51 protein-coding genes, 1 other RNA gene, 1 pseudogene and 2 other annotated features (1 of these 55 running past the window's edge) are annotated in these 57,671 nt (G+C 47.1%); of the genes and pseudogenes, 5 read left to right on the forward strand and 48 right to left on the reverse strand.

Features of this window, described 5'->3' with window-relative positions; translation table 11 throughout:
- Positions 1 to 59: 59 nt before the first annotated feature.
- Positions 60 to 848, forward strand: a complete 789-nt coding sequence (locus COP04_RS14655) for a prepilin peptidase (protein WP_239984893.1) — start codon at positions 60 to 62, stop codon at positions 846 to 848.
- 180 nt (positions 849 to 1,028) lie between these two features.
- Here COP04_RS14655 and ssrS read toward each other — a convergent pair.
- The 10 genes and pseudogenes from ssrS to COP04_RS14705 all read right to left on the reverse strand — a co-directional run bounded on the left by ssrS (position 1,029) and on the right by COP04_RS14705 (position 13,616).
- Positions 1,029 to 1,211, reverse strand: a non-coding RNA gene (gene ssrS / locus COP04_RS14660) — 6S RNA.
- 76 nt (positions 1,212 to 1,287) lie between these two features.
- Positions 1,288 to 3,060 (reverse strand): aspartate--tRNA ligase, encoded by a 1,773-nt coding sequence (aspS, locus tag COP04_RS14665; RefSeq protein ID WP_100488685.1) that lies wholly within the window; start codon positions 3,058 to 3,060, stop codon positions 1,288 to 1,290.
- A 2-nt stretch (positions 3,061 to 3,062) separates the two neighbouring features.
- The gene (gene hisS / locus COP04_RS14670; protein ID WP_157800324.1) at positions 3,063 to 4,337 is read right to left on the reverse strand and encodes a histidine--tRNA ligase; all 1,275 of its coding nucleotides are present in this window, start codon (positions 4,335 to 4,337) and stop codon (positions 3,063 to 3,065) included.
- 482 nt (positions 4,338 to 4,819) lie between these two features.
- Positions 4,820 to 5,284, reverse strand: a complete 465-nt coding sequence (gene dtd / locus COP04_RS14675) for a D-aminoacyl-tRNA deacylase (protein ID WP_100488687.1) — start codon at positions 5,282 to 5,284, stop codon at positions 4,820 to 4,822.
- Positions 5,285 to 5,309: 25 nt separating this feature from the next.
- Positions 5,310 to 7,478, reverse strand: coding sequence for a RelA/SpoT family protein (locus tag COP04_RS14680; protein ID WP_100488688.1), 2,169 nt, complete (start codon positions 7,476 to 7,478; stop codon positions 5,310 to 5,312).
- Positions 7,479 to 7,682: 204 nt separating this feature from the next.
- A complete protein-coding gene (locus tag COP04_RS14685; protein WP_100488689.1) occupies positions 7,683 to 8,195 on the reverse strand; it encodes an adenine phosphoribosyltransferase in 513 nt (170 codons plus the stop codon).
- Complete coding sequence (recJ, locus tag COP04_RS14690; protein ID WP_100488690.1) at positions 8,185 to 10,542, reverse strand: single-stranded-DNA-specific exonuclease RecJ; 2,358 nt, start codon at positions 10,540 to 10,542, stop codon at positions 8,185 to 8,187. Before recJ ends, COP04_RS14685 begins: the two co-directional genes overlap by 11 nt.
- Positions 10,543 to 10,591: 49 nt before the next feature.
- Complete coding sequence (locus COP04_RS14695) at positions 10,592 to 10,954, reverse strand: LapA family protein (RefSeq protein ID WP_100489709.1); 363 nt, start codon at positions 10,952 to 10,954, stop codon at positions 10,592 to 10,594.
- 32 nt (positions 10,955 to 10,986) lie between these two features.
- Positions 10,987 to 13,255 (reverse strand): annotated as a pseudogene (gene secD / locus COP04_RS14700) (protein translocase subunit SecD).
- 73 nt (positions 13,256 to 13,328) lie between these two features.
- Positions 13,329 to 13,616, reverse strand: coding sequence for a post-transcriptional regulator (locus COP04_RS14705; RefSeq protein WP_100488691.1), 288 nt, complete (start codon positions 13,614 to 13,616; stop codon positions 13,329 to 13,331).
- Positions 13,617 to 13,811: 195 nt separating this feature from the next.
- Between COP04_RS14705 and spoVB the strand changes: the two genes are divergently transcribed.
- On the forward strand, positions 13,812 to 15,377 hold the full coding sequence (gene spoVB / locus COP04_RS14710; RefSeq protein WP_100488692.1) for a stage V sporulation protein B: 1,566 nt from the start codon (positions 13,812 to 13,814) through the stop codon (positions 15,375 to 15,377).
- Here spoVB and COP04_RS14715 read toward each other — a convergent pair.
- A complete protein-coding gene (locus COP04_RS14715; RefSeq protein ID WP_162297110.1) occupies positions 15,361 to 15,879 on the reverse strand; it encodes a YetF domain-containing protein in 519 nt (172 codons plus the stop codon). The genes spoVB and COP04_RS14715 overlap by 17 nt on opposite strands.
- A gap of 275 nt (positions 15,880 to 16,154) precedes the next feature.
- On the opposite strand from COP04_RS14715, the gene COP04_RS14720 reads away from it, so the two are divergent.
- Positions 16,155 to 16,538, forward strand: a complete 384-nt coding sequence (locus tag COP04_RS14720; RefSeq protein WP_100488694.1) for a TIGR04086 family membrane protein — start codon at positions 16,155 to 16,157, stop codon at positions 16,536 to 16,538.
- 379 nt (positions 16,539 to 16,917) lie between these two features.
- On the opposite strand, the gene yajC is transcribed toward COP04_RS14720, so the two are convergent.
- The 9 genes from yajC to COP04_RS14765 all read right to left on the reverse strand — a co-directional run bounded on the left by yajC (position 16,918) and on the right by COP04_RS14765 (position 24,606).
- Complete coding sequence (yajC, locus tag COP04_RS14725) at positions 16,918 to 17,262, reverse strand: preprotein translocase subunit YajC (protein ID WP_100488695.1); 345 nt, start codon at positions 17,260 to 17,262, stop codon at positions 16,918 to 16,920.
- A 20-nt stretch (positions 17,263 to 17,282) separates the two neighbouring features.
- On the reverse strand, positions 17,283 to 18,425 hold the full coding sequence (gene tgt / locus COP04_RS14730) for a tRNA guanosine(34) transglycosylase Tgt (protein WP_100488696.1): 1,143 nt from the start codon (positions 18,423 to 18,425) through the stop codon (positions 17,283 to 17,285).
- The gene (queA, locus tag COP04_RS14735) at positions 18,422 to 19,468 is read right to left on the reverse strand and encodes a tRNA preQ1(34) S-adenosylmethionine ribosyltransferase-isomerase QueA (RefSeq protein WP_100488697.1); all 1,047 of its coding nucleotides are present in this window, start codon (positions 19,466 to 19,468) and stop codon (positions 18,422 to 18,424) included. Before queA ends, tgt begins: the two co-directional genes overlap by 4 nt.
- A gap of 23 nt (positions 19,469 to 19,491) precedes the next feature.
- Entirely contained in the window at positions 19,492 to 19,692 is a 201-nt protein-coding gene (locus tag COP04_RS14740; RefSeq protein ID WP_100488698.1) for a DUF2905 domain-containing protein, read from the reverse strand.
- Between the two features lie 3 nt (positions 19,693 to 19,695).
- Positions 19,696 to 20,697, reverse strand: a complete 1,002-nt coding sequence (ruvB, locus tag COP04_RS14745) for a Holliday junction branch migration DNA helicase RuvB (protein ID WP_100488699.1) — start codon at positions 20,695 to 20,697, stop codon at positions 19,696 to 19,698.
- Positions 20,698 to 20,713: 16 nt separating this feature from the next.
- Positions 20,714 to 21,304 carry a Holliday junction branch migration protein RuvA gene (gene ruvA, locus COP04_RS14750; RefSeq protein WP_100488700.1) on the reverse strand — a complete coding sequence of 197 codons (591 nt, stop codon included), beginning with the start codon at positions 21,302 to 21,304 and terminating at the stop codon, positions 20,714 to 20,716.
- 219 nt (positions 21,305 to 21,523) lie between these two features.
- Entirely contained in the window at positions 21,524 to 22,252 is a 729-nt protein-coding gene (locus tag COP04_RS14755; RefSeq protein WP_100488701.1) for a YebC/PmpR family DNA-binding transcriptional regulator, read from the reverse strand.
- A gap of 238 nt (positions 22,253 to 22,490) precedes the next feature.
- Entirely contained in the window at positions 22,491 to 23,042 is a 552-nt protein-coding gene (locus tag COP04_RS14760) for a YhcN/YlaJ family sporulation lipoprotein (protein ID WP_100488702.1), read from the reverse strand.
- Between the two features lie 100 nt (positions 23,043 to 23,142).
- Positions 23,143 to 24,606, reverse strand: a complete 1,464-nt coding sequence (locus tag COP04_RS14765; protein WP_157800325.1) for a LysM peptidoglycan-binding domain-containing protein — start codon at positions 24,604 to 24,606, stop codon at positions 23,143 to 23,145.
- 198 nt (positions 24,607 to 24,804) lie between these two features.
- Here COP04_RS14765 and COP04_RS14770 point away from each other — a divergent pair, with 198 nt between their 5' ends.
- Positions 24,805 to 25,341, forward strand: a complete 537-nt coding sequence (locus COP04_RS14770; RefSeq protein ID WP_193437425.1) for a transcription repressor NadR — start codon at positions 24,805 to 24,807, stop codon at positions 25,339 to 25,341.
- 61 nt (positions 25,342 to 25,402) lie between these two features.
- On the opposite strand, the gene obgE is transcribed toward COP04_RS14770, so the two are convergent.
- From obgE to COP04_RS14860, 18 genes are all read right to left on the reverse strand, one after another.
- A complete protein-coding gene (gene obgE, locus COP04_RS14775) occupies positions 25,403 to 26,686 on the reverse strand; it encodes a GTPase ObgE (RefSeq protein ID WP_100488705.1) in 1,284 nt (427 codons plus the stop codon).
- Positions 26,668 to 27,222 (reverse strand): Spo0B domain-containing protein, encoded by a 555-nt coding sequence (locus COP04_RS14780; protein ID WP_162297111.1) that lies wholly within the window; start codon positions 27,220 to 27,222, stop codon positions 26,668 to 26,670. The genes obgE and COP04_RS14780 overlap by 19 nt, the downstream gene beginning before the upstream one ends.
- Positions 27,223 to 27,460: 238 nt before the next feature.
- The gene (gene rpmA / locus COP04_RS14785; RefSeq protein WP_100488707.1) at positions 27,461 to 27,757 is read right to left on the reverse strand and encodes a 50S ribosomal protein L27; all 297 of its coding nucleotides are present in this window, start codon (positions 27,755 to 27,757) and stop codon (positions 27,461 to 27,463) included.
- Positions 27,744 to 28,100, reverse strand: coding sequence for a ribosomal-processing cysteine protease Prp (locus tag COP04_RS14790; protein WP_100488708.1), 357 nt, complete (start codon positions 28,098 to 28,100; stop codon positions 27,744 to 27,746). Before COP04_RS14790 ends, rpmA begins: the two co-directional genes overlap by 14 nt.
- A gap of 12 nt (positions 28,101 to 28,112) precedes the next feature.
- Positions 28,113 to 28,421, reverse strand: coding sequence for a 50S ribosomal protein L21 (gene rplU / locus COP04_RS14795; protein WP_100488709.1), 309 nt, complete (start codon positions 28,419 to 28,421; stop codon positions 28,113 to 28,115).
- A 16-nt stretch (positions 28,422 to 28,437) separates the two neighbouring features.
- Positions 28,438 to 28,535 (reverse strand) — a sequence feature (ribosomal protein L21 leader region).
- A gap of 56 nt (positions 28,536 to 28,591) precedes the next feature.
- The gene (locus tag COP04_RS14800) at positions 28,592 to 29,746 is read right to left on the reverse strand and encodes a ribonuclease E/G (protein WP_157800326.1); all 1,155 of its coding nucleotides are present in this window, start codon (positions 29,744 to 29,746) and stop codon (positions 28,592 to 28,594) included.
- 71 nt (positions 29,747 to 29,817) lie between these two features.
- On the reverse strand, positions 29,818 to 30,669 hold the full coding sequence (locus COP04_RS14805; RefSeq protein ID WP_100488711.1) for a M50 family metallopeptidase: 852 nt from the start codon (positions 30,667 to 30,669) through the stop codon (positions 29,818 to 29,820).
- Positions 30,662 to 31,447 carry a M23 family metallopeptidase gene (locus COP04_RS14810; RefSeq protein WP_100488712.1) on the reverse strand — a complete coding sequence of 262 codons (786 nt, stop codon included), beginning with the start codon at positions 31,445 to 31,447 and terminating at the stop codon, positions 30,662 to 30,664. The genes COP04_RS14805 and COP04_RS14810 overlap by 8 nt, the downstream gene beginning before the upstream one ends.
- Positions 31,448 to 31,603: 156 nt before the next feature.
- Positions 31,604 to 32,401, reverse strand: a complete 798-nt coding sequence (gene minD, locus COP04_RS14815) for a septum site-determining protein MinD (RefSeq protein WP_100488713.1) — start codon at positions 32,399 to 32,401, stop codon at positions 31,604 to 31,606.
- Between the two features lie 27 nt (positions 32,402 to 32,428).
- Positions 32,429 to 33,121 carry a septum site-determining protein MinC gene (minC, locus tag COP04_RS14820; protein WP_100488714.1) on the reverse strand — a complete coding sequence of 231 codons (693 nt, stop codon included), beginning with the start codon at positions 33,119 to 33,121 and terminating at the stop codon, positions 32,429 to 32,431.
- Positions 33,122 to 33,484: 363 nt separating this feature from the next.
- Positions 33,485 to 34,003: a rod shape-determining protein MreD gene (gene mreD, locus COP04_RS14825; protein WP_100488715.1), complete on the reverse strand. Its 519-nt coding sequence runs from the start codon at positions 34,001 to 34,003 to the stop codon at positions 33,485 to 33,487.
- Between the two features lie 5 nt (positions 34,004 to 34,008).
- Complete coding sequence (mreC, locus tag COP04_RS14830) at positions 34,009 to 34,860, reverse strand: rod shape-determining protein MreC (protein WP_100488716.1); 852 nt, start codon at positions 34,858 to 34,860, stop codon at positions 34,009 to 34,011.
- Between the two features lie 143 nt (positions 34,861 to 35,003).
- The gene (locus tag COP04_RS14835; RefSeq protein WP_100488717.1) at positions 35,004 to 36,047 is read right to left on the reverse strand and encodes a rod shape-determining protein; all 1,044 of its coding nucleotides are present in this window, start codon (positions 36,045 to 36,047) and stop codon (positions 35,004 to 35,006) included.
- A gap of 153 nt (positions 36,048 to 36,200) precedes the next feature.
- Complete coding sequence (radC, locus tag COP04_RS14840; protein ID WP_193437476.1) at positions 36,201 to 36,872, reverse strand: RadC family protein; 672 nt, start codon at positions 36,870 to 36,872, stop codon at positions 36,201 to 36,203.
- Positions 36,873 to 37,085: 213 nt separating this feature from the next.
- The gene (locus tag COP04_RS14845; RefSeq protein ID WP_100488718.1) at positions 37,086 to 38,096 is read right to left on the reverse strand and encodes an SPOR domain-containing protein; all 1,011 of its coding nucleotides are present in this window, start codon (positions 38,094 to 38,096) and stop codon (positions 37,086 to 37,088) included.
- 193 nt (positions 38,097 to 38,289) lie between these two features.
- A complete protein-coding gene (locus COP04_RS14850) occupies positions 38,290 to 39,999 on the reverse strand; it encodes a sensor domain-containing diguanylate cyclase (RefSeq protein WP_100488719.1) in 1,710 nt (569 codons plus the stop codon).
- Between the two features lie 218 nt (positions 40,000 to 40,217).
- Positions 40,218 to 41,555 carry a bifunctional folylpolyglutamate synthase/dihydrofolate synthase gene (locus tag COP04_RS14855; RefSeq protein WP_100488720.1) on the reverse strand — a complete coding sequence of 446 codons (1,338 nt, stop codon included), beginning with the start codon at positions 41,553 to 41,555 and terminating at the stop codon, positions 40,218 to 40,220.
- 93 nt (positions 41,556 to 41,648) lie between these two features.
- The gene (locus tag COP04_RS14860; RefSeq protein WP_100488721.1) at positions 41,649 to 44,288 is read right to left on the reverse strand and encodes a valine--tRNA ligase; all 2,640 of its coding nucleotides are present in this window, start codon (positions 44,286 to 44,288) and stop codon (positions 41,649 to 41,651) included.
- Between the two features lie 42 nt (positions 44,289 to 44,330).
- Positions 44,331 to 44,583: a binding site (T-box leader), on the reverse strand.
- 271 nt (positions 44,584 to 44,854) lie between these two features.
- Here COP04_RS14860 and COP04_RS14865 point away from each other — a divergent pair.
- Positions 44,855 to 45,046, forward strand: coding sequence for a hypothetical protein (locus COP04_RS14865; protein ID WP_239984894.1), 192 nt, complete (start codon positions 44,855 to 44,857; stop codon positions 45,044 to 45,046).
- Here the strand turns inward: COP04_RS14865 and COP04_RS14870 are convergent, their stop codons facing one another.
- The 10 genes from COP04_RS14870 to tig all read right to left on the reverse strand — a co-directional run.
- A complete protein-coding gene (locus COP04_RS14870) occupies positions 45,047 to 46,087 on the reverse strand; it encodes a protein kinase family protein (RefSeq protein WP_239984895.1) in 1,041 nt (346 codons plus the stop codon).
- Positions 46,088 to 46,109: 22 nt separating this feature from the next.
- Positions 46,110 to 47,027 (reverse strand): hypothetical protein, encoded by a 918-nt coding sequence (locus COP04_RS14875; protein ID WP_100488723.1) that lies wholly within the window; start codon positions 47,025 to 47,027, stop codon positions 46,110 to 46,112.
- Entirely contained in the window at positions 47,020 to 48,447 is a 1,428-nt protein-coding gene (locus COP04_RS14880) for a LysM peptidoglycan-binding domain-containing protein (protein WP_100488724.1), read from the reverse strand. Before COP04_RS14880 ends, COP04_RS14875 begins: the two co-directional genes overlap by 8 nt.
- A gap of 123 nt (positions 48,448 to 48,570) precedes the next feature.
- The gene (locus tag COP04_RS14885) at positions 48,571 to 49,257 is read right to left on the reverse strand and encodes a DUF421 domain-containing protein (protein WP_100488725.1); all 687 of its coding nucleotides are present in this window, start codon (positions 49,255 to 49,257) and stop codon (positions 48,571 to 48,573) included.
- 260 nt (positions 49,258 to 49,517) lie between these two features.
- Positions 49,518 to 50,810, reverse strand: coding sequence for a glutamate-1-semialdehyde 2,1-aminomutase (gene hemL / locus COP04_RS14890; protein WP_100488726.1), 1,293 nt, complete (start codon positions 50,808 to 50,810; stop codon positions 49,518 to 49,520).
- Positions 50,762 to 52,240, reverse strand: a complete 1,479-nt coding sequence (gene hemA, locus COP04_RS14895) for a glutamyl-tRNA reductase (RefSeq protein WP_100488727.1) — start codon at positions 52,238 to 52,240, stop codon at positions 50,762 to 50,764. The genes hemL and hemA overlap by 49 nt, the downstream gene beginning before the upstream one ends.
- 190 nt (positions 52,241 to 52,430) lie before the next feature.
- Positions 52,431 to 53,015 carry a ribosome biogenesis GTP-binding protein YihA/YsxC gene (gene yihA, locus COP04_RS14900; protein ID WP_100488728.1) on the reverse strand — a complete coding sequence of 195 codons (585 nt, stop codon included), beginning with the start codon at positions 53,013 to 53,015 and terminating at the stop codon, positions 52,431 to 52,433.
- Positions 53,016 to 53,600: 585 nt separating this feature from the next.
- Positions 53,601 to 55,322, reverse strand: coding sequence for an ATP-dependent protease LonB (gene lonB / locus COP04_RS14905; protein ID WP_100488729.1), 1,722 nt, complete (start codon positions 55,320 to 55,322; stop codon positions 53,601 to 53,603).
- 162 nt (positions 55,323 to 55,484) lie between these two features.
- Positions 55,485 to 56,759: an ATP-dependent protease ATP-binding subunit ClpX gene (clpX, locus tag COP04_RS14910; RefSeq protein WP_100488730.1), complete on the reverse strand. Its 1,275-nt coding sequence runs from the start codon at positions 56,757 to 56,759 to the stop codon at positions 55,485 to 55,487.
- A gap of 503 nt (positions 56,760 to 57,262) precedes the next feature.
- Positions 57,263 to 57,671, reverse strand: partial view of a trigger factor gene (gene tig, locus COP04_RS14915; protein ID WP_100488731.1) — the 3' portion only. It continues 920 nt past the right edge of the window; 409 of the gene's 1,329 nt are visible here — the last part of the coding sequence; its start codon lies beyond the right edge, outside the window — the gene reads right to left on this strand; its stop codon occupies positions 57,263 to 57,265.

The raw sequence follows: 57,671 nt of genomic DNA on the forward strand, positions 1-57,671 counted from the left end.
GAATACCGGAGTCTCTTTTCCGAGATCGTTTCAACCTCATAGAGGCAGGTGCACCATAAATGTTTGTTATGAGCATATATGTTACCGTCGCTGGTTTGGTTCTTGGCTCTTTTTACAATGTTGTCGGTCTTCGGGTGACCGGGGGGCAATCAATTGTTGCTCCACCTTCACGGTGCCCCTCTTGCGGACAGCGTCTCAGATTTCGTGATCTGGTTCCGGTTTTTTCATTTATTATACTAAGAGGAAGATGCCGGTCGTGCCATCAAAAAATTTCAATGATTTATCCGATCATTGAAGCATCAACCGGACTGCTGTTTTTGTTTAACTTTTTTCATGCAAAGTCCACTGAAGAAATGCTAACGGGATGGCTTTTAGTTTCTCTTCTGATGATTGTACTCGTCACAGACTTAACCAAAATGATCATTCCTGATAAAATTCTCATCTGTTTTCTTGTCTTCTTTATCATTTTCCGCTTTATTTTCCAACCTTCACCATGGTGGGATTCGCTGCTTGGTACCGCCGTCGGTTTTTCTCTTTTGGCTCTCATCGCTTTTATCAGCCGCGGGGGGATGGGCGGCGGTGATGTGAAACTTTTTGCGGTTATTGGAGCGCTTACAGGTACAAAAATGGTGCTCTTCGGTTTCTTTCTGTCTACACTTTTCGGATCTATGATTGGTATGTGTTGTTTGCTGACAGGCTTAATCAAACGGAGACAACCGATTCCTTTCGTGCCCTTCATTGCAATGGGAATGCTTGCTGCCTTTTTCTTTGGCAATGAATTATTTTCATATTATATGAATTTTTTTGAGGCACTTAATCTCAATTTTCTGTCCGCTTTATTACCCTGATTAGTATTAGTTCATCTCGAAAATGAACCGAATCAAGTAAAATTAGAACCGAAACGCAGTCCAATCCAATGCAGCTGAGTTGATCTTCACGCTTTCGTGATTAGTCGAAGCTACATGATGCAAAAAACCGGGATCAAGGCATTTACCTTGATCCCGGTTTACTTTTAATCTGAAAAACAAGAAAGTCCCGAATGTGCCGTTGTGAAGCCGCAGCTTTGAAACCCGCTCGTGAGCAGGTGGGTGCCCTGTTTCACAGTTTACGGGTCCCGGCGCGGGCATGCGTGACGAGTGAAAACAACGGACTCCCATTCAATATATGTTCGGTCAAAACATATCGACATTCGACTAACACTTCAGGATTTCCTTCAATTTCTGAATCTATAATAGCATAGTTGAAAGCGCTTATCAAGTACTACATTCTACCAATTTCAAGCCAAGGTCACTTCAGCAGTGTCGCTACATCCAGATGCAGTTCGTTGAGCTGCTGATCGCTGACTTCGCTTGGTGCATGTGTCAGCAGATCCGAGGCACTGGCTGTCTTCGGAAAAGCAATCGTATCCCTAAGGCTGGAGCGTCCGGCAAGCAGCATGACAATCCGGTCAATGCCAAGCGCCATGCCGCCATGCGGCGGAGTGCCATACTCAAACGCCTCCATCAGAAAACCGAATTGTTTTTCTGCCCGCTCTTTGGTAAAGCCAAGCACTTTAAACATTTTTTCCTGCATGTCATGATTGCTGATGCGCTCTGAACCACTGCCCAACTCAAACCCATTCAGTATCATATCGTAAGATTGCGCACGGACACTGCCCGGATCACTCTGAATCTTGCCCATATCTTCCAGAACCGGCATTGTGAATGGATGGTGCTCGGCAACGAACCGGTGCTCCTCTTCACTGTAAGAAAGCAGCGGAAATTCCGTGACCCAGAGGAAGTTGAACGCCGACTTATCAATCAGGTCCAGCATCTTCCCGAGATGTAACCGTAAAGCACCCAGACTGTCAGCAACGATCTTTTTCTTGTCGGCGACAAAAAGCAGCAGGTCTCCCGGCTCAGCATTGGTCCGTTCAACGATCCGCGCCGTCAATGCCTCATCAAAGAACTTGGCGATCGGGCCTTTCATCCCACCTTCCTCAACCTTCAGCCAGGCCAGTCCCTTTGCTCCAAATGGTGACACAATAGCCCTCAGATCTTCGTCGACTTGCTTACGGGAGAAATGCGCGGCCTTGCCCTTGACGTTAATCGCCTTGACCTGTCCGCCTTTTTCCTGGACTTCCTTAAAAACTTTCAACGTACTGTCGGCGGCAATGTCCGTCAGATCAATCAGCGTCATGCCGAATCGTGTATCCGGTTTATCGCTGCCGTACAGATCCATTGCCTGAGCATAAGTCAGACGCTTAAAGGGCCGCGGAACATCGATGCCCTTGACTTTTTTCACAAGATTAACGAGCATTTCCTCAATCATGTCCTGAAAAGGCTTGATCTCAAAAAAAGACATTTCAATGTCAACCTGCGTAAATTCCGGTTGACGGTCGGCACGCAGATCCTCGTCGCGGAAGCAGCGGGCAATCTGATAATATTTTTCTATACCCGAAGCCATCAGCAGCTGTTTGAAGAGTTGAGGTGATTGCGGCAGTGCATAGAATTCTCCCGGGTGGACGCGGCTCGGGACGAGATAGTCGCGGGCTCCTTCCGGTGTGCTTTTTGTCAGAATCGGCGTTTCAATATCGAGAAAGTCTCTCTCATCAAGAAAACTTCTGAGCGTGTGCGTCACTCTGTTACGCATTTTAAATGTTTCAAGCATCTCCGGACGCCTTAAATCAAGATAACGGTATCTCAGGCGGACGTCCTCTGAAGCTTCGATGCTGTCTTCAATCGGAAACGGCGGCGTTTTTGATTGATTCAGCACATGAATCTCGTTGATCATGATTTCGATATCGCCGGTCTTTATTTTTGGATTGACAGCCTCCGGATCACGCTTCGCCACTGTCCCTGTTACGGAGAGGCAGTATTCACTCCGCACCTTGTCGGCCATGTTCCAAGCCTCCTGAGAAACCTTTGGATTGAATACGATCTGCACAAAACCGGAACGATCTCTCAGGTCAATAAAAATGACACCGCCGAGGTCTCTCCTTTTTTGCACCCAACCGGCAAGGGTTACGGTTTTCCCCGCCGATTCTGCGGTCAATTCACCGCAATTTGCATTTCGATACATGTTTACACCCCACTGCTTATCTTTGATTTAATGTAGTCTGCCAGCGAAACAAATGCGACATGTTCCTGCGTCCCGTCAGCCATATTCTTTACAACCGCCTGCTGCTGCTTCAGTTCCTCATCACCGATCACAACGACAAATTTTGCATGGTCTCTGTCAGCCTGCTTAAACTGCGCTTTCACTTTTCGATCCATGTAATCCTTATCAGCGCGAAGCCCGGCCTGACGCAATTCATAAAGAACAACGGAAGCTTTCTTCCCGGCTTCTTCCCCGATCGTCGAGATAAAACAATCCAGTGCATCTTCGCTCTGAAGCGAGATATGTTCAACTTCCAGTGCGAGCAGCAGACGCTCAATGCTCAGGGCGAACCCGACACCAGGTGTTTCCGGTCCGCCCAGTTCGCTGACCAGGCCGTTGTATCGGCCGCCACCGGTGAGCGTCGTTATGGTTCCTTTACTGGATCCCATAATTTCAAAGGTTGTGTGATTGTAATAGTCCAGCCCTCTGACCAGTGTCGGATCCAGTTCATATTCGATACCCATGTCATTCAGCATTTGTTTGACTTTATCAAAATAAACTCGGGCAGCGTCTGTCAAATAATCCATGATGGACGGTGCAGTCTTCATCAGGGGATGATTGTGGTCCTCTTTGCAGTCCAAAATGCGCAGCGGGTTTTTTTCCAGTCTTCTCTGACAATCCTCACAGAATTCACCAATGGACGGCTTGAAGTGGGAAATCAGTGCCTCTCGGTGAGCAGCGCGGCTCTCGGGATCGCCCAGGCTGTTCAGAACCAGCTTTAATTTTTTTAGGCCGAGTGATCGATAAAAAGTCATTGCAAGAGCGATTACTTCAGCGTCAATGGACGGATCTTTGGAGCCAAGCGCTTCAACGCCGAATTGTGTGAACTGGCGCGTCCGCCCCGACTGAGGCCGTTCATAACGGAACATAGGCCCGATATAATACATTTTTGCCGGCTGATTCGGCAGCCCGTACAACTTGTGCTCGACAAACGCCCGCACGACAGAAGCCGTTCCCTCCGGCCTCAGCGTCAGGCTGCGATCGCCCCTGTCTTTGAAACTATACATTTCTTTCTGAACAATATCGGTTGTGTCACCGACACCTCTCTGAAACAAGTCTGTCGATTCAAAAACAGGGGTACGGATCTCCTTATAATTGAACAGCGTACAGACCCTTCTTGCGGTCTCTTCGATCTTCTGCCAGACTGCCGATTCATCCGGCATGACATCGTAAGTCCCGCGTGGAATTTGAATAAGCAAAACGCATTCCTCCTTCATCTGATCTCTGTTTTCTCTTTTTAAGTGATGTTCAAAAAGTCCGGGAAAAACTGCCGGATACTAAAAAAGCCCCTGTCCGCCATAAAACATGACAGACAAGGGACGAATGAACATTCGCGGTGCCACCCTTGAATTGAAACTTCATCAGAAGTTTCCTCTCAATCCGGTTAACGCCCGGCCATCGGTTCTTCCTACTTGCCATCCGGCTTTCAGAAAAACACCTCAGGAGTGTCCAACTGTGGCAGCCACGCCAGACACGCTCTCAGCCCTCGGCGCATCATCTCTTTGACAGCAAATTCCACAGTTTTTCTCCCTCACTGGTTTGTCTTTTTATAGTACGAATAATCTCAGAAAATGTCAAGGAGTGGAAAACCAATCTCTATACCGGTTACATTAAGAGTCTGCGCAAAAAGGCGGCGAAGAGAGTCGCCGCTGATCATTCGGTAATTTTTTGAACACCCTCTTTAATATAATGAACCATTTTTATGCGGTTTGCTCTCCACAACTAAGGTCACTGGCCCATCATTGACCAGCGAGACTTCCATCATAGCTCCGAAAATGCCGGTTGCAACTTCAAGCCCCTGGCCCCTCAGCCTGTCATTAAAGGATTCATACAGCGGCTCAGCTTCCTCCGGCCGCGCCGCCTCGATAAAACTCGGACGCCGCCCGCGTGTTGTGTCACCATATAAAGTGAACTGTGAAACTGACAGGATCGATCCGTCGATATCAAGAATCGATCGATTCATTTTATTCGTTTCATCTTCAAAAATACGCAGAGCGGCGATTTTATCCGCGACGTAATAAATATCCTCCTGGGTGTCGCCCACTCTGATTCCTACAAGAAGGAGCAGCCCGTGATGAATGCTTCCAACTGTCTCACCGCCAACTTCAACGACGGCTTTTTTGACGCGCTGCAGGACAACTCTCATAAAACCCCATCCTCCGGTTAGAAAATTATTGCATTACCCGGCGTACTGAATAAATATCCGAAATTCTCTTGATTTTATCAACCACGCGATACAGGTGGTCGATGTTTGTAATGGCAATCGTCATGCTGATGGATGCGACTTTATTTTTGTCGGCGCGCCCTTTGACAGCGTTGATCGGCGTGTGAGTATCAGAAACACATTGCAGTACCTCGTTAAGCAGGCCGTTCCTGTCATATGCCGTAATCTCAATGTCTACGTTGTATTCTTTCGATTTCGATTCATTATTTTCCCATTCGACTTCCATCAGCCGCTGATCTTCTTCATTTTTAATATTCGGGCAGTCCTCGCGGTGAATCGTAACGCCCCTGCCTCGGGTAACGTAACCGACAATCGAATCGCCCGGAACTGGATTGCAGCAGCGTGCCAGCCGGATCAGCATATTGTCGATACCTTTGACCCGAACGCCAAGTGACGTTCTTCTTTGATTGCTTGTTTTTGTTTCAGCGACCTGCTTCACCACTTCTTCGGTTTCCGGTTCTTTAGTTTTCTTATTGTCTTCTGTCAGGCGGGTGACAACCTGTTTGGCTGGAATTCCGTTATAGCCCACGGCGGCAAAAAGTTCATTTTCATGTGAGAAATTAAACTTTTTCACAACACTGGCAATGTTTTCGTCCGTCAGTGTATCTTTAAGGCTGATACTCTGACTGCGCAGCTCCTTCTCAATCATGTCACGGCCCTTTGCAACGTTCTCCTGACGCTCCTGACGCTTAAACCATTGCCTGATCTTGTTCTTGACTGCCGAACTCTGGGCAATTTTCAGCCAGTCGCGGCTCGGACCATAAGAATGCTTTGAAGTCATGACCTCGACGATATCGCCGGTTTTCAGCCGATAATCCAGCGGCACCATTTTTCCATTGACTCTGGCTCCCACGGTTTTGTTTCCGATTTCAGTATGGATTCTGTAAGCAAAATCAATCGGAACAGATCCAACGGGAAGCTCGATAACATCCCCTTTTGGCGTAAAGACAAAAACGGTATCGGAAAACAGATCCATTTTCAGCGATTCCATAAATTCCTTGGCATCATCCGTCTCATTCTGATACTCGAGGATCTCGCGGAACCACGTCAGCTTGTCTTCAAATTTATTGTTGATATTCTTTGTTTTACCTTCCTTATAAGCCCAGTGGGCCGCAATTCCGTATTCGGCGACATCATGCATCTCTTCGGTTCTGATCTGTACCTCGAGCGGATCACCTTTCGGCCCGATAACGGTTGTATGCAGCGACTGATACATATTAGCTTTCGGCATAGCGATATAATCCTTGAAACGACCTGGCATCGGCTTCCAGTGTGTGTGAATAATCCCCAGTATGGCATAACAGTCTTTGATGCTCTCGACAATAATCCGAACCGCAAAAAGATCATAGATTTCATTAAATTGCTTGTGCTGATTCACCATCTTGCGATAAATGCTGTAAATATGTTTCGGACGCCCGGAAATTTCCGCCTCGATTTGCACCGATTTGACATACTTTTTCAGATCATCCACAACCTGAGAGATGTAGGCTTCCCGCTCTTCCCGTTTCTGTTTCATCAGATTGACGATTTTATAATATTGCTGCGGTTTCAAATAACGCAGCGAGATATCTTCCAATTCCCATTTAATCGCGGAAATACCAAGCCGGTTAGCCAGCGGAGCGAATATTTCGAGCGTTTCATTCGCTTTCTGTATCTGTTTTTCCGGTGTCATGAACTTGAGTGTCCGCATGTTATGCAGGCGATCGGCCAGTTTGACAATCACACAGCGGAGATCACGCGCCATGGCGACAAACATTTTCCGGTGATTCTCCGCCTGCTGATCTTCCTTCGAAGTATACTCAAAATGCCGCAATTTGGTTACACCATCGACAAGTGTTGCGACATTTTCGCCAAATTCCTTCCGAATATCTTCAAGTGTAATCGGAGTATCTTCGACCACATCATGAAGAAAGCCGCTGATAATCGTCGTTACATCCATTTTCAGATCGACAAGTATTCCTGCGACCTCCACAGGGTGTGTGATATAAGGCTCTCCGGATTTGCGCAACTGGCCTTCATGAGCTTTGTGCGCAAATTCATAAGCTTCTTTTATAAGTTCAATATCTTTTTTTTCAAGATATGTCGATGCTTTTTCAATCAGTTCGTCCATCGTCATGGTATCATCACCTATGGAACCTTCATTGTAATAAGTAGATTATGATCATTATCTGAAAAAAACAGATTAATGTAAAGTTTTTAATTTCAGTTTCCTCAAAAACCAGCTTACCACTCAAGATAACGGCGACTGTCGACGGCAGTGTCGCCGAAATAAAGTTGAAAAAAGAGTGCCCGCACGCAGGCACTCTCTCCAGATTTATTATCAATAATCAATTAGTGAAAGCACATCATAATCTTTGAGCAGCCGCTGGCCGTTCAGTGCCTTCAACTCGATCAGAAAAGCAGCGCCAACGACAACGCCTCCCAAACTTTTGACAAGTTTAATTGTTGCGTCAATCGTTCCTCCGGTTGCCAGCAAATCATCCGTAACGAGCACACGCTGGCCCGGTTTGATCGAATCTTTATGAATACACAGTTCATCCAGGCCATATTCTTTTTCATAGGAAACAGTCGCCACTTCACGCGGTAGTTTCCCCGGCTTTCTCACAGGGACAAAACCAACATTCAGAGCGTATGCAAGCGGACCTCCGATCACAAAGCCGCGGGCTTCCGGCCCGACGATCACTTCCGCTTTTTTATTTTTGGCAAACTCGGCCATCTCATCAATTGCGGAGCGGTAAACCGATCCGACCTCAAGCAGCGAAGTGATATCCCTGAAGTTTACCCCTTTTGTAGGAAAATCCATTACCGATTCAATGTACTTTTTATAATCCATTTGTAGTCTCCTCCGGCTCGGCTGACTGTTCCCCGTTTTTCATCTTTTCCACAAACCATGCCTTCAATGATGAAATCGGCGAGTAGCAAAAAAAATCTTCCAGCTCCAGCTGATTCTTTTCTTTCATATAGGTATCCGATTCGGTCAACGGCGCCTTTACCGGCACTGGATTCATCGTCAAAACACCATTATCTATTTTAACAAAACCCAATTCAAAAAACACCTTTGTCATAAAAAAAACAGTGCGCTCCGACCAGCCTTTGAATCTGGCAATCTGCCCTGCCATTGAATCGAGTTTAAAAGAGTGTTCGCGGCGTATCAGGGCATAATACCATATAAAATGTTTACGGGTTGGGAACGCGGAAAAAAAATGATCTTCATTGTGTGCAAAAACTGCATAGATCTGATTGACCGCGGGGCTGTCCCGTATCAGTTCAGACAGCTGTTCTCTGCTCTCGGGAAGATCCAGCAGAATGAGTGCCGGTCTTGTGCAAGTCATCCCAGGGTGAAACAGTACCGTTTCCACGCCACCGTTAAAGCGTTCCGCATTCTCAGCGTGAAAAGCGAGGACGGACGATGAATGCTCGGGCAGTGCCGCAAGCTTATTCCCAAGCTCACGTTCTGATCGCCAGTCAAAGACTTGAGGACCGTCGATACGCAGATCTTCAATCAGGAATTGCGGTTTTCTGAATCCGTTCCACTCGTTGATCTGGCATTCGCCAATCACACTGATCCTGTCAGTTGGGGAAATGCGGCTGACCGCCTGGCCAAACCCGAAGCCAATGCCATCCAGCTCAGCCTGCTCTCCTTTGAAAGTAACTTTCATGTGTGCACTTTCACGTCCAATAGCGCTGATTTTCCTCAGTGCCACAGCATTCATTTGAAAGACAGGACGCGGATTGCCGATCCCAAATGGAGCAAGCATCGCCAATTGATCAATCTGCTTTACTGTGACCTGATCCGGAAGGCAAACCTCTTCAACTGGTATTCTGTGAATCATCATTTCTTCGCGTAGTTCACTTCCTGCAAGGCGAACAAAATCATCTCTGAATGCGTCAATTTCATCTGTGGAAAGGGACAGTCCGGCAGCCATTTGGTGACCACCAAACTGTATCAGGTGAGCCGCGCACTCTGAGAGCCCCCTATAGAGGTTAAAACCATCAATGCTGCGGCCGGAACCTTTCGCAACGCCGGTCTTTTCATCAATACTCAGGATGACGACCGGCCGGTAATATTTTTCGACAATTCGGGATGCAGCAATACCGATCACGCCTTGATGCCATCCTGTTCCAGCAAGGACAAGCGCTTGATCACCCTTACGGACATAGTTGACAGCCATGATCTCTGCCTCACCGAATACTTGATCGACCAACTTTTTCCTTTGCTGATTCAGTGATTCAAGCTGATCGGCAAGCTTATCCGATTTTTCCGGATCATCAGAAAGAAGCAGACGAATAGCCGGATCTGCGTCTGTCAGCCTGCCGGCAGCGTTGAGCCATGGGGCCATCTGAAACCCCACCGCATCGCTGTCCACTGAACCGGCATGCCCTGTTTTAGCCTTCAATGCATCGATTCCAGCCAGCGAACCTACACTGATTTTTTCCAATCCTGAAAATGCAATCATCCGGTTTTCATCGATGAGCGGGACCAAATCGGCAATCGTCCCTATTGCCGCTAATGCCAGCCAGTTTTCATCGAACAGGTTCTCCCCGGCGCACAGGCTTTGTACCAATTTCAGGACTACTCCTGCCCCTGACAGACCCTTAAATGGATAATGACACCCGGATTGTTTTGGATTCAGAATGGCATAGGCTTCGGGGAGGACGTCCGGCGGTTCATGATGATCAGTAACGATATAATCAATCCCCAGAGATCTCGCCCGTTCTGCTGCTTGAATGGCCGCGATTCCTGAATCCACGGTAACAATCAGTCCAATACCGTCATGCTGCGCGGCGTCTACCGCTCGAACGTTTGGTCCATAGCCGTCACTGAAACGGTTCGGAATGTAATATGAAACATCAGCTCCGACCTTTTTCAATGCCCGACACAACAATGCAGTTGAAGTTACGCCATCCGCATCATAATCGCCAAAAATACGGATGGGCTGATTTCCAGCGATGGCAGCCCTGATACGTGCCGTTACTTCTTTCATCCCAAGCATGGTTTCCGGATCATAATAAGAAGCCTTTTCCGGATGTAAAAAAAGAGCCGCGCTGCCAGGCTCTTCGATACCACGCAGAACCAACAGCCGCGCGGTCATCTCGGAAATTTTGATTGCTTCTGAGAGTTCACGGACTTTATCTTGATCAGCTTTTTTCATGATCCATTGAAATTTTGATTGCAACATTCCGCCACAGTGCCTCCCTGACCTCATTCGTATTTGCACAGGCAAAATGTTACCTTCTGAAATGGGATCTCTTTTTTATCGACGACCGGGTTTCTTCCTCATCGTTGTCGTCAGCTGGTGCTCCTTCAACGTGTGCTTCACTGCCGTCTCCCGGATGCAGCTGTGCCGCCATCCGACGGATTTCCCGCTCCAGCCGACTGATCTGACGCCGCTGCCTGTATATTTTCAAGTACGTAAAAGACCCGACCAGAATCACACCGGCCATCAGCGAAATAACAATCACAAGGATCAGAGGGAGGTTTGCACTGCCAACCAGAAAATTGAAAGGGACTTCGTTTACGTTGGCAATCGACAGAAGCACAATCACTAGCGCAAAGATCAGTACCATCAGAAGGTTCCATTGTTTTTTCACGAGCCTTGCTCCTTTAAACTTAGTGCTCAAGATCATTCATCAGTTTGTGTGCGAACCGTTCTTTTTTGCCTTCTGGAAGCAAGATAGTTCGCCTTCAGCACTGCCCAAAGAGGGCATGCAATGCAGATGGATGAATAAACGCCGCAAATCAGTCCGACAAAAAGCGCAATGGTAAAGGTACGAATTGATTCACTGCCAAAGATCAGAAGAAAAATAACCGGGAAAAGAACGGTCAATACAGTATTCACAGACCGTGTTAATGTTTCACGGATACTCAGATTCACAACATCACCCAGCTCCTGAAGCGTTGACAACCTTTTCCTGCTCAGTTTGATGTTTTCACGGACGCGGTCAAATGTCACAATGGTATCGTTAATCGAGTAACCGACAATCGTCAGCACCGCAGAAATAAACAGAATATCGACCTCAATGTGAAAGAGACTGAATACAGTCACAATGATAAACGCATCGTGAATCAGCGCCAGCACCGCTGTAAGCCCCTGCAAAAATTCAAATCGAATCCAGACATAAATAATAATAAACAGCGAAGCGATGATCAAGGCGTATATTCCATTTTTCGCCAGATCACGCCCGACCTGCGGGGAGACGGTGCTGACGTTCGGATTGACATTAAACTGTTTCTGAATGCCGCTCTTGATCTGCGCAATCTGATTCTGGTTCAGCTCCTGATTCAGGCGCACCGTTGCGATATCGTTATGATTCCCTGAAAGTACGGGCGTTCCGGGATTATAACCCATACTCGTAAATGTTTGGGTTACTTTAGCGACCGATATCGGCTGATTAATTTGGATATCAATACGCGTACCGCTTGAAAAATCGATGCCCAGATTAAGATGGAAGACAAAAAGCGAAATAATGCCAAGCATAATCAGCGTGCTTGATAATATGAAAAAAACATTTCTGTGCTTCATAAAATCAAGATGGTTGTAAAATCTATTATAATGTTTGTAATTCATATCGTTTTTAGTGTTCACGAATATCACTCCTCTTGACACCGAACAGCCACGGTTTCGCATTCAGGGCTTTGCTGTGGACCAGAAGGCCAAGCAGTAGACGTGCGCCATAGACAGAGGTAATGAAAGTGACGCAATTACTGATCAGAAGCATAACGGCAAACCCCTTGACGGAGCTTTCCCCAAAAATAAACAAAACAGCTCCAGCGATAATGGTTGTCATGTTGGCATCCACAACCGTCGGCAACGCGCGCTTGCTCCCTGCCCTGAAGGCGGACAAAATCGACTTGCCGCTGCGTATCTCGTCTTTGATACGTTCAAGAGTAATGATGTTGGCATCAACAGCCATCCCGATGCCAAGGATCATCGCGGCAATGCCCGGCAACGTAAGCACAGCCTGCAACCCGACAAACACGCCCATAACGATGTAAATATAGAAAGCAAGACTGATATCGGCAATCAGTCCGCCCAGCCTGTAAAAAAGCAGCATGAAAAGAAGGATTACCGCAACACCCAGTGCCCCGGCAAAGAGCGTATCCTGCATCGAATTCTGTCCATACTGGGCGCCGACAGACGTTGAATAAATTTCATCCATTTTCACTGGCAGTGATCCGGAGTTCAGCAGATCCTTCAACGTTGTCGCCTGCTGAACCGTAAAATTGCCGGTGATCTGGACATCGCTTGTATTCAACACACTGGCTACTGATGGGTTGGAAATGTACTTATGGTTCGCTTTTCCAAGCTCCTTCTCATAAGAATCTCCTTTTTGGTAGTCCATCCAGATGACCAATACATTGTCTGGCTGGTTATTTGTTACCGTATTCGAGTAAGAGAGAATTTTTTTCGTCACATTGGCAAATTTATTCGAATCCTTCAGCTGCAACGTGACCATCGGATGATTCAGGCTGTCAAAGGCGACCTGTGCCTTTCCCGGTTGCAGATCTGAGCCATCCAGCATCAGCCGATCCTTATAATCCCGGAATGTCAGATTGGCGGTCGTCGACAGCAGCTGGCGCGCACGTTTTTCATCCTTAACGCCCGGCAGTTGAACATCGATTCGGTTGCCGTTCTGGATGGAAATGCTTGGTTCGCTGACACCCAGGACATTGATTCGTTTATTGAGGGCGGCAACCGCATTACTCATCGTATTTTGATCGATTTTCTGTCCGGCTTTCAGTGGCTTGACCTGATAAAGAACCTCAAACCCGCCTTTCAGGTCAAGACCCAGTTTCACATTATGTATGATGGGCATCGTAACCAAACCTAATATAACAGCTGAAACAATCAAAATTGCAAAAAAGGAAAAAACATGTCCTTTTTTAACCATACCTTAACTTGCTCCCTTCTCTATCTCTGAGGGTGGACCTGTCCCGCGTCCGCTCTCTTTCTTTTCAACACTTTTATTGAAACAGCGGACCGTCCATTCTCACTGAACTGTCTTTGAACATATCCATACGGATTTTGTTCATATAATCGTTCACAGTCAGCGACATGATGGCCGCCACCACTTCATGGATTCTTTCAGGCCTGTCCTCCTTTTTCTTTTCAATTGATTCTTTTGCAAACTGCCAGAACTCATCCATCACCAAATGATTGAGCCCGAGCAAATGAAACTCTTCCAGTTTGCTTTGCAGAAAAGGAGCGATTTCCTTCCGCCATTTTTCCAGATCGTCAAAGGATTCCGGCATATCCATTCCTCCCATAATCTTTATCATAGCATAATTGGCAGATAATACGAAACACAAAATCAGCATTCATTAAACCTTTTTGGACATAAACAAAGATAGTTGAACAAGCCTGTCATGCCCGGGTGCTATCCGTGCATATAAATCCATTATGTGTACAAAGCAGTTGCAACTTCAGCACAAAAAGGCGGACAAACTATGACACGGCAATCATTCTTAAAAGGATCCTTTATTTTGATGGCAGCGGGGCTTGTCACCCGCATACTTGGCATGATTAACGGCATGGTACTGGCAAGAGTCATCGGTGATGAAGGGGTCGGCCTTTACATGATGGCTTTCCCTGCCATGCTGCTCGTTGTCACTCTGACCGAACTCGGCCTGCCGGTAGCCATCTCAAAACTGGTGGCTGAGGCGGACACATTCGGTGATCATAGGCGGATTCGGATGATTCTCGGCTGGGCACTTTCGATCGTTGGCACCATCAGCATCATCCTGACGATTGCCATGCTTGCCCTTATCCCACTGTCGTCTAAATTATTATTTGCTGATACGCGTGTCATTTATCCACTGATTGCCATCACCCCCGTGATTCCGATTGTCGCTGTCAGTTCTGTATTACGCGGTTATTTTCAGGGAATCCGGAACATGAAGCCCTATGCCTGGTCGGGAATTGTTGAACAGCTTGTCCGTATTTCTCTGGTTGCAACGCTGGCCAACCTGCTGATGCCTTACGGCGTAGCCTACGCGGCTGCAGGAGCCATGATTGCCGGTTCCGCGGGCGAGTGTGCCTCCCTGCTCTATATGCTTCACGCCTTCAAAAAGGAGAGTCAGATCCGTCTCAAAGGAAAAAACCGGAACTCGCTCCGTGGCAGCCGGGGTATCTTGAGCCGGCTTCTCGGCATCGGCCTTCCGACGATGGGCAGCCGTCTGATTGCCTCACTCGGCAATTTTCTTGAACCGATGATTGTCTCACATAGCCTGCTTCTTGCCGGCTATTCGATCAAGGCGTCTGCAGAGTTATATGGCCAGCTGACAGGCTATGCAATGACCCTGCTTCTTCTTCCAAGCTTCATCACGCATGCCCTGCACGTCTCACTTGTTCCAGCAATCAGTGAAGCATTCGCACGGAAATCTTATGGCATGATTCATTACCGGTTGAACCAGGCATTGCGTATCGCCATGCTGACCGGTGGGCTTTCAATAGTTGTCACTTACTCTTTTGCACGGCCGCTGATGCAGATTATTTATGATTCTCCTGAATCCGCTCAGTTTCTCTACACGATGGCGCCTTTTTTCATGATTTTCTATTTTCAGGCACCGATGCATGCCGTTCTGCAGGCATTGGACCTCGCCAGAGCAGCAATGATTAATACTTTGATCGGCACAGTTGTCAAAACGGTTCTGCTTTTTCTGCTCACCAGCCGTCCGGAATTCGGCATCCGGGGGGTGGCTTTGGCCATCTGTATCAACGTCGTTCTGGTTACCATGCTGCACGCCGGCGTCATGTTCAGGGCAATCGGGTTTTCGCTCATACTCAAAGATTATGTCCGTACAGGTATTCTAATTGCTTTTTCCGGATTTCTCGCCCATCTGCTGATCCTTCGGAGTTTTACAGGTTTGAGCCTCCTCCCACGGACATTTCTTCTGATTTTCATGATTGCAGTGTTCTATAGTCTGTTTGCCCTGTTCCTTGGCATGATTCAGAAAGACCAGCTCGCTCAGCTTCCCGTGATTGGAAAATGGTTCATTAACTTTCGGGAATAAACTTTTTCAAATCCATAAAAAAGTTACCAGTCTGATCAATCGTCAAATAGTTCACTTGCCTTAAATCCCTGTAGCCGAAATGTCTCAGTTCACGCCGGAGCCAGAGTTGCGTTTTGCCAATTTTTTTGAGATTGTCACCGCGGACTTTTCCGTTCTCGATCAGGGGCAATGCCATAGGCGGGCAATCGCTGACATAATCAGAAAAAGAAGCATAACGTCCAGCTGCGGGCATTCCGGGTTCTTCATAAACTGCTTCACGAGCCATGGAAAAAGGAACTGTATGCTGCTTAACTCCCTCAGATCGCTTGAAAATCATTGAAAGCCGGTAGACGGAAACTAGGACTGTGAGCGGCGCCAGAAAGTAAATCAGCGGCTGATCGGGATAGATCACGGCAACCAATGCCAGTTCTACCGCAGAAAAAAGAACAGCGAAGTCCGAAAGCGTCCGTTCCGCAGGTTTACTCACCATAAGCTCTTTAAAGCCCAAACGTAAAATAATCATTAAAAACAACATCCTTGCTGCCGCTGTTCCCATTGCTGATCTCCCTGTATTTTCTCTTAACGATTATTATGCGCAGCCTGGGCTGTAACATGAGCCCTGTTGTTCAAATGATGTCATAAACAAGGGCCGTCCGAATAGACTTATGGAAGAACTGATTGCAGACAGGCCCTCCGGAATTTCCGTCCCGGTTAGCCCATTTTTCGATTTTGATCGGGGCAGAAACCGAGCGACCTGCCTGACATATAATCTATTCACTGATCGGAGGTGTTTTAATTATGACGCGCAACTGGTTTTCCGCCGTTACTTATGGAGTTGCCGCATCGTTCATCATTGTTCTGGCTTCCGCCGTGCTGCTTGCCTCACTTTTGCGCTTTACTTCATTTGCAGAAACCAGCGGATCAGTTCTGCCGATTGTTATTTCTGTCATTGCCCTATTTATCGGCGGTACAATTGCAGGCTCAAAGATGAAAGAAAGAGGCCTCATGATCGGGGCTGTTACAGGACTTTTTTATTGTTTGTTCAGTCTCTGTTTTCAATACCTTGGCCTCGAGCGCGCCCCAGGCCTGATGCAATTTATTTATTTTCTGGCCAACGTCGCTGCCTCAGCAATTGGCGGCACTGTCGGTGTCAATCTTTTTTCAGGTAAACACCGCTATTAGAGCCTGTTCAAAAAGGTGACGAAGGAGGACAGTCGCAGGCTAAAAACGCAACATCGTGTTGCAACGCCTGCACGAGGTCAGCCATGATTGTCAGAAGGTCGAGGCGGCGAAGTTTCGAGGACCGGAGCGTAGATTGACGCTGCGTGAACTAGCACAGGACTTGCTGACTTCTGCGGTGTGCGCAGGACGTACTTACGCAGGATGCGGTGACTTTCGCGTTGTACACAGGACGTGTACGTATTTAGCGAAAGATCCTTTTAACTAATGCGGGCGTTGAGATTCGCCGCTGATCATTCGGTGACTTTTTGAACGCCCTCTATTAGTGAGAATTTTACCGGGAATAAAAAAGCAGCCCCCGAGGGGGCTGCTTTTTTATTCGTTACTTTTCGGTATTTTCGGCGGCTGCCTCTTTAGCATCCTTCTTTTTAGCACTTTCATGCTCTTCTTCTGCCGCTGTGCCGGATTTTTTAACAATTGAACGGATCGCACTGCGTTCAAAAGAAAGTTTGCTGCTGCTGCTTCTCAGAACAATATTCTGATCGTCAAAGGATTCAACGGTGCCCTGAAGGCCACCGATCGTTATAACCTTGTCGCCGCGCGACAGCGAGGACTGCATTTCCTGTACTTGCTTTCTCTGTTTTTGTTGTGGGCGCAGAATCAGAAAATAGAAAATCGCCACAAAGATAAGTATTGGTATAACCAAGCCTGTCAAGTTACCGCTCATGTTAAATCTCCCTTTCGGTCTTAGAAGTTTTTCGCATCCGGTTTATTAAAACCATAAGATTCAAAGAATTCTTCTCTGAAATCAAGTAGCCGATCTTCCTTAATGGCTGATCGGACACGCTCCATTAATTTTATCAAAAAATACAGGTTATGGTAAGTAGTTAAACGAAATCCGAATGTTTCATTTGCTTTTATCAGATGGCGGATGTACGCTCGGGAATAATTTCTGCAGACAGCGCAGTCGCAGTGATCATCAATCGGCCCGAAATCGCGGGCGTATTGCGCATTCTTGATGACTAGACGTCCGCCCGACGTCATACAGGTCCCGTTGCGGGCGATCCGTGTCGGCAACACGCAGTCAAACATGTCAATCCCGCGGATGACACCGTCAATCAGCGAATCCGGAGAACCAACCCCCATGAGATATCTCGGTTTATCAGTCGGTAGAAATGGCGTGGTATAAGCCAGTATTTCATTCATCGCCGATTTGGGTTCTCCAACGGACAGGCCGCCGATTGAGTAGCCGGGAAAGTCCAGTGATGTCAGCTCTTCCGCGGACTGCTTGCGTAAATCCTTAAATACGCCACCCTGAACAATGCCGAAAAGCGCCTGCCGATCCGGATGACTGTTCGCCACCAAGCAGCGCTCCGCCCAGCGGCTTGTCCGCTCAACCGACTGCTTCATGTATTGATAGGTTGCAGGGTAAGGCGGGCATTCATCAAAAGACATCATAATATCCGAGCCAAGCGCGTTCTGAATCGCAATTGATTTTTCAGGCGTCAGGAACATTTTTGCCCCGTTCAGATGGTTGCGAAAGTGAACACCCTCTTCGGTAATGTCGCGCAATTTGCTCAGGCTGAAAACCTGGAAACCACCGGAATCCGTCAGAATGCCCTGATCCCAGTTCATGAACCGGTGTAATCCGCCGGCTTCCTGAACAATATCCTCACCAGGCCTGAGCCAGAGATGATAAGTATTGCTCAGAATCACTCCCGCACCGATCTCTTTCAGTTCACGCGGACTCATGGTTTTCACTGTCGCCTGCGTCCCAACGGGCATAAACATCGGAGTATCAAAGACTCCATGCGGCGTGTGCAGGCGCCCAAGCCGCGCACCCGTCTGCCGATCGATTTTCAATAATTCATAAGTCACCGCTGCCGTCATTTGCGCTTAATTCCTTCCTCAATAAACATCGCATCTCCAAAGCTGAAGAAGCGGTACTTCTCTTTTACTGCTTCCCGGTAAGCTTTCAGAATGAAGTCACGACCGGCAAAGGCGCTGACAAGCATAATCAGAGTGGATTTCGGCAGGTGAAAGTTTGTGATCATAGCGTCAATCGCCCTGTATCTGAAGCCGGGATAGATGAAGATGTCCGTCCAGCCTGAAGCTTCACAAAATTTTCCATTATATTTTGCGGTTATCGTTTCCAACGTGCGGATGACAGTAGTTCCGCAGGCGATGACCCGTTTTCCTTCGCTTCTCGCCTTTGTCAGTGTGTCGGCAGCCTGCCCGGACATCTGATAAAATTCCGAATGCATCGTATGCTCCTCTATCTTGTCCACTTTTACAGGCCGGAATGTACCTAGACCGACATGGAGTGTAATAAATACGAGATGAATCCCGTTCGCTTCGATTTTTGCCAGCAGCTCTTTTGTAAAATGCAAACCGGCCGTCGGAGCGGCAGCTGAACCGCGATGTTTTGCATAAACCGTCTGATAAAGGTCGGGGTCATCCAGCTGCTCCTTGATGTAAGGAGGCAGCGGCATCTTGCCCAATTCTTCAAGCACCTCATAAAAAATACCTTCATAGTGAAAGCTGACGATTCTTCGTCCTTCATCGAGTTCCTCTGTGCAGATGGCCTCGAGCCGTCCGTCACCAAACATCACGCGTTCGCCTTCGTGCACGCGTTTAGCCGGCTTAGCCAGGCATTCCCACGAATCGCCTTCTGTCTGCTTCAGGAGCAGTAATTCAATTTTAGCTCCGGTTTCCTCTTTATGGCCGATCAGGCGTGCCGGAAGCACTTTCGTATCATTCAGAACCAGGCAGTCGCCGGGATTCAGATAATCAACGATTTCAGTAAAATGATGGTGTGCTATTCGATCCGTATTCGGATTCAGTACCATCAGTCTCGATGCCGCACGGTCTTTCAGCGGTGTCTGAGCAATCAGTTCCTGAGGTAAATCATAATCAAAATCTGAAACATCCATAACGCGTATACACTCTCTTTCAGTTAACGTAGGTGATTAATAAAATACATAATCAATGATAGTACGATACTGATCACAATGCAGGTAACGATCGGAAACATGAATGTGACATTGCCCTTTTTGATCAGAATATCGCCTGGAAGCCTGCCGACAAGCGGCCAGCACAGTCCGATGACAAAAAGGACAACACCGGCAGCCATCAGGAATTTTCCGATATCCCCCATGGATCAGTCAGTCCTTTCACTATTAAAATGCCTGTACGCCAGATCCGTGACCACACGGCCGCGCGGTGTCCGCTGAATAAAGCCGCTCTGGAGCAGATAAGGTTCATGCACATCTTCAATGGTATGTCGTTCTTCCCCGATGGCGGCCGCCAAGGTATCCAGACCAACCGGACCGCCGCTAAATTTATGGATCATGCCTTCAAGCAGTTGATGATCTACGCGGTCCAGCCCAGCCTCGTCCACCTGAAGCCGATCCAGTCCCATCCGTGCGGTTTCCCTGTCAATGATGCCTCGCGTCTCAATCTGAGCAAAATCGCGAATCCTTTTCAGCAGCCGATTGGCAATGCGCGGTGTTCCTCTTGACCTGCCCGCGATTTCATCACAGGCATCATCCCTGATCTCCACATGCAGCACAGAAGCCGTCCGCCTGATAATCATAGAAAGTTCGTCCGGGCTGTAAAACTGCAGCCGGCTGATGACACCGAACCGGTCACGCAGCGGGGGAGACAGATAACCGGCACGGGTTGTTGCGCCAACGAGTGTAAATGGCGGCAGATTCAGGCGGACAGAATGTGCCGTGTCGTCTTTTCCAATGACAATGTCCATACAGAAATCTTCCATAGCCGGATAAAGAACTTCTTCAACATGGCGGCTCAGACGGTGTATTTCATCAATAAACAGAACATCCCCGGGTTCCAGAGAAGAAAGAACAGCCGCTAGATCTCCCGGTCGCTCCAGTGCGGGACCTGAAGTTGTCCGAATATGAGCTTCCATTTCATCCGCAATAATCATGGCGAGAGTCGTTTTTCCAAGTCCCGGAGGTCCATAAAGCAGCACATGGTCGAGAGGCTCGTGGCGTTCTCTTGCAGCTTTAATAAAAACTTTCAAGTTCCTTTTTATTTCTTCCTGCCCAATATAGTGATCCAGATCAGCGGGGCGAATCGACTTTTCCATACCCCGGTCTTCCAGCGTGGATTCACTGGAAAGCAGTCGTTCATCTTCCATCTCAGCCGCCTCCTCGTCACGTATTCGTCAATAGGCGCAGCGCCTCTTTAACATAATTCTCCGCTGTCAGCTCCTGCTTTTTCAATTCCGGAATCACTCGATGGATTTCTCTTTCTGAGTAGCCAAGCATTTCTAACGCATCCAGCGCTTCGCTGAGCGCCGTATTTTCAGCATGAGCATCAGTATTCACATTATTTGAAACAGAAAAATCTGCAAGCTTTCCTTTTAGGTCAAGAATAATCTGCCCGGCTGTTTTTTTGCCGATGCCGGGAAAGCGGGTCAGATAGCGATTATCCTCAGCTTCGATTGCCTGGATGATCTCATCCGGATCTCCGGATGCCAGAACAGCCAGTGCATTCTTCGGTCCAATTCCCGAAACAGTCAGAAGTCTGACAAAAAGTTCCCGTTCTTCCCTTGTCTTAAATCCATACAAAATCATTGCGTCTTCCCGGACATATTGATAAATGTACACTTTCGTATCCTGATTCATCAGCGGCTGGTAACTAAACGGGTTGGCGCATACAATTTTATAGCCAATACCGCTTTGTTCAATGACAATGCCGTTTCCCGAAAGATACGATAATAAACCGCTTATATAGTCGAACACTTACTTAACCCCTTATCCGGCAGCCATGAATCCTGCCCGCTGTCAATATATTCATATCATATCACACGGTCCGGAATTATCACAAAAATTATCAGCTGGAGTGAACTGCCGATAAAGCCGTGCAAAAAGAAAAGGACATCTTTTCATCAATGTCCTGACTTACCTGCCTGACGGTATAAAAAAACTATAAGGTTTGGAAATTGCAGAGCGGATTCCGGATCAGGCTTCTTCCAGATTGCTGTAGATGTCCTGAACATCGTCGTTGTCTTCAAGGACATCCATCAACTCTTCCATTTTCTCAAGATCCTGTCCGGTAAGCGATGTTGTTGTTTTTGGAACCATGGCTACTTCGGCCCTGTCAATGGCATAGCCCTTTTCTTCTTCAAGCACTTTTTTAACGGTGTCAAAAGATTCCGGTGAAGTGGTAATCACAAAGCGATCTTCTTCTGTGCGCAAATCGTCTGCACCTGCATCAATCGCGTCCATCATCACTTGATCCTCATCTAGCTCATCTTTTTTCTCAATTTCAATCAGGCCCTGCTTATCAAACATAAAAGCCACACTGCCGGATTCACCAAGATTGCCACCGCTCTTACTAAACGCATGACGAATTTCCGAAGCAGATCTGTTTCTATTGTCCGTCAAAACGTCTACCATTACCGCCACACCGCCGGGGCCATATCCTTCATAAGTTATTTCATCATAGGTAACGCCATCCAGATCACCGGTTGCTTTTTTGATTGCCCGGGAAATATTGTCGTTCGGCATATTGGCGGCCTTCGCCTTTTCAATGGCATGCCGGAGTCCGGCATTCATTTCCGGATCGCCGCCTCCGTGTCTCGCTTCAAGAAAAATATCCTTGGAAAGTTTCATAAATGCTTTCCCGCGAATGGCATCCATCGCATTTTTCTTATGCTGTATATTGTTCCATTTCGAATGTCCTGACATAGTTCTTCTCCTCCCACACACCGTTAGTCCACCCAGAGTGTTTATTCGGTTCATCATGATTTAAATCAATCAACAATGCCCTCAGATTCTATTCACCCCAGGTCCTTATTTCTTATATACTCCGCGCAAGATCCAAACGCAACACCGTTTTCATTATACCTATTTTTGTTTCTGAAAAAAAGAGCAGGGAACTGTTTCCCCGCTCTTTTAGTCAATGATCGAAAATTCATTTTTTTAATTACTTGCTGTTGTTTTGAAATGGCCGTTTCAGAGCACGCGACAGATCGTCAATAATACCGACAATATCCGAACGGACTTCACGCGTACCTTTTCCAGCATTGAAATTTGCCGCATCCGTCTTAATTCTTTGGATATAACGATTATCCGTTGTCACGTAGACCGTTCTGTTGCCTGCCAGCGGTTTTATTGCGTCTCTTACTTTGCTGGCCAGCCCGGAGTTATTGGCGTGGATATTTGCCGGAACCGCACCCACCAGTACATTATTTCTGCTTACAACCGCGTAGGCACTGCCAACACCCTTAACCGTATTAGCCCGATCAGCAATTTTCTTTGCAAGCCGGCGTTCGTTCGGATAGTTATAGCGATCCTGCCTGTTCGTATCCATGTTGACATTTTCCGGTTGATATGGATAAGCGGTATTAGGATTGTTTCTGTAGGTGACATTACGCGGTGTGTTTGGATTGTTATAAGCCGCGTTGCCCGCCCCGCAACCGGGTAATATGCCACCAATGGCCAGTGCTGCGCTTAATGCCAGTATTGCTTTTTTCAATGCAAATCCCCCTTTCACATTTATTTTGTGTGCAGAAGGAGGATTTTACGCTGATGAATTCTTCCAAACGAGAAGTAAATATTAGAAAAAGGGAAAAGCATTATTTTTTACCGGTCGGCTTGGCTGGTGCCTGAGGCTGATACACAGGCGCAGAAACCGGCGACATTCCCGAATAAGGCACTGTCGGAGGCTGATTTCCTCCGTAATACCCAAATGCAGGTGACGTAGCAAAAGGTGAATAAGGGGTGCCGGGTCCGCCGCAATTGCATGGTTTTTGAGGATTCATGGCTGGCATGAATGGATAAGGGTAGCCTCCTACGGTTCCCTGGCTCATCGATTTGCTTTTCCCGGCCATATTCTGCTGGCCGGTAGGATTTTGCACCATCTTCCCTGCGACAGGCCCGTTTGGTTTTCCCGATCCAATCCATGGAGATAGAGACTGCTGGACACTTTTTCCTCCCTGATAGGTTCCGACTGCCGGTTGATGGGCCTGAATCATTCCCTTCGGAAGAAAAGGATATGGCTGTGCCGGGTTCATGACGGCCGGCTCCAATTTTCCTGATCCGGGACCTTGAGCACCACCAGACAAAACATTCTTCGTGGGACTGGTTGCACTTGGCATGGCAGCAGCACTTACACCAGGTTTAACAGGCGGATTTTGTGCTGCTGGAGAATAAAGATTGCTAGGTGCAGACTGAGCGGCCGGACTTGTCACGCTGGCCGGACTGCCCGGATACTGCGGGTTATAGGCTGCAGGTTGCACCGCCGGGTTGATCGTATTCCCCATATACCCTGAAGAAATTGGAGAATAAGGGTTCCCATTATTTGGCGCTGCCGATGGACTGACTGCGCCAGCCTGGTTTGTATATGGGTTATAGTAAGGGTTCATGTGATTGGGCTGAACGGCCGGACTGACTGCGGAACCCGGATTACCGGAAAATGCAGGGAGATAAGGATTCCCGTAATACGGCATAACGGCCGGATTCACATTTCCTCCTATATTCCCTGTCTGCTCCGGATAGCTTGTATATCCCGGGGCGCTCTGCATATTCTGTCCAGTCGGCCCTGTCACTGAAGGCTGAGCATTCTGGCCTGGAAGTATATTTCCCGTATTCTGAAAATAGCCGGCTGATCCTGCAGAGTAGGGATCGCTGCTTACTTTGGGATAAAATATTGTTTTATAATCCCCTGAGCCGGATGGTGATTGAACCGTTGCAGCTGGGGCAACCGGGGCTCCTTTTTCCTTCTCATGGGCTCCTGCAACGACATTAGGCCCCTGAGCTGCTCCGGAAACACTATTCACCTTTTGTGTAGGCGCGGTGACGGGTTTCTTGGGTTGGGCCGGTGCCGCCGCTAAAGGCTGTGTTTGTACCGGCTTTTTGGGCTTTTCGGAACGTTCCACTTTCAGCGGCTGCACACCGCCTGATACTTTTACCTTCATTCCCGGAACCAGATTTTCATCGGTTAATCCGTTGTTCATATCCCTGAAATCATTAATCGCCATTTCATTTTTTTGAGCGATTCCCGCTAATGAATCACCGTTCTGAACCACATATAATTTCACGGTTTTCATCCCTCCTGTGAATGTCGTTAATATATATATGGTTTTTCTGGGCGTTTTGCCACTAAAAAAGAAAAGAAGGAGCTGGCAGGATGAGTAAAATGCTCACTTTCAAATCGCAGATTCTGCTTTTTCAACGTGCAACTTTCTTAACGATTGTCTATAATGAAAACAAATAATGATTGTTGCGGAGTGTTAAAAATGACGCAAGCGGGAGAAAAACGCATCACTGCTAAAGAAAGACGGCACCTGATTCTGGAATGCCTTCAGTCATCGTCTGACCCGATAACCGGCGGCGAATTAGCGGAGCGGATGAATGTCAGCCGTCAAGTTATCGTTCAGGATATCTCGTTGATTAAAGCAAAAGAATACCCGATCATTGCGACTTCACAAGGTTATTTGTTCATCGGCAGGTCCGGTTTGGATATGAAAACGCGCACGATCGCCTGCCATCACACGATCCGGGAGACGGAGCAAGAACTGAAGTTAATTGTCGATTGCGGCGTCACTGTAGTCAATGTGACTGTAGAGCATCCGCTTTACGGCGAAATCACCGGCTCGCTGATGATACGGAATCACGCGGATGTAGCCCATTTTATCAGCAGGCTTCAAACAACAGGTGCTTCGCTGCTTTCCTCACTCACTGACGGAATCCATCTTCATCAGCTTGAAGCTCCTTCCGACGGTCAGATTGATGACGCAGTCAGAGTATTAAAAAAGGCAGGTTATTTATTATAACCCGCCTGTCCATCTATCTATGCCCCTGAATGTACTTTTTTCTTGCATATTGACTGCCCTATTAATCGGTATACTCAAATTCAAAGTCCATGATGCGCACTGTGTCGCCCTCGGTCACGCCGCGTCTTCTCAGTTCATCGTCCACGCCCATGCTGCGCAGCTGTCTCGCAAATCTTCTGACAGCCTCATCATGCTGAAAATTCGTCATCTTGAACAGAAGTTCCACTTTTGGCCCGGAAACACTAAATACACCATCGCTGCCCCTCGTTATCACAAACGGCTCCTCTTCCTTTTCAAATTGGTAAAGAGCCTCACCCTCCAATTTCGGTTCTTCTTCAAGAGGAAAAACCGGTGTGGTCTGTATCAGTTCATAAACCTTGCCTGTCAGTGCGCTCAGTCCCGAATGGGTCAGCGATGACACCGGATAAACCGGAACATCCGGTCCGATTTTTTCTTTAAACAGCTCCAGATTCCGTGAAGCATCCGGCATGTCCATTTTGCTGGCGGCAATCACTTGCGGGCGTTCTGTAAGACGCAGCTGATAACTTTGAAGTTCCTCATTGATCTTTTGATAATCCTCAAAAGGATCCCGCCCTTCGCTTCCGGACATATCGACAACGTGGATAATCACTCGGGTACGTTCAATGTGCCTCAGAAATTCGTACCCTAATCCCGCACCCTGGCTTGCACCTTCGATCAGTCCCGGGAGATCGGCCAAGACGAAACTCTGTCCCTCTCCTACAGATACGACGCCCAGATTTGGCACTAGGGTAGTAAAATGATAAGCGGCAATTTTCGGTTTTGCCGAGGTGACCGCTGCAAGTAGCGTCGATTTTCCAACACTCGGAAAGCCGACCATTCCCGCATCCGCAAGCAGTTTCAGTTCAAGCTGAACATCACGTTCATCTCCCGGTGCGCCGTTTTCGGAAATATAGGGCGCCGGATTGGCCGGCGTTGAAAACCTGGTATTGCCTCTTCCTCCGCGCCCGCCCGCGGCAATTATTGCCTGCTGACCGTTTTCAGTCAGATCGGCCAGCACTGCCTTGGTCTGGCGATCCCGTACGAGTGTACCGGGTGGAACCTGTACAATTAAAGGTTCGGCATTTTTTCCATGCTGGTTTTTAGTCCGGCCGTTTTCACCTTTCTGTCCTTTAAAATGATGTTTATAGCGAAAATCCATTAATGTATTTAGGCCTTCATTCACTTCAAAGATGACATCGGCTCCCTTTCCCCCGTCACCGCCTGCCGGTCCTCCGTCAGGTACATACTTCTCACGCCGGAAAGCAACCATCCCGTTGCCTCCGTCACCGCCTTTGACATATATGTTTACTTGATCGACAAACACAAATTCCACCTCATTTTCCCAATAGGACTGTCAGTTGTTACATAGTGTTCGACCCAATGGACCGATTGATTCAGCCCGAACTCATTCATTTGAAGACGCGCCTTCCCAGCATCTTTCAACACTCCACTGAAAACCACGCTGATATGGAAAGCCGATCCTAAATTTTCAAAAATAATCTGCACCTGATTTTCTGCAGCTTCGGAAACCTGCTCCTCCAGAACGGCAAAAAAGCAGTGAAAAAAATCGGTAAGGTACCGGTCATGCTCTGATAGATCCGCTTCCGGCCCCGAAACGGTCAATCCAAGAAGAAAAGGATGGACTGACCAGTCATAAACGATCAGGTAAAAAGCACATTCAGGGATACTTAAATCGGAAATCCGAGACTGGTTTTTGAATTTTTCAGTGATCCGGTCGAGTACCTCATTGGCTTTCTGCGGTCTGTTCAGATACAGGTAACCCTTAATCAGCTGAATATCATTCAGCAGGACATGCCTCGCTGAACTGATCATACTGATTCCTTTTTCTTCATTGATCATCATCCGACCATCCCTTTGTTTGATCTCAATACGACAAGTATATCAGAAAAAGTCGGAAATGATTTCCATTACAGATGAAGATAGAGGAAACTTGTCTCCACATGATCAGCTAGAAAAATTTTATGTCTTCTTAACAGTATAAAAAAGCAGCCAATTAAGCCTTTTGCCTCTGCAAAAAACCTATTGGCTGCCTTCTTTTCTGATGCATCAAACATGGACGCATGTATGTGCCGTCTGATCAGGCTTCCTGAAGTGCCTCAACAGGATAAACGCTGACTCTTTTACGCTTGTGGCCAAATTTTTCAAATTTGACAACACCATCGGCTTTAGCAAAAAGCGTATCGTCCCCGCCGCGGCCTACATTGGTTCCCGGATAAATTTTCGTTCCACGCTGGCGGTACAGAATCGAACCGCTCGTGACGTGCTGGCCATCCGCTCTTTTTGCGCCAAGACGCTTAGAGATTGAATCACGACCGTTTTTTGTACTACCGACACCTTTTTTGGACGAGAAATACTGAAGATCAAGTTTCAACATGATCGGTACCTCCTTTATCGAAAATGTGAATATATTTTCCATACGACTCTTCAATTGTTTGCATCGAGACAAGCATCGCTTCCAGAATCAGCCGGGCTTCTCCGAGATCGCCAGCACCTGAATCCATCGGTAAGCTGCACTGGAGAAATCCTCCGCCCGGTGATTGCCGGACTCTGAGCTCCACCGAAGTCAGTTTTTCAACCGCATTCAGGGCGCCAAAAGACACAGCCGAAACACCGGCGCACACAAGATCAAATCCGTGGGGACCGCTGCCTGCATGTCCCTCCATCAGAAATCCGGTAATTTTTCCACTGGAATCACGATCCACCTTGAGTGTGATCATGATGTATTGTCCTCAGGCATTGATCTTTTCGATGGTAACTTTCGTAAACGGCTGCCTGTGACCCTGTTTGCGGCGATAGTTCTTTCTTTTCTTGAACTTGAAAACAATAATCTTTTTGTCGCGTCCCTGTTCAACGACTTTTGCTGTGACACTGGCTCCCTCGACCGTCGGTGTGCCCACTTTGGTATCGTCGCCGCCAACGAAAAGCACCTTGTCAAAAGTTACCGTTTCACCCGCTTCGGCTACAAGCTTTTCGACAAAGATCGACTGACCTTCCTCTACTTTCAATTGTTTGCCGCCTGTTTCAATGATTGCATACATGCTGATGCACCTCCTTCATTAATCTCAGACTCGCCGGGAAGGGCAGCCTGAAGGCATTTCCGGGCCTCAGCTTAAATCGTTTGGCCCGCCCTTTCCGTGCGGTTGGAGCAAGAGGCTCCCCGTCTGTGTTATTTCAGACAATAACATTTTATAATTTATCACAACCATAATCAGCTGTCAATACTATTATCCCGTTTCCGCTGTGCCAGTACCCTGTCCTTCAGTCCGGTGCGCCGGCGCTTTCGCGTCAGTTCAACCAGTCCCATTTTTGTATAGCCAAACAGTTTAATCGTCGCCGGATCATCAGATACAGCGCCCATTAATGCAGTCAGCACTTCTTTTTCATATAAAGGATCGTTGAAGCGCAGAAAATCAATAACAATCATGCCCCCGATTTCCCTGAGTCTGAGCTGGCGGGCAATTTCCCGGGCGGCATGAAGATTAATCTCAAGCGCCGTCTCGTCCCAGTTGATTCCCGTCGGTGCTGAGCCTGAATTCACATCAATTGCAGTCAGCGCCTCGGCATAATCAATGACCAGAGCAGCACCGCCGGGCAGGGGGACCTCAGGCTGCATGGCAGAAGTATAAGCCCCGTTCAGTTCATGCAGGGCAAAAAGATCTGCCTGATACTGATACACAATTTCCACTCCCCCACTAAGGAATTCCTCGCCAAGATTAATATTGCTGTAGATGGTGCAGTCGGATGGATTATGATTTTCATTTAAAATGGATTCAATAAAAGAGAACGGCCGGAAGATCACGCCCGGATGATCCATGCCCTCTGCTTCTTTTTTTATTCTTTCCCATTGGAAACGTCCATTTTCGAACTCTGCAGCTATTTGTTCTGTATTCATCCGGGCAGCAAAGGTCCGGATGATGGCCCCCTCCGGCGCTATGCACCAGTCTATCGCCTTTTTCCGCAATGCTTCACGTTCCGGTTCTTCGATCTGATGGGATACCGCGACATAGCTTCCCGATGGAAGGTAGATGACACCCTTGCTCACCACCTGGACCTGTTCCGTTAACTGTGCTGATTTGCCGTCCCGTTCTTCTTTCTCAATCTGAACAAGGCGGAGATCTCCAGGAACCGGGACTTCGGACAATGTTTTATCATGCGGCAAGAAGCCGCGTTTGCCGCAGCCAAGATCGAGAAACCATCCCATTTTACCTAGATGACTTTTTCTGACTTTGCCGAGATAAAAATCACCTGCACAAATATTTTCTGATGAAAAGTAAAAGGACTGGACAACACCGCCATTCAGCATAGCAGCGCGCAGTCCCGACTTTTCTTTATCGACAACAACGGACAGTTTACCTTCGTGCATCAGTCCACCTCGTATTCGGAACACTGCACACATTATCGCAAATCTGCGATGAGGATGCAATGTCGCATCCTTCAGCCTATGCTGTTTTTGCAGTCCTCAAGCGTGCCATCCGTGCGCCCCTGGAAAAAATCTAAAGTGAGATGCCGGTCATCAAAGAATAAATCGTCACGGCCTTCAACGTAAATGAGATGATCCGTATTTTTATAGAACTTTGAGAAAACCGCAACCAGTGGCGTATCAGGTTTAAAGGATAGACTCCTGATTCTCGGGCTGGGTCTAACCCGCGCCGAAAGTGCCAGCAGGAATCTCATGAAGTGCAGCGGAATCGCCTGGCGTTCTTTATATATGGATAAAGCGATAAAAGACAGGACAAGCCATAGATTAACTGATAAAGGATAGAAAAAAGCAAGCATCATGCTTGAGGCGATCAGCGCCATAAAAGAAAAAAAGAGAACGCGTTTATAAGCCAGCCTGAACGGGTAAATTTTCTGCAGGCAAAGGTGAAGCAGCCTTCCGCCATCCAAAGGCCAGACGGGAAGCAGATTAAAGACCAGAATAGCCATATTCTGATTATAAAAAATTTCCTGCTGCTGCGCACCCCAGAAGGGTAGCGGCACAATCAGAAAAGCGAGCGCCGCAAGACAAATATTCTGGAAAGGGCCGGCTAAAATGACAATAAGATCCTTCCAGAATGGATGTTCCTCGCTTTCATCAATTTTTGCCACGCCCCCAAAGGGGAGCAGCTCAATTTTTTCCACGTTCCACCCCATCAGGGATGCTGCTGCGGCGTGCCCGCATTCATGAATCAGCACGATTGAAAAAGCAATGACCGTCTCCCAAAGATGCCCGGTGATCATACCTGCCGCAATGACGAGCCAGAAAACAGGGTGGATGCTGATTTTAGAAAATAAAACCCTAATCAAAAGACATCACCTGAATGGGATCGATGAATTTTTCCCCCTTCTTCAATGCAAAATAGAAAGTTCCATTTTTGCCTCCCGATGTTGTACCGATCACTTGCCCCTGCTTTACCTCGTCATAAACTTTGACATTGGTCTTGTCCAGTTTCCCATACCATGATTCGTCATTTCCTTTATGCTGAATGATCACCGTTACACCTGTATTTGCTTTTTTACCGACAAACACAACCAGTCCATCCTTAACTGCTTTAACCGCTGAATGCGAAGATGTTTTAACGGTTACGCCGTTGGTTTTGGTGCTGTAAGGATCGGTCACTTGTCCGCTAACCGGTTCCGCAAAGTTCGGATCATGGTTTTGGGTTGTTGAAGTACCCTGAGTTCCTGTCGATTTTCCGCTGTTCTGGACGCCCGGAACAGGCAAAAAGCTGATCGGATTTCCAAAGTTCTTCTCATACCAGGATGATACTGCAGCAAATTGAAATTCTTGAGTCATCGTAGTTTCAATCGATTTTCTGAGCGGTTGAAACGCAGTACTGTTATTTGTTTCAATCCAATAAGCCGAACCAAAGAGCAGGCTGGCGATCGCACACTGGATCATAAAACGTCTACCCGGATTTCCCGGAATCTTGCGGCCGGGTTCCATATCTTTTTCTGCGCCGTAGCGGTCATGATTATTCGGGTAATCCGGGTATTGATTCTGGCTGGTCCGCCCCCCAATCATTCTCAGTTTTCTATTTTTCCTGTCATCGTGCCTTCTTTTATATTCCTCAAATGCAGCCATGGTTTTCCCCCATCCCCGCTTGTCCTTTTATAAAATCATATGCGGTGAAGGCGAATTTATGAAACACAAAAAAGAGGCTCTTTAGATTCCAGCCTCTTAAAAAAAGATATTATTTTTGTCACAAACTGAGACCAAACAAAAAATTAAACCAATTAATTACCTCATGCCGAGAAGGCTCTTGAATTTATGAAAAAAACCGCCTTTTTCTTCAATAGCCATTAATGGAACAGTTTCTCCAAGAATACGCCTGCCAATATTCCTGTAGGCCTGAGACGCTTTAGAATTTGGGTTTAAGGCAATCGGCTCTCCTTTATTAGATGACGAAATCACATCTTCGTCGTCCAGGACGATGCCCAGAAGATCTATGGCCAGAATATTCATGATCTCATCGATTTCCAGCATACCGCCATTTTTCAGCATATGCTGGCGAATCCGATTAATGATCAGGCGAGGTGGGGTAATTTGTTTTTCCTGTTCCAAGAGGCCTATGATCCGATCGGCGTCACGAACAGAGGAAATTTCCGGTGTGGTGACAACAATTGCATGATCAGCGCCTGCCACTGCATTTCGAAAACCGCGTTCAATTCCAGCAGGACAGTCAATGATCACGTAATCGAAGTCCGCTTTAAGTTCATCAACCATTTTTTTCAACTCTTCGGGCTTAACTGCCAGTTTGTCAGTGGTTTGCGCCGCAGGAAGCATACTGAGGGATTCAAACCGCTTGTCCTTGACCAGAGCCTGGCTCAATTTGCATCGTCCGTTCGCCACGTCAACCAGATCATAAATGATGCGATTTTCAAGGCCCATCACGACGTCCAGATTGCGCAGCCCAATATCGGTATCCACAAGGCAGACTTTCTTTCCCTGAAGAGCCAATACCGTGCCGATATTTGCCGATGTCGTTGTTTTGCCGACACCGCCCTTGCCTGAAGTTATGACGATTGCTTCCCCCATCGAGAACACCCCTCTGTGTATTGAGTTTTACGATTGTGCAAACATGACAGGCAGATCCCGCTGCTTCAAAACAGTCTGGAGCCTGTCAATTACAATTTTATCAAGTGAAGGATCAGCATAGGCGCATTCCAGTACATGATCATTTTTCAGTTCATCCATTGGTTCTTCCTCAGTGCGGCTGATCCGTTTTCCGATTCTCAGTTGTGTCGGTTTCATGATCGAAGCGATAATGACAGCATTCTTTTCATCATCAGAGGTGCCCGCACATGCAATGCCGCGCAGTGCCCCAAGAACATATACATTGCCGGTCGCTGACACCGTTCCACCGGGATTCACATCGCCGATCAGGAGAAGATTTCCCTCAATACAAAGAACTTGTCCCGAACGAACCACACGGGCCACCGATACCAGTCTCTCCTTCACACGTTTCTTTTCAAATTCCTTAACAGTCATCACATTTGATTCAATTGATTCAACTTGGAGGCGATCAAAGGAACGAACCACGTCAATCAACTCTGATCGCTGAGACTCACTGATATAGCGGTTTCCCGTCTGGACTTTAACCGAGATTATCGGGCCATCCTTGTAAAGATGGCGATTGACCGACAGCTTCTCCTTTAGCTCATCGATCAGCGCATCATACGCGCATGTTTCATCCATCACGAGAACAAGGCCGTCTTTTCTGCCTTTCATCGTAACGAGTGGCTGGCTGTCAGACATGGGAATCATTCACCTCAATATGTTTGATATTCAATAAAGAATGCTGAAAATCCTTCTCTTATTTTTCCTAAGTTTCTATGAAAATAAAGAAAACTTGGCAAAGCCAAGCCTCTGGCGCAGGCTGAGCCTTAGTTGTGATGGTCATGGATGGCCTGCCGAACATGCCACAGAACGTACTTCCGCAGGATGCTGTGACTTCGACGTTGTGCACAGAACGTGCACGTTCTCAGTTGAAGATCTGATGTCTGTTCGGCCACTTAACTTTAATCCCTTAAATTTTTATATTTTATTAAAGTGTAAGAAAAGTTTCTGAGAAACCCTTCACAATCTAAAAATTCGCAGGTAACAGCCACAGAAGGCCCGCTATCTATTTACATCCGTTTCCCTTATTGACGTTAGAAAGCTCCGGAAGGGCAAATAGACAATCAGCGCAAAAACAGCATTCAGGCCAAGGGTCGCCGGTATGCGCCATTGTAGTAATTCATTAAGCGACTGATGTGTCAGTCCAATCATAACATAAATCAGATAGACCTCTGTCTGGAGGAAAAACACGCCAAAAGCAGTCAGAACAAGCGTCATCACCGCATTCATGTTAACCCATCTCGACAAAGAATAGGTAACATACACAGCAAGTCCCATGCTGAATCCATACACACCGATAACGGAAGTATAGACCAAATCGGTCAACAAGCCAAAGATAATAGCGTAACTGATGCCCCACTGCTCATCAGCGAAAAATGCCACCATGAGAAGAAGCACAAACAAAAAATTGGGAATCATTTGAATATGTCCCCAATTTTCATAAGGAAAAATGTACATCATAATTGTTCCTTCTAATAGGAAAGCGAGAAACAGAAAGATAAAAAGTTTGAATTGCTTCATAGTTTTTACCCCCCCGCGCCCGTGGAACTTTTTTTAATAATTATGACATAGTTTATATTATTGAGATTTGCTGAAGGCTGCACTTCGGCCGACTGAGTCAGTCCATATTGATCTGTTGAGACGGACGTGATTTTCCCAATCATCAGGCCGTCGGGATACGTGCTGCTCAAACTTGAAGTGGTAACGATCTGGCCTTTCTTAACATTGGCCTTAATCGGTATCTTCTGAAACAGCAGCACACCCTTATTCGGGTCATATCCTTCGACCATTCCGTAAGTTTGCGTGTTTTGGATGATTGCCGAGATTTGATTCATATTTTGCGAGTTGGAAATCAACGATACCTTGCTGGTGAAGTTCCCAACGCTGGAAATACTGCCAACCAGGCCGTCTGAAGTTTCAACCGGCATTCCGGCAGTAATTCCGTTGACACGCCCCTTGTCAACAGTCAGTAACTGATTCCACTGGTCAGGTGAACGATCTATAACTGTTGCCGGATATTTTTTATAGCCCAAAGGATCTGGGGAATTTTCAATATTGAGCAGCCGTTTCATTTCGTTATATCGCTGCGATAGGTCCCTGTTTTGCTGTTCGACTCTTGCATAATCTGCAAGATTTGCCTTAAGTTCCCTATTTTCCACGTATGCATTTTTTATATCACTGACATTCTGAAAGAAACCCGCTACATATTGAGCGGGTACATTAACCACATATTGGAACGACCCCACTGTATCCTGAACAAATTGTTCCGGCCAGCTCGAGCGGTTCCCCTGCCGCAGTGAATAACTGATCAGGGCGATCAGAATGATAAGGCTCATGAGCAGCACAATAAGTTTTTTATTTGAAAAAAATGAAGGCATAGAGACACCTGCTAATCCATCACAAATTGATTTACTATAGGGTGTTCGAAGAGTAACCGAATAATCAGCGACGAATCCCTTTGCTGGCTTGTTTCTTCTTCGTCACCTTTTCGAACAGACTCAATAACAGTATAATGGTATTTTTATTTTCTGTTAGAAGACGCGCTAAATCTTGATTTTGAACGGAAAAGATGTATATTTTCCAAAGAACGCCCGGTGCCAATAGCAACGCAATCCAATGGATTCTCGGCAACAATTACCGGCATCTTGGTTTCATCGCTCAGCAAGTGATCGAGGTTGTTCAGGAGCGCACCCCCACCTGTCAGCACAATACCCCGATCCATAATGTCCGCAGCCAGTTCAGGGGGCGTCTGCTCAAGGGTCACTTTGACAGCTTCAACAATTTGCCCGACGGTATCTTTCAAGGCTGAAGCCACTTCTTTTCCAGTCACTTCAATTGTTTTTGGAAGTCCGGTAAGAAGATCCCGGCCCCGGATATCCATTGTTTCACCTTCGACAGAATCTGAGACGCCGGCCGATCCGACCTCAATCTTCAGCGTTTCCGCCGTTCTTTCGCCAATCATCAGGTTATATGTTTTCTTGATGTACTGAACAATCGCTTCGTCCATGTCATCCCCGGCAACGCGGATCGATTGACTGGTTACAATGCCGCCCAGCGAGATAATGGCAACTTCCGTTGTTCCGCCCCCGATATCGACAACCATGCTTCCCGTTGGCTCCCAGACTGGCAGATCCGCGCCCACCGCGGCAGCAAATGGCTCTTCAATCGTATAAGCCTCGCGGGCACCCGCCTGCTTTGTTGCGTCCTCCACAGCCCTTTTTTCAACTGCAGTAATTCCTGACGGCACACAAACCATAACATTAGGTTTGCGCGAAAAGATTGAGCGCTGTTTCTGCGCTTCATTAATAAAATATTTCATCATTGTTGCGGTCGTATCAAAATCGGCAATAACTCCGTCCTTCATCGGACGCACAGCAACAATGTTTCCCGGCGTTCTTCCGATCATATTCTTTGCAGGGGTACCGACCGCTTCAATAAGACCCGTATCAGTATGCAGAGCCACGACAGACGGTTCGCGAACAACGACCCCTTTTCCTTTAACATATACAAGCGTGTTCGCCGTACCCAGATCAATCCCCATATCTCTTGAAAATCCGCCAAACATCTATGTAATCTCCCTTCAAGTTGCAGAACTCATAAAATTAATTATATCTTACTTAACACTAAAATTATAGTGGGTGTTTCAGGAAGTATGCAAAAATCATTTCCCGTTTATCCGTATTTCACTGTTTCCATCGTTCATTCCATCGTATAATTTCTACATCATACCCTTTTGTTTCAGGCTCGTGAACTTTCTGTCACCGATCACAATGTGGTCCAGGACTTCGACACCGAGCATTTTCCCGCACGAAACCAACCTTTTGGTCACGTCAATATCCTCCCGGCTGGGTGCAGGATCGCCGGATGGATGATTATGGAAGCAGATCATTGCCGCAGCAGAATAGCGGACCGCTTCTTTGAATATTTCGCGGGGGTGAACAATAGAAGAATTCAGGCTGCCGATAAAAATCGTTGATTTATGAAGCACCTGGTTCTTTGTATTGAGAAACAGTACCACAAAATGTTCTTGTTTGAGCGAGCGCATCTCCTCCATGACAAAGTTTGCCCCATCTTCAGGAGATCTGATCGTGTACCGTGAATCGCGCGGAAGCCTGACCATCCGGTTCCCGATTTCAAAACTGGCCAGCAGTTGAACAGCTTTAGCTCTTCCGATACCCTTTATTTTTTCAAGTTCTTCAACACTCGCCTCTTTAAGAAAATCCATCCCACCAAAATGGCTAATCAGCCTCTCGGACAATTGAAGGACAGATTCGCATCTTGAGCCGGAACGAAGAATGATCGCAATCAGTTCCTGATTAGAAAGTGCACCTGCGCCATCCAGCATCAGCCGCTCACGAGGCCGATCAGCATCCGGAACATCCTTCATCATGACATGGTTTTTCAATTTAATTCCCCCCTGATTTGCAGCCGGTAAAACTGCCTGATTGCACGTTTTCATAAACATAACGTTTTTCGGCTTTTATTGCAGAGGGGAAAAATCGAAAAATCAACTTGTCGGGAACTGTCTTTTACTATTTTCGACGGGAATTCAACATTTATGACAATAAATACTGAATTCCCGTCGATTATTTTTTTCTTGCCGTCAATGGATCAGAATCAAGTTCTGGTATAGGGCGACCATCTCCAGTGCCGACTGCTGCAACCTCTCATCATTTTCTCCGCTTTTCGTATGCTGCAGTGCCTGGGCCTGAGTTACTGCTTGCCCGGCCACCGTCTCCATGTTGCCGACTAACATTTGTTCGCTGGCGTTTTTGGGACCGGGGTCCGTTCTTTTCCAATCGTCAAGTATGCTTACCATCTGACGTACCGTTTTATCCGAAACATTCTGTCCACCGGAATTTTCCTCTGCAGCGGTAAGAAGTGTCTGGACAAAAGTTTTTGCTTTTAACGTCAGGATGGCCTGTTTGTCGTTTTTCAGTACCTTCGACGAATTCTGAACCTGGATCTGAAGATATTTTTGATAGGCTGGGATGTTCCGGTTCTTATAATAATTTTCCAGTTGTCCCGCTCCTTTTTTTGAAAAGGCACCACCAATCAGAACAGCCGTCGGATTGTTTCCAGCAGTCAGCGCTGAAAAGCCCTCTCTTCTAAGGTTGCCGGCTACTTGAGAGGCTCTTTCTTTTGTTGAGAAAACACCGGTTTGAATAACATAAATGGAAAGCTCAAGACTCTTGCCCGTTATTTTTCCGGACGGTACATTTATAGAAGATGTGCTTAGTCGCTCACTCCATGCCGCACTTCCCGTGTTCCCTTTTCCTGAAAAGGCTGTTAACATCGTCAGGCCGATGACCAGCCCGATAACGATCGCAGCCGCGCCCGGGAGCCAGAAATGGCTGATTATCTTTAATATCTGTGACGCTCTGAATGTCCGCTTCCTGCCGCGGATCGTTTTATTTTTTTGATAATGAGCCAAATACCCCGGTTGATCGACAATTGATGCTTTGCGTTCCGCTTTCTCGGAAGATGTGCGATTACTCTCCGGTAATCGTTCCCTTTCAGCAGCTGTTTCTTTTTTTACCCACTGTTCCAGGCTATGTGCTTGACCATTGAATTTGATAATCACGTCAGGCTTGTGTCTGTTTTCCCTTTCCACGGCGTTCCCCCCCTTTTATACTGGCAGGACTACTTCGGCAAGGGTAACATAATTCATTTAAAAAGGGACAAGACTTCTGTCGTCTTGTCCCAACTTTTTTTCGCTATTTTTTTTACACTTTAAGCAGTACAAAATTTCGGCAGATTATAAGCCTCTGGCTTCGCCTGAAGGCTTGCCAATCGGCAGGTTTTCTTTATTTGGCAGTTATCTGAACATAGCGGGCAACCCGATTTTTACCTTTCCTTTTCGCACCGTTATACATCGCATGATCCGCGTTATTGATTAATTCCGCAGGCCCGGAGGCATCGTCTCTGGCAGTGGATAGACCAATACTGATCGTGATATGGATCTGTTTGTAACGATGTTCGTTTTCAATATAGATCATGAAAGGCTCGGTTGCAACAGACTGACGGATGGATTCTGCGACCGCAAAACAGATGTTGCGGTCCATATCCGGCAGAAGCACAGTGAATTCCTCACCGCCATACCGGGCAATGATCCCTTTGTCACCGACCGTGCTGCGCAGCCGGTTTGCTACCCCGACAAGAACCGCATTGCCGTTTTGGTGCCCATACGTATCATTCACGGCTTTAAAATCGTCAATATCCATCATAGTAACAGAAAATGTACTCAGTGACAGATCATTATACAAGTGATCCAGCGCATTCATCAAATACCGATAATTAAACAGATCGGTCAAGGGGTCTCGTTCGCTTTCTTTTTTCTGGATTTCGAAAGTTCTCGCATTCTCAAGCGCGATCGCCAGAAAATCACCCACAATCTCCATCCCGATACGGTAAGTTTTCGTATACGCTTTGTTCAGATGCGAGGCCATCGTCAGAACGCCAATCACTTGTCCGTGATACATCATGGGAACGGAGAGAAAAGATTTTGCCCGACCGTTAGAAAGGGCATATAGAAAGGGATACATGTCCTGGTTCCTGATCCCGATCATTGCTCTTCCCTGTCTATAGACATCAAAACTGATATCTGCTTCCTGGCGGAAAGGAACAAAATTCTCAGAATCAAACTTTCTATATAGACGAATGACTTTTGGTTTTTCCGGATATCGATAACTAATAATATACAAGTAGTCCGCAGGAAGCATTTCAGGAATTTTGCTGAACAAAAGATCAACGACATGATCAACTGATAATTCCTCAGTCAGTTTCTGCCCGAGATGATTGACACGTTGCAGAAACTTGATCAAATCCTGACTCGTATTGATCAGCCTGATGATGATCGAGAGGGCAACCATCGGAATTGCAATAATAAACATCCCGTCAATGCCCCTGGTTGAGTACATGAAATAAAAAGCAATACCGAGCGGCATCATCAGGAATGTGACCCCAGCCTCCCAGATCATATCCATGTCAAACCATTTATTATTTCCCGGCGTCTTAAGCAGCCATCGGCGGAACGAGTACAGAACAAGCTCATTGACCAGATAACCTGCCATATAAAAACCGATGACCGGGATAAGGTTGAAGGAGAGCAGCACATGTGCAATGCTTTCCGTCTTCCCGCCAAGGCCGTAATAAGCTCCTGCTGCAGAAACCGAAACAGCCAAAAACATAATAGAATTAATAGGAATACGGTACAGGTCATTCTTGCTGAGCCTCTGGGACAAAAGATAGACAAGAATACCAAACTGAGTCATCACTGCTTCGACAAAAAGACCGAAAATGAGGAATGCGGATAAGCCGATGCCCTGCAAGACGATGATATCGGTACCTTGAACTCTGAAGCTGAAAAGGGCGGTAATCATAAACACAATGCAAACAGTTAGGACAGAAGATAATGTATCATTTTTCGGTGGGTCTGCAAGGTAAATCAATGGCAGAAACACTGCCGCAATGATAAACCAGACTACCCATGTCGCTCTCGTCTTGGCTTTGCTCAATCGCACCTCCTCCTTTTCGTTAAGACGTGCGATGAAAAGGCTAAGTAAATCATACTTTTTTACTAAGTTTATTGTATCAAAAGCAGCCCTATATTGACAGTTTTTTCGAAACTTTCGATTCTTCAATATATATTAAACTTTTTCCTGGACTTTTGCATGATTAATTTGTACGATTATGTTTTATTTTCCAATTTTTTCTTTATTTAAAAATTTTATTCTTAAAGTACTTCGGATTGTTTCACTGCATCGGCATTGTTTTTATCTAACAAAAAATGCCTGATTGCAGCGATAAAATAGAGTGAACCGCAGATCAGAAGCATTTCCCGATCCCCTGTTTCAGCAACCAACCGGCGAAACGCATGCTCCCAGTCAGGATCTTCAATTTTATTCTTGTTCAGAGACGCATCATAAAGCAGTCTGCTCGCTACAGCGCGCGGATAAGAAAAAGTAGTCAGTGTAATCTCCGATGCCGCTGTTTCAATGATCCGAACCATCTTTTCATACTGTTTGTCCTTGAGCGCTGCATAAAGCACACGGACGTTGCGATCCGGATAGTAACGGTTTACAGTTGCGACTAACGCTTCAGTGCCCTGCACATTATGTGCGCCATCAATAATAATCAGTGGCTGCTTTGACATCAGTTCAAAGCGGCCCGGCCAAGCTGTTTTCTCCAGTCCGGCACGAATTTCACTTTCTTCCGCCGGTATTCCATAATAAGTTTTCAGATAGTCAACAACCATAAGCGCTGCGGCGGCATTCTTCAACTGATGCCCGCCTTTCATCCGCAAAGTCAGATCCCGCGTGTGCAGGTAAATGCTGTCAAAGTTAAAATGCTCACCCGCTTCGTCATGCCCTAAAGAATGCACGTGAAATTCACTGCCCAGCGCATAAAGTTTCGACTGTTTTTCCACTGCTTTAGCCCGGATCACCTTAAGTGCATCCGGATGCTCCGCAGTGGTTATAATGCCAACGCCGTTCTTTATGATGCCTGCCTTTTCACCCGCAATGCTCGTAATCGTGTTCCCAAGCTGCTTCATATGATCCATGGCGACATTCGTAATCACTGAAACAAGGGGGTGAATAACATTTGTAGAATCCAGTCGACCGCCGAGACCCACTTCATAAATCACCAAATCGCAGGGATTAAGCTGGCTGAAATAAACAAAACTGAGCATGGTCACCGTTTCAAATTCGGCAGGCAGACCAAGATCTGTTTCTGCATCAACCGCTTTGGTCAGCGGATAGACGATATTTGCTGTTTTAACCAGATCTTCATCACTGATCGGAACGCCGTTAACCATGATCCGCTCATTAAAAGAAGTGATATAAGGTGAAATAAAAGTACCTACTTTCAGCCCGGTTTCCTGATAAATATGGCGCAGATAGCAAACGGTCGACCCCTTGCCATTCGTACCGCCGACATGAATCGTACGGATACGGCGCTCCGGATTCCCGATCTTTGCCAGCATCCATTCCATTCTCTGAGTCCCCGGCTTCATACCATGCGGTATCAGTCCGTGAATCCATTCAAGTGTTTCCTTAATCGTTGTAAACATGCTCTGGTTCAACTCCCCAATAATCAATAAACGGCAGCGGGATCATCACCCGTCACCGTTTATTGTCTGTCAGCAAACATTGATTGTCCACTGTCAGGCTCTTAATTCAGCAATCCTCAATTTGATTTTATCACGTTTTTGCAAGTAATCCTGCTCTTTTTCCCGCTCATTGGTGACAATATTTTCCGGAGCCTTGTCAACAAAGCGCGGATTGCTGAGTTTCTTCTGAACGCGTTCAACTTCCGCATCCATTTTTTCAAGTTCTTTCCCAAGCCGTCCGATTTCATCTTCAATATTGATTAGCCCTGCAAGTGGAAGATAAACATCTGCCCCTGAAACGACTGAAGAGACGGCTTTTTCCGGCGCCTGAACGCCGGTTCCGATCTTCAGTGACGACGGGTTGCAGAACTTTTCGAGATAATATTTGTTCTCGTTCAGTATTTCCGCGTTTTCTTCCGTTTCCGTTTTAATCAGTATATCGACCGGTTTTTTAGGCGCAACATTCTTCCCCGAGCGGATATTGCGCACCGAACGGATGATATTCTGCAAAAGACTCATTTCCGCTTCTGCGTGATTATCGTTCCAGCTGTCGACAACCCGCGGCCAGTCGCTGCGCATAATCGTTTCACCCTGATGCGGCAGATGCTGCCAGATTTCTTCGGTGATAAACGGCATAACCGGATGCAGCAGCTTGAGGATTTTATCGAGAACATAAGTCAGAACCGACTTTGTCGTTTTTTTCGCTGATTCATCGTCTCCGTAAAGCGGCAGCTTCGCCATTTCAATATACCAGTCGCAGAAATCATCCCAGATAAACTGGTAGAGATAACGGCCAGCTTCGCCAAAATCGTAGCTTTCGTACAGTGCCGTGACTTTTTTGATCGTCGCATTGAGCCGCGTCAGTATCCAGCGGTCAGCAACGGATCTTTCGCCAGTAAAATCAAGATCCTCAATGGAAAACTCATCAAGGTTCATGATCACAAAACGGGAGGCGTTCCAGATCTTGTTAGCGAAGTTCCAGTTCGCTTCAATTTTGGTCCACTGGAAGGTCAAATCCTGCCCCGGTGTCGTGCCGGTAGCCAGTGTATAACGCAGTGCATCGGCTCCATAACGTTTGATGACATCCATTGGGTCAATGCCGTTGCCGAGGGATTTGCTCATTTTTCGCCCCTGTTCATCACGGACAAGCCCATGAATCAAAACATCGCGAAACGGGCTCTTACCGGTGAACTCGGATGACTGGAACATCATCCGGGCAACCCAGAAGAATATAATGTCATAGCCGGTGACAAGCGCATTCGTTGGAAAATAGCGTTTAAAATCCGCAGTATCCTCGTCTGGCCAGCCCATTGTTGAAAACGGCCACAAAGCGGAGCTGAACCATGTATCCAGCACATCATCATCCTGCTTCCAGTTTTCAATGTCCTTCGGCGCTTCAAGGCCGACATAGATTTCACCGGTTTGCTTGTGATACCAAGCGGGAATTCTATGGCCCCACCAAAGCTGCCTCGAAATGCACCAGTCACGAATATTCTCCATCCAGCGCTTATAAGTGCCCTCAAATCGTTGTGGGATAAAATTGACTTTGTCATCGGTCTTCTGCATCCTCAATGACGTTTCGGCCAACGGTTTCATTTTGACAAACCATTGCGTCGATAGAATCGGTTCGACCACGACACCCGTACGCTCCGAATGGCCGACCGCGTGTGCATAGTCTTCTACATAAGCCAAGGCACCAGCATCCTTAAGGTCTTCGACGATCTGCTTGCGGCAGTCATCACGATCCAGCCCCTGATATTTCCCGGCGTTTTCATTCATTTTTCCAGTTTCATCAATAACCAGAATCCTCGGCAGATTATGGCGATTGCCGACTTCAAAGTCATTCGGATCATGTGCCGGCGTTATTTTGACTGCACCTGTTCCGAATGAACGATCGACATAGCTGTCGGCAATAATCGGAATTTCACGGCCGACAATCGGCAGAATCACCGTTTTGCCAACCAGATCCTTATAGCGCTCATCGTCCGGGTGAACGGCAATAGCCGTATCGCCGAGCATTGTTTCAGGCCGCGTCGTTGCGATCTGAATAGATCCTGATCCATCTAAAAGCGGATAGTCCACGTGCCACAGGTGGCCCGGAATTTCCTTATAGATAACCTCGATGTCGGACAGTGCCGTTCTTGCCGCCGGATCCCAGTTGATAATGTAGGCGCCGCGATATATCAGGCCTTTCTCATAAAGTTGAACAAATACTTTACGCACAGCCTTGGAAAGGCCTTCATCAAGCGTAAACCGCTCTCTGGAATAGTCCAGAGACAAACCAAGCTTCGCCCACTGTTTCCGGATGAAGTTGGAGTATTCTTCCTTCCATTCCCAGGTAACTTCAAGGAATTTCTCGCGCCCCAGATCATAACGCGATTTGCCTTCCTTGCGCAGCTTGGCGTCGACTTTCGCCTGTGTTGCGATGCCCGCATGGTCCATTCCCGGAAGATACAACGCGTCGTAGCCCTGCATTCTTTTGAAACGGATCAAAAGGTCCTGCATCGTCGTATCCCACGCGTGGCCGAGGTGCAGTTTTCCCGTAACATTCGGCGGCGGGATAACGATGGAATAAGGTTTCTTTGCCGGATCGCCGTCCGCTTTAAAATATCCTTTCTCACGCCAAGTCTTATACCATTTTTCTTCGGTCTCGCTTGGATCATATTTTGTGGCCATTTCCTTTTCTTGTGCCATTTTTACCACCCCTTTACAGAACTAAAAAAGAGCGTTCTTCATCGCAAGGACGAAGAACGCTCCGTGGTACCACCTTTATTTGCGCCAAATCAGCCGGCGCACACTTAAACATTGATAACGGTTTTCCGGACTTTCCTACTCAGCTTGCGCCTTTCAGAAAGACTGCTCAAGGGCAACTTCCACTCCGCCAGCTTGAGAAGCCTTTCAGCGCATCAGCTTCCCTCTCTTACAGAAGGAGTTCAGGAACTCCTCTTCCAGCTTAAAGACGTGTACTACTCCCTGTCTTAGCATTTAAATATTATATACGCATAGATCATACGTGTTTAATCATCATTATACATATTTTCACTGCTGTCCGTCAATGTTTCAAAGATATTTATCACACCCGCCTATTGCCGCTCATAAACTGAGAACAAAAGAAAATCATCTCATAGGGACGGAACAACTGCTGCCTGTATCATGTGATGGGTCTGGTTTTCACCATTTTGTGAAGGGCATGTCTTTTCGTTAAATGTTCACGCGGTTTAATTGGATTTCCAAAGTTTTATTCTATCCACTAGAGGGGAGTGGCCGGATTGTTTAAAAAAAATCACTTTTCGCCTTTCTTTAAAAAATGCCGTGAAGGTCTCAGCATCATCGTTCTCCCGCTCGCTCTTTTTCAGCTGGTCCGGGCGATCTTTATTCCAACCACCTTTGATGTCCTGCTTGCTGCGATCCTTTTTTTCATTTATGTCTGTTTTCTGAAAAAATGGTTTTGATCACGGGCTTTCGCTTTCAGCTTCCTTTTCCTGATCCGAACTTTCCTTCTCTTTCTTCTCTTTCAGATAAAGTTGAAAACAGTGGAGCAGATTTCCCTGGGCTTTGCTAAAGTCCGTCCAGCGCCGGATAAACCAAAGTTCATCTTCCGAATGCTCCGAAGTATAGCGGCCCATTAAATCAGCAGGCACTCTGGGACAGAGTAAAAAGTGAAACAAAAATGCCGTTTCCTGATCCGTAAGCGGGCAGACATCAATATAGGAGCGGAGCAGTCCGTCCCATAGCTGCCCGTCCGCCGGCAGAATCATATTTGCCTGCTCGACCATCATTGCCGTTTCAATAATGAAAAAATCATCCCGGCATTCTTCAAAATTGGTCAGGCAGCTTCTTTCTCCTGCAATCAGCAGATGAAGAGGGCTCAACCGCCCATGGCATAATGCACGGCGCAGGCCTTTGCCTTTCCCGTTCTCATCGTTCTCCGGACCCTTGGAGAAATAAGCGGCGGCCTGCTCCAATGAACCTAGATAGCTGCCGGCAGAATTCAAGACGATTTGCTCGAAGGGAGATGGATAAATGTGATGTTCTGCACGGTTCAGGAACTGTTCCCATTCCATTTTTCTCGCCGTCACCACTTGCAGTGCCGTCTTGAAAAGCGCATCGGCGCTGCTTTCCGCCTGCATCGTTTGCCGGTGCATCTGTCCGGCTTTGACAAATAGACGCCGATAACGTTCCACAGTATCCGATTCAGGAACTGTTTCCTCGACCCAAGGCAATATATAATAACAGGTGTCTTCACCGGTAATGATCAGATCGCCGTATTTAGACGGCAAAGGGCAAACCGCATCAAAAACCAGGCGGTGCGCCAATGAATAAGCAGTCTTAAGATGCCCAATCTGATCTTCGCTCAGCTGTTTGCGTTTCAGAGCATAGCTGCCGTTTGCCGTGTTCACTTTGACTATTGGTTCTCGGATTTCCACACGGACAGGAAAGAGATCGTACTGAAAAAGTATACGGTTAATTTCTATACTCTGCTCAGTAGGCAAAAAAGGTCACCTTCCTCCACGTTCAGCCCGTTTCCGCATAAACAGATTGAAACAGACTGATAATCCGTGTTTTTTGATCCCATATTTTCTTAAATCCATCCGTATTCTGTTCCGATGCTCCTTCATCTCTGAACATCGAAGCGGCCAGGCTGAACCATTCCCTTGGTTCATACCAGGCCGCCTGCAGCAAATCCGCTGTCTGCCTGTCAGGCACACCTTTTTCCTTCATGCGGCAAAACAACCTGTGCAGACAGCCTTCTCCTTCATGCATGGCGGATCCAAGGAAAAAGTCAGCAAGTTCCGTGTATCCGCTGACTGCACCGCATTGGCCGATCTCAACAAACAAAGTTTCAAGCAGTGCCTTGCTTTGCCGGAATGAAAAATCCTCAGGCAAAATAAACTGCCTGCCGCGCGGCGTATGCCTGCTTCTGAGCATATCGCTCTGATACGCCCGTTCACGAACCTCAGGATAACAGAGCCGCGCCATTTTCCCTGCAGGGCCATTGAATGCACCTGATTTCTCTGCCTGTTCGTAAACTGCTTCAGCCCTTGCCAGTGCAGAAATTCCCTCTGGTTCTGAAACTGCGCCGCGGCTTTTCATTACCAATGAGGCGATGACCTCTGCCCAATCCTCTTCATAGCCGGATAATTCTGCTTTTCCCAGCGGGGCGTCATGGCATGTGACTGCAAATCTACCGAATCGGATAAAAGGGCTCCCGGAAACAGTCACGTACATTCGATCAATAAAATAGCGGCTGCTGAGCAATTGCCGGCGCCAGTCCATATGTTGGCGAAGAAGCCGTTCATCACCCCAGAAGCGGATCCGTTTCAGCCCCCGTTCCGTCCCAATCAGCATTGGACTTTCCCGGGCTAGACTCAGATCGCGGAAATGGTAGCCGTTCTGAAGTGTCGAGATCAGCAAGGCTGCTTCATCATTCATCCTTGCTCCCCTTCGCCACTTTCGGAATATAAAGGAGCTCGCCCGGTTCAATACTTGCAGAAGCCAGGGCATTTTTTCTCAACAGACTGGTGACCGGAACATGGTAACGTTCTGAGATACTCTCCAACGATTCACCTGTCTGTACGATACAGATTTTCACCCTTGTTTTCTGATCGGATTCATCTCCCGCGAGCACTTTGGTCAGATACAGGCTGTTCGCTTCACTCTTACTTTCGCCCGGGCCGGAGTCCGCAACATTATTTTGATTACCGGCTTCATCTACTTGATTCACCGGCTGATCTCCCTCAGGCCGTTCGGAAAAAGCAACGAGAGGGGCCGTCCCGACTTCTTCCGGCGCTTCCGGTTTGCGAAAGGCTTCATATTGAAAATCTGTCAGGCCTTCTTCATCATCATCCTGACGGTCAGTTGGCATCTCATCGTATTCGCCCGAGAAGATTTCTTCATCATATACGTCCGATGCATCCGGGCCTTCCTCTCTTTTTCCCTTTAAAAATTTTGCAAAACCTTTTTCCGCCTTTTTTTTAGGTTGATTGGGACCAGGCTGATTCTGATCGGTCGGGAGTACCTGTGCTTTTCCAGGGGCAACGACTGCACCTTTCTGATTATCCTTTTTTGCTGCAGTTTGAACTGGTTTCGCATTTTCTTTTTTCGCCGCTGGCTGGGCAGATTTCACGTTTTCCTTCTTCGCTGCCGGCTGGACGGGTTTCACGTTTTCTTTCTTCAACGCTGGCTGGGCAGGTTTCACGTTTTCCTTCTTCGCTGCCGGCTGGACAGATTTCACGTTTTCCTTCTTTGCCGCCGGCTGGACAGGTTTCACGTTTTCTTTCTTCGTCGCCGGTTGGACGGGTTTCACGTTTTCCTTCTTCGCTGCCGGCTGGACAGGTTTTTCGGCCTTTACCATAGGTTTCTCTTTAGGCACAGGGGCTTTCGGTTTTTGAACCGGTTTTTCCTTTCTTTCCTCTGGTGTCTGTGGATTGGTCAGTCCTGTAATGGCAATATCCGCCTGAAGCTGAATATGCCGGTGCTCGGCCAGTTCGTAATCAAATGATTCAATCACGACGTACAAATTTTCCAAATCCGGTACACGATCCGAGGGAATCGTGATATCGATTGGGAAATGATGCTCCAGAACCGCCGTCCCTTCATTTGTTTCCATGATTTCGTCAATCGTCCGGAAAGGAGCGGGTTTGATTTCATCGGGTTCCACCGTGCTTTCCGATGGCTTGTATTCACCGGTCAACCGCAAATACCCTTTAATGGTCACGTCATTCCAGTTTTCCTCAACTGCAATGTCCGGTTCAAGAGCCATGGACAGGATTTCTTCGGCAGGCGCGTCGTCCCTCAGCCATACCGATTCATTTATTGAAAACTGCAAGCGATCATCCGAAGATTGAGACATGCTTTCCACCCTCTCATCCATTCTTAATACAGGTCTATGCATCAAGCAGGGATTTATGCGCAAACGATGATTGTAGAATGCACGGCGGCTGGAAAAACGGTCAATTCATTAAAAAACAGATGATCAGGAAGGTTCGGCTTTTTTCTCAAGGTAAACTCCCTCATCCTTTTTCCATTCACAATAAAAGATATCCTTGACGTGATCAATATGGTGCTTGCGAAGCTCATTCTGCAGCCATTCCTCATTCAATCCGGCTTTTTTCAGATTATCCCAGTCCACTTCACCGTCTAAAATGATTGTGACGGGCAGGTAGACCGGTTTTTGCGGCTGCTTCATATCCTCATTTGTTGGATTGGCATATTTCGACTTTTTAAGAACGCTGACAGTGCCATCGGTTTCCAAAATGGCATAGGCCACCTCACGGACCGAAAAAACATCTTTCTGTCGCAGCAGATTCTGCAGCATATTCAGATCAAGCTTCTCTTTTTTCATCTGCTTTCTATCAAGATGGCCGTTGCGTATAACAATTGAAGGCTTTCCTTCCAGAAAGCCCCGCGTTCCCCGGAACTTCTGCGTGCACCATTCGACGATGTAGATCAGCAAACCCCAAAGTGTAATGGCAAACAGAATCGATTCAAGGCCGGTATCTTTGTCATACAGCGCGTTACCGACAAATTCACCCAGAACGATAGCTGAAATGAAGTCAAACGCCGTGACCTGAGAAAGCGTTGCTTTGCCAAGAATTTTTGTCAATGTGAAAAGTGCCGCAAACCCAACGACGAGCTCAATTGCTATCCGTACGAAATGCATGTCTAACCCACCCTCTGAAAAATTGGTTATGTATACTTAGTGTTGCTTAATCAGCAGGAAATATTTATCTTGTTTTTTGGCGCTCACGTCAAAATGAAGTTCACGTATAAAATTCAGCAACCACGTATAAATTTCGATAATCACGCATAAACTGACGGGCTCCAAATCACTGTTTTCACTTAAAATAAAAAGTGGCGCTTTTCTCACCACTCCGGTTGAAAAAGCTCCACTTTTTTATTCATGTCTATGTTGTTGTTCAATTATTCAGATTCGACGATCTGTTTAAATGCGTTTTCCGCCGCCCGGATTGTTTTTTCAATGTCTTCCATCGAATGTTTCGTCGATAAAAAAACACCCTCGAACTGGGACGGTGGCAGTGAAATTCCCTGTTCGATCATTGAAGCAAAATACTTTTTGAAATGGTTCAGATTGGACGATTTAGACCTTTTATAATTAATCACCTTCTGATCGGTGAAGAAGAAACCCATCATTGCCCCGGCCTGATTAACTGTGAGCGGAATGCCATATTTCTTCGCAGCCTTCTGATAACCTTCCGCCAGCCTGTCCGCTTTCTTTCTGAATTCAGGATAATCTTCTGGCGTTAATTGTGAAAGGGTCATGTACCCTGCAGCCATAGCCAGCGGATTACCGGATAATGTGCCTGCCTGGTAGACCGGGCCTTCCGGAGCCATCTGCTTCATAATATCGCGCCTGCCGCCGTAGGCACCGACCGGGAGGCCGCCGCCGATTACTTTTCCAAGTGTCGTCAGATCCGGCGTTACGCCGTAATAACCCTGAGCACAATTATAAGCAACGCGGAATCCGGTCATGACTTCGTCAAAAATAAGCAATGAACCATAAGCTTTGGTTATTCTTCTCAGTTCCTCAAGAAAGCCGGGAATCGGCGGAACAACGCCCATGTTTCCGGCAACCGGTTCAACAATAATGCAGGCGATATCATGCCCGTATTGTTTAAAAACATCCGCGACTCGTTCGGCGTCATTATACGGAACAGTCAGAGTGTCCCTGGCCAGCTGTGCCGGAACGCCCGGGCTGTCTGGAAGGCCCAACGTCGCGACCCCCGAACCCGCCTTGATCAGTAAAGAATCAGAGCTCCCGTGATAGCTGCCTTCAAATTTAAGAATCTTGTCTCTTCCTGTATAACCGCGTGCGAGCCTGATGGCGCTCATCGTCGCTTCTGTTCCGGAATTGACCATCCGCACCATCTCAACAGAAGGGACGCGTTCAACTACAAGTTCAGCGAGTTTTGTCTCCAGAACATGCGGTGCTCCGAAACTGGTCCCCTTTTCAGCCGTTTTCTTCACAAACTCGACTACTTTTTCATCGGCATGACCGAGAATCAACGGTCCCCAGCTCAGCACATAGTCAATATATTCATTTCCGTCCAAGTCATAAATTTTAGAACCCTTCCCGTGATCCATATAGATCGGGTTCAGATCAACAGCCGGAAAAGCCCGGACAGGACTGCTGACCCCGCCCGGCATTAAAGGCTTTGCCTCTTTATAGGCTGCAATTGATTGACTGAAATCCATTTCTCATCCTTCTCCCTGGAGCCAGAAAATGGCATCCTTTGCGTAATATGTAGCAATCGTGCCGATGCAATTTCTGTCGCGGTTGGCGGCTCATGGACAGACGCCTCATCCGTCCAATTATTTTTCCATGCCGGCGCCCAAGCACTGTTATTTCTTTTGCTCTCATCTTCCACAATGTTGAAAAAATCCGCAAACAGATCAACGGCGGATTCGCCGTTCTCGCTGCCGGCAAGTTCTTTAAGTTTATTAATGGGATCATGAAGCAGCTGGTTGATCATGCTTTGAGCATGTTTGCGAATAATTTCGTGTTCCTGCTCGGTCATTCCCGGCAATTTATGTTCGATGCTTTTCATAGTTTCCGAATGAATCGTCAGCGCTTTTTTTCTGAGTGCGGAGATAACAGGAGCAACCCCACGCATCAGCAGCCATTCATTAAACTTGACCAGCTGATGATCAATCAGCGGCTCTATTTCCTGCGCTGCCTGCCTGCGCGCTTCGTGATTATGATCAATAATCTTTTCAAAATCATCAATATCGTAGAGGAATACGCCTGCGATTTTTCCGGCAGCCGGATCAATATTGCGAGGTACGCAAATATCGACAAGAATCAGCGGCCGTTTCCTGCGGCGGATCTGCGCATCAAAAACAGCGGAGCCGGAGATCAGAAAACTCTGGGCTGAAGTGGTGCAGATGACAATATCCGCCTCTTCAATCAGCCGATTTAACAACTCAAAGGGCACAGAACGGAGCCCGGGGCGTTTCGCCAGCTGATCGGCTTTGCTTTTTGTACGATTCGTAATCATGATGTCCCTGGTACCGGCACCAGACAGATGTTTCAGTGCGAGCTCGCCCATTTCACCCGCGCCGACAATCAACGCTCTTTTGTTTTCCAGAGGACCGAATGTATTTTTCACCATTTCCACGGCCGCATAGCTGACAGAGACGGGATGATCGTTAATGTGCGTTTCGCTCTGGGCGCGTTTTGCCACTGTCAGCGCTTCCTTGAACAATTCGTTGAAAAATGCTCCGGTTGCACCGCTTTTTTGAGCTGTAAGAAAACCGCTGCGCACCTGCCCGAGAATCTGTGTTTCACCGAGAATCATTGAATCCAGTCCGCATGTGACATGAAATAAATGATCCACAGCTTCCTTGTCCTCTTTAACCAGAAGGAGCGGCAATAATTCTTCCATAGTTACATGAAACCAGTTGGTGAAAAAGTGTTTAACCGCATAGCATCCCGTGTCCGTCCGATCACTGACAGCATAAATTTCAGTTCTATTGCAGGTTGACACAATCACATTTTCAAAAATGCCCTTCGTTTTATGGAGTTCCTTCAATGCTTTTTCAAGATCCGATGGCTCAAATGTCAGCTTCTCCCTGATTTTAATCGGGGCGCCGCGAAAGTTTACCCCAATCGCCAGAATGTGCATCCAAATTCCCCCCCGGTATAATTCTCTTTTCAGGCAACTTAAATCATTCCTGCCGTTCAGCTAAAATAAAAAAGATGATTGACAAAGATTTTCACCTCAACGGCAAACCGGCTCTATCATTAGAAAGGCATCGCTTTTCCGAAGCATTCTGTCTCTGGATTTTCGTTACTTAATCCATTCAAAAACGCACTCAGTTCAGAAAAGGGGTCAGGGCAGACCAAGCTTCATCTTTTCCCAGTCCCGTCACTGAAGAAAATAAAATCAAGGGCTCGTCAGGCCCGAGCCCGAGATCGCGCGCAATCGTCTGCTTCTGGCTCTGGTGCTTTCCCTTAGGAATTTTATCCGCTTTGGTTGCGACCGTAATGACAGGGTGCCCGAAATAAGCCAAATAATCATGCATCGTCACATCATCTTTGGACGGGGGATGGCGCAAATCAACAAGGTGAACGACTGCACTCAGCCTAGTGCGTTCCGAAAAATACTTTTCGAGCATCCGCCCCCACGCTTCTTTGTCTGCCTTGGATACTTTAGCGTAACCGTATCCCGGCACATCAACAAAATAAAAAGCTTCGTTTATCTTAAAATAGTTCAGTTTTTGTGTTTTCCCCGGTTTTTCAGAGGTTCTGACCAAGTTTCTTCTGCCCAGCATCTTGTTAATGAATGTGGACTTGCCAACGTTTGAACGCCCGGCCAGGGCAATCTCCGGCAGGCCGTCAGTAGGATATTGAGCCGGACCGACCGCACTGATAATGTAGTCCGCCTGCTTGATTTTCATGGATCCACTCTCCCTGATGTGCAGGCCCCGTTTATGGTCTGCAGTTGTACGAACATATGCTTCTCCGGACATTGCTGTGCATCACTCATTTTAGCGTAAGCACCGGTCCGTGTCCATTCATCCGCGCACGTTGTTTGTGATTCTGACTATAATAAAGTTTTTGCTGGTTTTGCTCTTGTTAAGAAAAATTTAGTTTTCGCTGATACTTCACTCATTTTCGTCGATATGGCTATCTGATAGGACAAGCGGCCGGCTCATCCTCTCCGTTGTTTAGGCCAAATCCTCTCCGGTTCTAAAAAAGAGCTTATATCTTTTTTATTGCACGATTTGCGTCAACTTAATTGTGCTGCCTGTCATCATTATACTGTTATTTGGAGTTTATTCTAAGAAGTGAAATGCTGCATACATGAAAATCACCGTTGTTGGATGATTAATCAACGGTGATTTAGTAATAAATAGGTTGATTTTCTGCTGTGATTTTATATGCAAATTCCTTTGCAGTTTACCATAGAATTCGTGTGTTTACACCTCGAAACGGAGCATGTTACCAGATGAAAGGACCTCTTAATCAGAAATTCCGCCGGATCATGATTCTTTCTTCTGAATACGCAATCCGGCTGACCGTGCTGAGAGCGGACGGCTGAGCAATGCATCGGAATAAGGTGTCTGTTCCAAATCTAACTGAGTTTTCTCCTGTGGAAGCAGTGCCAGATCAAGCACTTCTCGAAGGGAATCGACCGGAATGACCTCCACTTTTCCAAAATTTTTCAGTGTTTCCTGCATATTTTCTCTTGGGATGATGACCCGTTTCGCCCCTGCCTCAGCCGCCGCCTCCACTTTTGCCATAACACCGCCGATCGGTTTGACCTGGCCATGGAGGCCGAGTTCGCCTGTCATGGCCAGATCCGGGCTGACGCAGCGGCAAAGAATGGCAGAGCAAATCGCAACGGCCATGGAGATGCCGGCGGAAGGCCCGTCAACAAGTGAACCACCCGGAAAGTTAACATGAATATGGTATTTGTAAGTTGCAAAGCCCATGCGGTTCAGTACGGTAAGTACATTTTCAACCGAGCCGCGTGCCATGCTTTTCCGCGTAACCGACCGTCCGGAAGAACCCATCGTTTCTTCTTCAGCGATCCCCGTAATGGTCAGACTTCCTCCACGGCGTGTTTTTACAGCCGCTGCCTCAACCTCAAGCAGAACGCCCTGACCCGGACCATACACGGCCAGCCCGCTGACCAGACCGATCTCGGGTTTCTGCGGCACTTTTACGTTGGGCTTCGGTGCCAGGCGGCTTGAACGGATCACCCATTCAATCTCTTTCAGGCCAATTTTTCGGGTGTCTCCATCCTGGTACATCGCCATACCCGCCGCAATTTGCATTATGTTTACCGCTTCACGTCCGTTTTTTGCATAGTCCGCAATTTTCTCCAGGCAAACCTGCGGCACGGACAAGTTTAACTTGTCCGCAGCACGGCCGGCAATTTTCTGAATCTCCGTTCTGCTCAGCTCGCTGAAAAAGATCTCGAGGCAGCGCGAGCGGATTGCCGGTGGAATTTCTTCCGGACGGCGCGTTGTGGCGCCGATCAACCGAAAATCTGCCGGCAGCCCCTTCTGAAAAATGTCGTGAACATATGCCGGAATCTGCTGATTTTCTGGACTGTAATAAGCACTTTCAAGAAAAACTTTGCGGTCCTCCAGAACTTTCAGCAGTTTATTCAGCTGAATCGGATGCAGTTCACCAATTTCGTCAATAAAAAGAACACCGCCGTGCGCATGTGTTACCGCACCTTCCTTCGGCTGAGGGATTCCCGCCTGGCCCATGGCTCCGGCACCTTGATAAATCGGATCGTGGACGGAACCAATCAGCGGATCGGCAATGCCGCGCTCATCAAATCTGGCCGTCGCCCCGTCCAATTCAATAAAAGGTGAATCACTCTTGAAAGGAGACTTCGGATTTCTTTTCGCTTCTTCAAGAACAAGACGCGCCGCGGCTGTTTTGCCGATTCCCGGCGGTCCGTATACGATCACATGCTGCGGATTGGCTCCACAAAGTGCGGCCCGCAATGCCTGGATTCCCTCTTTCTGACCAATGACATCTTCCAGCGATTTCGGACGGATGCGTTCGGACAGCGGTTCGGACAAAGAACGGTTCCGCATTCTGGCAAGCTGCTCCATTTCCTTTTTTGATTCCTTATCAACAGAAATGCGCTGTACATGCTGATTGCGCAGCAGATTCCAGAAATACAGCCCAATGATGGCGCCAAAGAAAATTTGTGTAAAAATCAGTAAAATCATCCAACTCATTTTGTTGCTTGCCTCCCTGAAAGAAACGGCTGAATCACCGTCCGTTCCTTTTATTCTATTGGGCAGTATTTCCAGCCTCGCCGGGAGTTAATCAAATGATGGGTAACAAAAAGCGGCCCCCCTCGCTGGAGAACCGCTTTTCAACTCATTAATTTTGATCGATCATGCACTTTCTTTGGGGGTTTCGGCACTCTTAATGACCGTCGTGCCGTCACTCATCTGCAGCGTTGGACGTTCTTTACCCTCAACAGTTGCCTTTGTGATAATACATTTTTCAATATCATCGCGTGAAGGAATCTCATACATCAAGTCCAGTGTCATACCTTCAATAATTGAGCGGAGTCCGCGTGCACCGGTTTTACGCTCAATGGCCAATTTGGCAATAGCACGGAGCGCATCATCCGTAAATTCCAGTTCAACATCGTCCAGCTCAAGCAATTTCTTATACTGCTTGACAAGGGCGTTTTTCGGTTTGGTCAGGATATCGACCAGCGCATCTTCATCAAGCTGCTTCAAAGTGGTGATGACAGGAAGGCGTCCGATAAATTCAGGAATCAACCCAAATTTCAGCAAATCTTCCGGCAGCACACTTTTCAGCGCATCGTCACGCTGTATGTCCTGACCCTTCATCCCGGCGCCAAATCCAATGACCTTTTTACCCAGACGACGTTTGATGATCTGTTCAATACCATCAAAGGCGCCTCCGCAGATGAACAAAATGTTTGTGGTGTCGATCTGAATGAATTCCTGATGCGGATGCTTGCGCCCGCCCTGAGGCGGCACACTGGCCACCGTGCCTTCAAGAATTTTCAGCAACGCCTGCTGCACACCTTCGCCGGAAACATCTCTTGTAATTGACGGATTTTCCGACTTGCGGGCTATTTTATCAATTTCATCGATGTAAATAATGCCCTTTTCAGCTTTTTCCACATCGTAATCTGCTGCCTGAATCAGTTTAAGCAAAATATTCTCCACGTCTTCTCCAACATAGCCGGCTTCCGTTAGCGACGTCGCATCGGCAATCGCAAACGGTACATTCAAAATACGCGCCAGTGTCTGAGCAAGCAGTGTTTTCCCGCTGCCCGTCGGTCCAATCATCATAATATTACTCTTGGATAGCTCGACGTCATCCGGTTTCTGCTTTGTATTGATTCTTTTATAGTGGTTATAAACGGCAACGGATAAATTCTTCTTTGCATCATTCTGTCCGATCACATAATCTTCCAGTATAGAGCAGATCTCCTGTGGTTTCGGAATATCTTTGAATTCAACCTCTTCGTCCGTGCCCAGTTCTTCTTCTACAATTTCCGTGCACAATTCAATGCATTCATCACAAATGTAGACACCCGGTCCGGCAACGAGCTTGCGGACCTGGTCTTGAGTCTTTCCACAGAAAGAGCATTTCAGCTGTCCTTTTTCTTCGTTAAATTTGAACATGTTTTCACCCCTATTCATTCTATCGTCCATCATTACTCCAGACAAGAGCGAAGCACTCGGTTATTCTCAAGCTGATGGGATAGGCCTTCGAAATTGTACCCGGCCTGATTTACCTATATCCTTCCCCTTAACAGACATGAAAATGACAGATCCTGATGCACAGCCTCTGCCGGTGTCTGCGGCTTGGCAGTCGGCGAGTTTTCTTTACACAAATCCGATCAAAAAAATCAGGGAATATAGTGTAAGTGCAACTACGCCTCTGCCGTCGTCTACGACTTGGCAGTCAGCGAGTTTTCTTTATGTAGGCATTGTATCATAAAACAAGTCTTCCGATAAGCTATATGTCTTGCCGGAATAAATATGAGTCATTATATAAAAAATGGTGTGCTGTTACAAAGGAAGAAATACCATAAAAAAACAGCTAATAATGACAGGCGGGCAGAAGCCTGCTTTCACATCTGCCCACCCACATCATGCATATCTTTTTCAGCATTTAGCTGATTTTATTTTTCTTCTTCAGCAGCTTTTTTTTCAGCCTCTGCCGCCTTCGGTTTGCTGTTCTCTACAAGGAAATCCACAGCCTGACGCAGCCTGAGGTCTCCCTTTACCAGTTCAGTGCTCCCCAGCGCAGATTTCAGCTGCTCTACACTGAGCTTATATGTGTCAGACATTTTCTTCAGTTCTTCTTCAACGTCTTCTTCAGAAGGCTCAATCTTCTCAGCTTTAGCGATCGCTTCAAGTGTCAGATTTGAGCGGACGCGCTTTTTGGCATCCTCTTTCATCTGGTCGCGAAGTGCGTTTTCATCGGAGCCTGTCAGCTTACTGTACATGTCGAGCGTCATACCCTGAGCTTTCAGACTCTGCTCAAATTCTTTCACCATGTTATCCTGTTCATTTGTAACCATAACTTCC

Origin of the sequence: Sporolactobacillus pectinivorans, from assembly GCF_002802965.1 — a bacterium.
Classification (GTDB): Bacteria; Bacillota; Bacilli; order Bacillales; family Sporolactobacillaceae; genus Sporolactobacillus; species Sporolactobacillus pectinivorans.

Coding starts and splice junctions, on each gene's coding strand:
- COP04_RS14655 (WP_239984893.1), top strand. CDS start 60: ATGTTTGTTATGAGCATATATGTTACCGTCGCTGGTTTGGTTCTTGGC.
- aspS (WP_100488685.1), bottom strand. CDS start 3,060: ATGTATCGAAATGCAAATTGCGGTGAATTGACCGCAGAATCGGCGGGG.
- dtd (WP_100488687.1), bottom strand. CDS start 5,284: ATGAGAGTTGTCCTGCAGCGCGTCAAAAAAGCCGTCGTTGAAGTTGGC.
- COP04_RS14680 (WP_100488688.1), bottom strand. CDS start 7,478: ATGACGATGGACGAACTGATTGAAAAAGCATCGACATATCTTGAAAAA.
- COP04_RS14685 (WP_100488689.1), bottom strand. CDS start 8,195: ATGGATTATAAAAAGTACATTGAATCGGTAATGGATTTTCCTACAAAA.
- recJ (WP_100488690.1), bottom strand. CDS start 10,542: ATGTTGCAATCAAAATTTCAATGGATCATGAAAAAAGCTGATCAAGAT.
- COP04_RS14705 (WP_100488691.1), bottom strand. CDS start 13,616: ATGCCGGAATCCTTTGACGATCTGGAAAAATGGCGGAAGGAAATCGCT.
- spoVB (WP_100488692.1), top strand. CDS start 13,812: ATGACACGGCAATCATTCTTAAAAGGATCCTTTATTTTGATGGCAGCG.
- COP04_RS14715 (WP_162297110.1), bottom strand. CDS start 15,879: ATGATTATTTTACGTTTGGGCTTTAAAGAGCTTATGGTGAGTAAACCT.
- COP04_RS14720 (WP_100488694.1), top strand. CDS start 16,155: ATGACGCGCAACTGGTTTTCCGCCGTTACTTATGGAGTTGCCGCATCG.
- yajC (WP_100488695.1), bottom strand. CDS start 17,262: ATGAGCGGTAACTTGACAGGCTTGGTTATACCAATACTTATCTTTGTG.
- tgt (WP_100488696.1), bottom strand. CDS start 18,425: ATGACGGCAGCGGTGACTTATGAATTATTGAAAATCGATCGGCAGACG.
- queA (WP_100488697.1), bottom strand. CDS start 19,468: ATGGATGTTTCAGATTTTGATTATGATTTACCTCAGGAACTGATTGCT.
- COP04_RS14740 (WP_100488698.1), bottom strand. CDS start 19,692: ATGGGGGATATCGGAAAATTCCTGATGGCTGCCGGTGTTGTCCTTTTT.
- ruvB (WP_100488699.1), bottom strand. CDS start 20,697: ATGGAAGATGAACGACTGCTTTCCAGTGAATCCACGCTGGAAGACCGG.
- COP04_RS14755 (WP_100488701.1), bottom strand. CDS start 22,252: ATGTCAGGACATTCGAAATGGAACAATATACAGCATAAGAAAAATGCG.
- COP04_RS14770 (WP_193437425.1), top strand. CDS start 24,805: ATGACGCAAGCGGGAGAAAAACGCATCACTGCTAAAGAAAGACGGCAC.
- COP04_RS14780 (WP_162297111.1), bottom strand. CDS start 27,222: ATGATCAATGAAGAAAAAGGAATCAGTATGATCAGTTCAGCGAGGCAT.
- rpmA (WP_100488707.1), bottom strand. CDS start 27,757: ATGTTGAAACTTGATCTTCAGTATTTCTCGTCCAAAAAAGGTGTCGGT.
- COP04_RS14790 (WP_100488708.1), bottom strand. CDS start 28,100: ATGATCACACTCAAGGTGGATCGTGATTCCAGTGGAAAAATTACCGGA.
- rplU (WP_100488709.1), bottom strand. CDS start 28,421: ATGTATGCAATCATTGAAACAGGCGGCAAACAATTGAAAGTAGAGGAA.
- COP04_RS14800 (WP_157800326.1), bottom strand. CDS start 29,746: ATGCACGAAGGTAAACTGTCCGTTGTTGTCGATAAAGAAAAGTCGGGA.
- COP04_RS14810 (WP_100488712.1), bottom strand. CDS start 31,447: ATGGCTGCATTTGAGGAATATAAAAGAAGGCACGATGACAGGAAAAAT.
- minD (WP_100488713.1), bottom strand. CDS start 32,401: ATGGGGGAAGCAATCGTCATAACTTCAGGCAAGGGCGGTGTCGGCAAA.
- minC (WP_100488714.1), bottom strand. CDS start 33,121: ATGTCTGACAGCCAGCCACTCGTTACGATGAAAGGCAGAAAAGACGGC.
- mreD (WP_100488715.1), bottom strand. CDS start 34,003: ATGAAGCAATTCAAACTTTTTATCTTTCTGTTTCTCGCTTTCCTATTA.
- mreC (WP_100488716.1), bottom strand. CDS start 34,860: ATGCCTTCATTTTTTTCAAATAAAAAACTTATTGTGCTGCTCATGAGC.
- COP04_RS14835 (WP_100488717.1), bottom strand. CDS start 36,047: ATGTTTGGCGGATTTTCAAGAGATATGGGGATTGATCTGGGTACGGCG.
- radC (WP_193437476.1), bottom strand. CDS start 36,872: ATGATGAAGGATGTTCCGGATGCTGATCGGCCTCGTGAGCGGCTGATG.
- COP04_RS14855 (WP_100488720.1), bottom strand. CDS start 41,555: ATGTTTACAACGATTAAGGAAACACTTGAATGGATTCACGGACTGATA.
- COP04_RS14860 (WP_100488721.1), bottom strand. CDS start 44,288: ATGGCACAAGAAAAGGAAATGGCCACAAAATATGATCCAAGCGAGACC.
- COP04_RS14875 (WP_100488723.1), bottom strand. CDS start 47,027: ATGAATGATGAAGCAGCCTTGCTGATCTCGACACTTCAGAACGGCTAC.
- COP04_RS14880 (WP_100488724.1), bottom strand. CDS start 48,447: ATGTCTCAATCTTCGGATGATCGCTTGCAGTTTTCAATAAATGAATCG.
- COP04_RS14885 (WP_100488725.1), bottom strand. CDS start 49,257: ATGCATTTCGTACGGATAGCAATTGAGCTCGTCGTTGGGTTTGCGGCA.
- hemL (WP_100488726.1), bottom strand. CDS start 50,810: ATGGATTTCAGTCAATCAATTGCAGCCTATAAAGAGGCAAAGCCTTTA.
- hemA (WP_100488727.1), bottom strand. CDS start 52,240: ATGCACATTCTGGCGATTGGGGTAAACTTTCGCGGCGCCCCGATTAAA.
- yihA (WP_100488728.1), bottom strand. CDS start 53,015: ATGAAAATCAAGCAGGCGGACTACATTATCAGTGCGGTCGGTCCGGCT.
- lonB (WP_100488729.1), bottom strand. CDS start 55,322: ATGAGTTGGATGATTTTACTGATTTTTACACAAATTTTCTTTGGCGCC.
- clpX (WP_100488730.1), bottom strand. CDS start 56,759: ATGTTCAAATTTAACGAAGAAAAAGGACAGCTGAAATGCTCTTTCTGT.